The sequence below is a fragment of the Caloramator sp. CAR-1 genome, from assembly GCF_030546345.1.
GTDB lineage: Bacteria > Bacillota > Clostridia > Clostridiales > Caloramatoraceae > Caloramator > Caloramator australicus.
On record NZ_JAUONW010000040.1, the window covers coordinates 1 to 57,671 of the forward strand.

Below are 57,671 nucleotides of genomic sequence, written 5' to 3' on the forward strand. Positions count from 1 at the left end.
GCTTAATATCCCAAAACCGGACTATAACCTTAATGTTGGCTCAGGAAACCATGGGGAGCAGACGGGGAATATGCTAATAAAAATAGAAGAAGTAATTTTAAAAGAAAAACCTGACGCTGTATTGGTTTATGGGGACACAAATTCAACTTTGGCAGGTGCCCTTGCGGCAAGTAAGCTTCTTATCCCTGTTATTCACGTTGAAGCAGGATTAAGAAGCTTTAACAAGGCAATGCCAGAGGAGCAAAATAGGGTTTTAACAGATCACATTTCAGATTTATTGTTTTGCCCAACGGAAACAGCAGTTAAGAATTTAAAAAGGGAAGGAATTGAAAAGGGAGTTTACAACGTTGGGGATGTAATGTTCGACAGCATCCTTTATAACATTGAAATTGCAAAGAAAAAATCTAACATTCTAGAAAGATTAGGGCTTAAGGAAAAGAAATATCTCCTTGTTACAATCCACAGGGCAGAATATACAAACTACAAGGAAAAGATGGTTAATATATTCAATGCCCTAAAGGATTCAAATGAAAAGATAGTTCTTCCCCTTCACCCGAGGACAAGGAAGTTTATTAAGGACTATGAAATAAAAGTTGGAGAAAATATAGAAATTATAGACCCTGTTGGGTATCTTGATATGATAATGCTTGAGATGGCAGCTAAAAAGATCGTAACCGACAGCGGTGGAGTTCAAAAGGAGAGCTACTTTTTGGATGTCCCCTGCATTACAATGAGGGATGAGACTGAATGGGTGGAAACAGTAGAAGACGGATGGAATGTATTAGTTGGAAGCGATTATGAGGCTATTTTAAATGCCATAAGGTTCTTTATGTCAAAGGGTGAAAAGCACGATTATTTTGGAGATGGGAATTCAAGTGAAAGGATTGTAAAAATCATTGGATATAATTGCTTTTATACAAGCAATGAGATAAAAAATTAATGAAAAATACATATAACAAAAAACTAAATAAGGAGTGTTTTTATGACCAAAAGTAGTATACTAAAAGGTTCTGTTTTTATTATACTTTTCACAATCCTCAGCAAATTCCTAGGGTTTCTTCGTGAAACCCTTCTGGCTTATAAATTCGGTGCATCGTATGATACGGATATATACACCTTTGCAATAGGGCTTGTTATGTTAATTTTTAATAGCATAGGAAGTGGGATAGGAACAACCTTTATTCCTATCCTTACGGAGTTTATTGAAAGGAAAAGCAAAGAGGATAGGATTAGGTTTGTTAATAATGTGATTAATATTGTTGGAATACTTGTTATTGGATTTATCTTATTTGGAATTATTTTTTCAAAGTATATCGTTATGGTATTTGCACCTGGGTTTAAAGGCGAATTAGTTGTTTTCAATAAAGCCATTGTTGTATCAAAGCTTATGTTTATTTCGATGATTTTTATTGCAATGCAAAGTATTTTTACAGGAATTTTGCAGTCTCATAAGGAGTTTACAGCACCTGCATTTGTTGGAGTTTTAATGAATGTTGTTATTATTTCGTATTTGGCTCTTTTTGCGGGAAAGTTTGGGGTATATGGTTTAACTATAGCGACTATTGTGGCTTATTTTGTCCAGTTTGCTTTTTTAATTCCAAAGTTTAAAAAATTGGGATATTATTATGAATTTTATTTGAACATTAAGGACGAGAACATAATAAGAATGGTTAAGCTTATGGCCCCAGTTATAATAGGTGTTTCTGTTTCTCAGGTGAATTTTTTAGTTGACAGAATGCTTGCAACAACTGTTGGGGAAGGTTCAATTGCTGTTTTGAATTTTGCGAATAAGCTAAATATGTTTGTTTATGGCATTTTTGCCGTTGCAATAACGACGGTTATATATCCTACCCTTTCTACATATTCTGCCCAAGAAAATTTAAAAGCCTATAAAAATGCGTTGATAAAGGGGATAAATGTTATTTTACTAATTATGCTTCCTGCAACAATAGGGATGATGATTTTAAGGCAGCCAATTGTTGACATAGTCTTTAAAAGGGGAGCTTTTGATAGCGGTGCTGCATATTTGACTTCCATTGCACTTTTGTGTTATTCGCCAGGGATGATTTTTATAGGAGTCAGGGATGTAGTAGGAAGAGCCTTTTATTCAATTAAAGATACTAAGACACCTATGATAAATAGCGTTGTAGGGGTTATTTTGAATATAATACTTAATATTATTTTAGTTAAATTTATTGGGGTTGCTGGACTTGCCCTTGCAACATCTATTTCTGTTACAGTTGTCACATTGCTTTTGATAAGAAGTTTAAATAGGAAAATAGAGGATATAGGGATGAAAAAGCTTATAAGTTCCTTTAATAAGATGCTTTTATCCTCTCTTGTTATGGGGGCAGTTGTGTTTGTTTTAAATAAATTTTTGCAGCTTAAGTTTGGGACAGGCTTTAAGGGGGATGTGATCTCGGTATTTGGCTGTGCCTTTGTTGGAGCTTTAGTTTACTTTGGTATGGTCCATGCATTAAAATTGGAAGAGTTTGTTTATGTGTTAGACATGATAAAAAGAAAAATTAAAAAAGCTGCATAAGGGGAAAATCCCCTTAAATTTTTTGAAAAAATAACTTTCACAATGCGGAATGTCATTTTTCCGTTATGAAATGTTATTTTTCCGCACAAAAATGTAACTTTTCTGCATTGAAATGTTATTTTTCCGTTTTTAACAAAAAATTTTTTCTCTTGTATCATCCTCTTAAGGAGGGGATGATATGAGGGATTTGGTTTTACTTGCGAGAAAGGATGATGATAAAAAGGTTTTGATTCTTAAAAGGTTTGAGCCCCTTTTAAAGAGGGCGTGCAGTTTGTATATAAAGAATAAATCCTATTTTGAGGATGCAATGCAGGAGGGGAGGATTGTAATATTAAAGTGCATAGAAAATTACGACTTAAGTTCCAAATGCCCCTTTGAGGCCTATGTAAAAAGGGCGGTTGTAAATAAAATGAGGGAATTTTCAGTAAAGGCTAATTTAGAATATGTAAGTTTAGATCAAGAAATAACTGAGGATGGGGAAAATATGTATGAGATAATTCCAAGTGATTTTGACCTTGAAGGGGAAAGGATAAAGGAGGAAAATATAAAAAGGCTTTACGATGCCCTTTATAAGCTGACGAAAAAGCAAAGGGAAGTTATAATAGACTTTTATTTTAAAAACAAGAGCATGGTTGAAATAGCACAAAATAAAAGATGCCACTACATGGCAATTGCAAGGCTTAAAGAAAGAGCCCTTAAAAGGTTAAAGGATGAGATGGAATAGTTGGGATTTTTTAGTTGTAAAAATAAAGGACATCTATTAAAATATTAAATAAATTGTTTCAGGAGGTGTTTTTTGTGGAATACATGGAAATGTATAAAAGATGGCTGCAGTTTGATGAAGATACAAAAAATGAGCTTTTAGGGCTTGATGAAAAGGAGATAATGGAAAGATTTTATAAAGAACTGGAGTTTGGAACAGGTGGATTAAGGGGAATAATTGGTGCAGGAACAAACAGGATGAATGTGTATACGGTAAGAAAGGCAACCCAGGGACTTGCAAATTATATATTAAAGCAGAAAGTAAAGGACCCTTCAGTTGCAATTGCCTACGATTCAAGATTATACAGCGATATATTTGCAACGGAGGCTGCCCTTGTATTAAATGCAAATGGGATAAAAACATTTATATATAAGGAGCTAAGGCCAACGCCAATGCTTTCCTTTGCTGTAAGATACTTAAAAACTACAGCAGGAATAGTTATAACTGCATCCCACAATCCAAAGGAGTATAATGGATATAAGGTTTATTGGTCCGACGGAGGACAGATTACGGAAGCCCATGCAGAAGGAATATTAAACGAGATAAAAAACGTCGACTATTCAGAAATTAAAACAGTGGATTTAGAAAGGGCAAAGGAATCAGGACTTTTCAAGCTTATAGACGATGAGGTTGAAACGGCTTATATAAACCTTGTTAAGGGACTTACTGTAAATAAGGATGTTGTTAATAATGTAAAGGACAGTCTAAAGGTTATATATACTCCCCTTCATGGAACAGGAAACAAGCCTGTAAGAAGGGTTTTAGCTGAGCTTGGATACAAAAATGTCTATGTTGTAAAGGAGCAGGAAAATCCAGATCCAAACTTTTCAACGGTAAAATATCCAAATCCTGAGGAACATGAAGTCTTTACAAGGGCAATTGAAATGGCAAAGGAGATGGAGGCAGATTTAATAATAGGGACGGACCCAGATTGTGATAGAGTTGGTGTCGTTGTTAAGAATAAGGAAGGAGAATACATCGTTTTAACAGGAAATCAAACGGGTGCCCTTCTAACCCATTATATATTAGAAAACCTAAAGGCAACAGGAAAGATGCCTGAAAATGGTGTGGTTATAAAAACAATTGTTACAACTGAAATGGCAAGAAGGATTGCAGAGGATTATAATGTTGAGATAATGGACGTTTTAACAGGGTTTAAATACATAGGAGAAAGGATAAAGGAGTTTGAGGAAAAGAAGGATAAGACATTTGTTTTTGGATTTGAGGAGAGCTATGGTTATCTTGCAGGGGATTTTGTAAGGGATAAGGATGCGGTTATAGCATCAATGCTAATATGTGAGATGGCAGGGTTTTATAAATTAAAGGGAATGAGTCTTTATGAGGGGCTTTTGAGCCTTTACGAAAGGTATGGATATTTTAAAGAGGACTTAAAATCAGTAACATTAGAGGGCATTGAAGGAAGTCAAAGGATAAAGGAAATCATGGATATGTTAAGAAACAATCCACCTAAGGAAATCGCTGGGGTTAAGGCTGTTGTAGTTAAGGATTATAAAGAAAGTGTAGAAAGGGATTTAAGGGACGGAAAGGAGGAAAAAATAAATCTTCCAAAGTCCAATGTAATACAAGTCATTTTAGAGGATGAGAGCATAATAACAGCAAGACCTTCAGGGACAGAGCCTAAGATCAAGTTTTATTTTGCAGTTAGGGGAGAAAATCTAAAGGATTCTGAGAAAAAATTAAACAAGGTAAAAGAAGAATTTTTAGGAATGTTCAGTATATAAAAAATTTAATTACAAAATTTGTCTAAATATATCGAAGATATTTGAAACTAATTCAAAAATTTGGTAAAATAGCTATGAATAATTTATGGGAAGGGGGCTATACATGAAAAGAGCTCAAAAATTTTTAAGCATTACCTTAGCGTTTTTGTTTGTATTTGTTGTTATTGGATTTAACACCTTTGCTGCATCAAAGGTAGTTAAACCAAAGGTTGTTGTGTCTATTCAGCCAAAGACACAATACTTTGAAGGCGAAAGAATTAGCCTCTCAGTTAAAGCACCAAATTATAAGGGCAAGGTTCAATACAGGATACATATTAGAAATTCAAAAGGACAAATCGTAAAAGAATTATTTGCAAAATACCCAGGAAAATATTACAACAAGCAAATTTCAGCACAAGGAAACTTTAATGTAGGGTTTTCAATTACAGAATCAGGAACGTATTATGTAGTTGTGTATGTAAAAAGAGTAGGTGCAAAGGTTTATTATGATTCATACGCTGTAACAAGAAAGTTTGTAGTAAAAGCTAAGGTATCAGTAGAAGAGCCAAAAGAAGAACCTAAGGAAGAACCCAAAGATATAATTCTTGACAAGGAAGGCCAAACTTATGGTGCTGAATTTGTATTAATTGAAAAGGATGTATATTTAAATGCAAACAATACAAAGCTTTATAACGCTAAGGTAAAGGGAACGGTTTATGTTAACCCAGGTGAAAATGGCAATGCAACACTTGAAAATGTTGAAGCTGAGAAGATAGTTGTATTGTCAGGAGGAAAGGACAGTATCCATTTAAAATCAGTAAAGGCAAAGAATTTAGAAGTTAAGTCTCAAAAGAGTGTTAGAGTAGTATCAGAAGGATTAACAGCAATTGATGTAACTAAGGTATTATCAGGAGCAATAGTTGAAGTAACTAGCGGTTCCTTTGGTAAGGTTGTTGTAGAAAAGGATGCCGCAGGGAAGACAGTAGAGCTTAGAGGTAACTTTGGAACTGTTGAAGTATTGGGTGAAGTAAAAGTAGTTGTTACATCAGGCAAGGTAGAAAAGATCGATGTAAAGGCTAAGGTAGAAGTTGTTGTAAATAAGGAAGCTGTTGTTGTAGATGTTGTAAAGAACAACAATGAAGTAAAGGTATCAGGTGAAGGAAAGGTTGAAAAGATCGACGGAAAACCACAAGAGCAAACCGGTGTAACGATTGGTGGAGGAGTAGTTCCTCCAAGTCCAACAAACGGAGTATTAAATCTTGGAATTAATACAACAATAGATGCACTTTGGGCTTATGAATATGTATCAGATAGATATGAAAAACCAACTTTAAACAACTTAGGATATTCAAACGGGGCATACAATTACGCAATAGATTTAAAAATTAAGAAAGAAGATATAAAGACATATACTGTTGCTCAGTCTTACGACATATTTAGAAATAAATTCTTAAGCTTTGGCAAATTAGATGAGCAAAATCAAAGTGACGCTAAAACATCAAAGGTTATAAGCACAGCAAATACATTAAAGACAGTTTTAGGAAATATTGAAGTTAAGGTAGGAGCAAACGACAGCTTCAAGAATTACAATCAATATTTAATTGAAATTCTACAAAATAAGGGTATGATTAATGCAAAGGCCTTCTTAGAAAGTCCAAATGCAGCAACATACAATGCACTGTATTATAAGATTGCTTCTGACTCAAAATTCGAAAATCTACCTGCCCTAATTCCATATGTATACTTGTTAACTAATGGAGATGTAACCTACGAAGCTATTAAGGTTTATGGAATAAATGTTGAATCTATATCAGTTAACAATAAAGTAGTATATGGATTAGGAAATGATAAGACTATAGCAAAGAGTGAAATTACGATGGCTTTAGGAATATCTGTTATTCAAACTGCAAAGATAGGTGATTTTGTTAATAAGCCAGTAAAGATAGTATTAAATGACGGTAACTATAAATATGTTTATACTGTGACATTAAAATAAGAGTCATCCTTTTGGATGGCTCTTTTTTAGAAAGGGGAAAAATATGAAAAAAATTATAAATTTACTTTTATTTGTAATTATTTTTGTTTTTTTCTGTTTAAGTTCGATAGATGCTAAGACAGTCAAAAAGGCTGTAGTAGTTTTACTTCAAAGGCCAATGGCAGAATACAAACTTGATGAAAGGGCAATAATCAAGATAAATGCCAAAAATTATAATGGGAATGTGCAGTATAGGGTAATAGTTAAAGATTTAGATTTTAAGAAAAGCTATGACCTTTATAAAATCAAGGACAGAAATTATACAGGTATTATGAATTCAAGTAAAGTATTTTCAATATCATATAGATTTCCAAGCCCAGGTAGATATCAATTTTTAATATATGTAAAAAGGGTTGGAGTAAAAACTAATGATAGTTATATAACAACAGGGGTTATTAGGGTTTTTGAAAAAGAAAAAATAGAGGATAGTAAGCAGGGCGTAGAAAATAGTTCTAACAGTTTAAATGGAGAAAGCCCTTCATCGAATAATAATAGCAGTGAAAATAACAGTGGAAACAGCAGTGAAACTAATTCTAATGATTCATCAAGGGATACAACTAATAATCAAGAAAACAGCACAGGCCAGGTCAATTCTAATGAAGGGACAACAGGCACCAATAACCCTTCAACTGAAATAGGTTCTACGCAGCCAAATCCTAATCCGACTAACACAACTAATCCAAATGGCGTAATAAAAAGTCTGAATGTAACGCTTGGAAATGGAAGCATATTAGAAGGTAATGTTAGCGGAAACAACTATACTTTTGATTTAACGAGATTATCTAACGATGATACAGTAGTCAAGATCAATTTTGTTTTAAATAAGGATGGAGTTATTGAAATAGCTGGGAAAAAATTTAATGCAAAGGCTAATCAAGTTTTGTCAATTAATGTCCCAAGTGATTTAGGACTTCCTGATAATCCTCCGCCGGGAATACAACTTGGCAACGTAAGGCAATATGATTCAACTTTTAGTTTGACCTTTACAGTAACAGAAGGAAGCAATAAATATAGCATAGGAGTCAGTCTAAAAGTCAAGTAGTCCCCTAAGGGGGATATTTTTTTATTCCTTTTTGTGGTATAATAAAGAAAATATTAAGATTGAGGTGAAGCAATGAGGATTTTAAAAAAAATAGGAGTAATTTCTTTAGGAATTATATTCTTATTTATTGGAATTTCTTATGTGCTAGCAATTTCAAAATATGAAATGCCAAAGTATGAGCCTTCTTCAAAATTAGCAGATCAAATAATTGATGCGCAGGGTGTAGGAGGGAGTGTTGAAGCTGATGAAGAGAATATAAATGCACTTGTTTCATACTTTTTACAACGCCCTGTAGAAAAGAAGGGTGTTAAAATAAAAAATGCATATGTCAATTTAATCGAAGATAGGATTAGAACATTTGTTTTAGTGAATTATAAAGATAAAGATTTGTATTTTAATTTTGATTTTAAAATTAACGACGAGGGCAATGCTTTAGTGATTTCTCCAATTAAATTTCGAATTGGGAAGATGCCGTTGCCTTTAAATTTGGTAATTAATAGGTTTAAAGACCTTGAATATTTTAAAAATGGGAACATTGTAATAGATAAAAATACCCTCCCAATAAATATAGAAAATTTAACTTATAAAGATAGAAAGGTAGAAATTAAATTAGGCAAAATTAATCTTTTAGAACCTTTAAAAAAGCAAGAAAATTTAGTAAAAAATCCTGAGTCGGTTGAAAAAAATGAGCAGGAAAGTTCTAAAAAAGAGTCGTCAAAAAGTAGCACGAAAATTAAAGAAGGCACATCTAAAAAGCTTCCTGATGATGTGGTGAATTCTTTAAAGAAAATAAGCAGCGGGCTTAATAAAGTATATCCAAATCTAAAGACACAAGAAGAAAGGGCAATAATTTCAACGATACAATCGACGTTAAATAAAGTAGCTAAGGATCCAGATTACCCTTATAAAAAATATGCTGATTCAGTTAAGGCTAAGTATAAAAAACTTCCTGAGGAGTCAAAGCAGAGGATAAAGTCGGCACTTTTTTCTAATTTGGATTTAGGGGATGTTATGAAATTAGTTTCTTTATTTGGGATGTAATATAAAGCTAAAAATGAGGAGAGTTCTTCATTTTTAGCTTTTTTTGTTGTCGAAATGGATTGAAGTAATGGGGCATATGGTATATAATGGCTTTAAAGGGGGGATGAAGGGGATGAAAAGATTTTTATCCATATTTTTAGCTATTATATTGATGATATCCCCTTTACAAGTTTTTGCAAAATACCAACAGGATTATTTTAAGGATGTCTCAATAGGTCTTGAGAGTATGATGGCGGCAAGTATAACAGTTACATTAAATGGAGATTATGTGGTAGACGGCATCATGTATCCATCAGGCTCAAGTTTTGTGTTGTCCATTTCTAATGGGGCTATTCTTTTTAATAATGCTTCATATCAGCAGCTGCAGTTTATTCCAGTAAAGGCAGATAATACATTATCTTTAAAAAGCCGAACTAAGACGTTTAAATATTTAGGGAAAATGACATTTGTGATGAAAAATAATCTAATTTTACCTATAAACACATTAAACCTTGAGGATTATTTAAAGGGTGTTGTTCCAAGGGAGATGAGCGATTCATTCCCTTTAGAGGCATTAAAGGCCCAGGCGGTTGCTGCAAGGTGTTATGCCCTTTCTAACATTGGGAAACATAGAATAGATGGGTATGATCTTTGTGATACTGTTCATTGTCAGGTTTATGGAGGATATGATGAAACAAAGGTAAACTCCATAAGGGCAGTTGAAGAGACAAGGGGAATCATTATGACCTATGGGGGAAGAATTATTTCTGCCTACTTTTCAGCAAGCAACGGAGGGTGGACTGAGGCATCGGGGAATGTTTGGACAAGTCAGTTGCCGTATTTAATAGCAAAGGAAGATACCTTTGATACCTACACTTGGCCGGAAAACCCTGTTGTTTTAACTGTTATCGATATCGATTCAAGGTTAAAGGCAAAGAATATATTAGGCCCAAATGACAGATTTTTAAGAATAGATTTAAACTCGATTGTGAGGAACAATAGCGGAAGAATCGCAAGGATGGATGTTGTTTATTTAGACCAAAATGGATTAGAGGTCATAAAAACCTTAACAAAGGAGCAGCCAAGGATAGCATTTAGCTTTAGAAGTGCCCTTTATGATGTTACTTATGATGCAGCAACTGATACTTATACATTTATAGGAAAGGGTTTTGGTCACGGCGTTGGAATGAGCCAAATCGGGGCAAAAAATAGGGCCCTTGCAGGGCAAAGGTTTGATGAAATTTTAAAGTTCTATTATGATGGCGCTCAGATTGAGTCTTTAAATTCTAAGCTTATTTTACTTAATACAAATAAAGATAAATTTTTAATTGGGGAAGAAATAACGGCAAATCCTATTATTGAAAGTTCAAGCATTGACAATTTACTATTTAAGTTTGAGCTCTATAAGGGTGATAACCTTTTAATAGGGGGAGAATATTCTAAGGGTATCGATTTTAAATATCAGCTTCAAGAAGAAGGGCAATACACATTAAAGGCGTATATTAGAAATGTTTACTCATCTAAGGATTTTGACGATTACAGGGAAGTTAAGTTTAATGCTTACAGTCCCATTAGCGGAGTAAACGTTATTTTAGATAAGAATACCGTTTATGAGAAAAAGCCTGTTAATATAAGCGTATTGACGGAGGGTGGAAGCGATAGGATAGCTTATAAGATAGAGGTTTATAAGGATGAGAACCTGGTTTATGGGCAGGATTTTAATTATGTAAATAGTATTGCCTTTGTTCCTCAGGAGATAGGGGAGTATGTTGTTAAGGCAGAGGTAAAGGATGAGCTGCAGCCTGAAAATGTGTTAAGTTATGAGTTGAAGTTTAATGTAATTAAGGAGCCTGTATCAAGGGGAAGCTCCTTTCAATTAAAAAAGGGAATGAAGGATATAAGGATTAAAACCTTGCAAGGGGCATTGAATACACTTTTATATAATATAGGAACCCCGACGGGATATTTTGGGGATAAGACATACAATGCAGTTGTAGACTACCAAAAGAAAAAGGGACTAAAAGCGACGGGTGTTGTGGATGAGAATTTATATAATCTGATTATTAAAGATGCTAAAACCTATGAAGGTCTTAAGTTAACCTATAAGAGGGTATTGAGGTTAAATGTAAAGGGTGATGATGTAAAAAGGCTACAAAATGCGTTAAACAGGCTTGGATATAGACTTTCAGCAAATGGTGTTTTTGATGCTAAGACGGCAGATGCAGTTAGAAAGCTACAGAAGGATAATAGGATGGTTGCTGATGGGGTTGTAGGAAAGGCTGTGGTTAATAGGATCAATATCCTTCTGGTAGAAAATATAAAGAGGACGGGCAAGTAGGTTCTACTTGCCTTTTTGTGTAAATATATGTAAATTGCTATTAAAGCTGCTTTGTGGTAAAATTTTAGTGGAGGTGCAGATGGTGGAGGAAAAGATTTTAAAGCTTCTTGAGAATCTAACAGAAGGTGTCAATGGTTTAAGGGAGGATTTAAGGGAGACTAATAGAAAGTTAGACAGACTTGAAGAAAGAATGGATAAATTATAATCTAGAATGGATAAATTAGAATCAAGAATGGATAAGTTAGAATCAAGAATGGATAAGTTAGAGAGTGAAGTTGGACTTATTAAAGAACGGGTAAAGGAAAACACAGAGATTTTAAGGGCTCTTGAACATGCAATTGAAGTTCACAAGGCTGAGATAGATAAGCTTACATATGATGTTGCTGAAATGGCAGCTGATGTAAAGGCAATAAGAAAGGATTTTAGTTTAGTTGAGGAGATTACTGCAAAGAATTGGTATGAAATTATACAGATAAAGAAGAATATAAAAATGTAACGCCGCCTAAGTTTAGGGCGGTTTTTTTAAAATCTTAAATCTTAAGTGCCTGGCACCTAAATTTAATAAAAAATTTAAAATTTAAGAAGGGTAAGAGGGGTAAAAACATTTTACTATTATTTGCAAATGGAGTATAATTATAAATGATTGTGTTAAAATTTTTCTAAAGATTGGGGAATATGATATGAAACGCAGGATAAAGGTGGCACTTTTAGTTTTAAGCGACATAATTTTCATAAACGCTGCGATATTTTTAGGATACTTTTTTAGATTTTCCTGGAGGATACCTCCGGCATATCTTGAAAGATACAAAGAATCCTTTATTCCAATTTCAATAATAATGGTTATATCCTTTTACATATTTAAGCTGTATACAAGCATATGGAGATATGCAAGTATAGAGGAGCTCTTGTCGGTTATCGTTGCGGTATCGGTAGGAAGTGCTGTTTCTTTTATATATGGTGTTGTGATGAGAAATAGGCTTCCCCTTAGCGTTTATTTTGTCATGTGGGCCTTTACGATAATGGCAAGTGGAGGAGTTAGATTCCTGAGAAGGGTTATAATGCACTTTGAGGGGATGCAGGCCCTTTCAGGCAAAAAAGGAAAGAGGATCTTAATATTTGGTGCTGGGGATGCAGGGGCTATTGTAGCAAAGGAGATGAAAAAGCATTCGGAGCTTGGATACATTCCTGTTGCCTTTGTGGATGATGATGAGTCTAAAAAGGGAAAATACATCCAAGGAATTCCTATAGTTGGAGGCAGGAAGGACCTTGAGGATATAGTAGAGGAGATGGCGATAGATGAGATTTTAATTGCCATTCCTTCAGCCGATAAGGAGGAGAGGGCAGAGATTATAAGGCTATGCAGCCAGACGGGATGCAAGCTAAAGACTTTGCCGGGGATATATGAGCTAATCGGCGGTAAGGTTACCATAAGCCAGATAAGAGACGTTGAGATAGAGGATCTTTTAGGAAGGGAGCCGGTAGAGCTCAATATCGACGAGATTGCCGACTATTTAAAGGATAAAGTTGTTTTGGTAACCGGCGGAGGAGGCTCAATTGGGTCAGAGCTATGTAGGCAGATTGCAAGATTTAATCCTAAGAAGCTTCTTATATTGGATATTTATGAAAACGGAGCCTACAACCTTTCGATGGAATTAAAATCCCAATACAAGGACCTTGATCAGGAGGTTATAATAGCTTCAATAAGGGAGAGGGAAAGATTAAGGGAGATATTTAAAAAATACAGGCCTAACGTTGTTTTCCATGCAGCAGCCCATAAGCACGTTCCTTTAATGGAGGCAAATCCCAAGGAGGCTATAAAAAACAATATATTAGGAACACTAAATGTAGTAAAGTGTGCTGATGAATTTGGTGTTGAAAAGTTTGTTTTAATCTCAACGGATAAGGCAGTTAACCCTACCAATATAATGGGAGCAACCAAAAGATTTGCTGAGATGATAATACAAGCCTATGATAAGGTAAGTAAAACCGAATACGTTGCTGTAAGATTTGGAAATGTGTTAGGCAGCAGCGGAAGTGTAATCCCTCTTTTTAAGGAGCAGATTAAAAAGGGAGGTCCGGTTACGGTAACTCATCCTGATATAAATAGATACTTTATGACCATCCCTGAGGCAGCACAGCTTGTAATTCAAGCAGGTGCAATGGCAGAGGGTGGAGAGATCTTTGTCCTTGATATGGGAAAACCTGTTAAAATTGTTGATCTTGCAAGGCAGCTTATAAGGCTTTCGGGATTTGCGCCTGATAAGGATATAAAGATAGTATTTACTGGGTTAAGGCCAGGGGAGAAGCTTTATGAGGAACTTTTGATGAGTGAAGAAGGGCTAAAAAAGACAAAACATAAAAAGATTTTCATAGGCAAGCCTGGGGAATATGATATTAAAGACATTTTAACGATGGTTGAAAGGTTAAACAATGCTTTAAATGAAGATGATAAAGTTATATTTGACCTTATGCATGAATTTGTGCCGACGTATAAAAGTCAAGAAAATTAAAGGCTATTAGATTTAATGGGAGGGTTATACATGAAAATTCAGCTTTTGGATCTTTTGGCGCAGTTTGAGACGATTAAAGATGAGATTAAAGATGCGGTTATTTCGACAATAGAGTCTGGGCATTATATTTTAGGGCCGCAGGTTAAAAAGCTTGAAGAGGATATAGCTAGTTACTGTGGTGTAAAACATGGAATTGGTGTTGCCAATGGAACGGATGCACTTTTATTAGCGCTAAAGGCCTTTGGAATTGGAGAAGGAGATGAGGTTATAACTTCACCTTTTACCTTCTTTGCATCAGCAGAGACGATATCCCAGGCAGGGGCAAAACCAGTGTTTGTTGATATAGACCCTGATACATATTGTATTGATGTTGATAAGATTGAGAAAAAAATCACTGAAAGGACAAAGGCCATAATCCCTGTCCACATCTTTGGGCAGATGGTGGATATGGATAGGATAATGGAGATTGCTAAAAAGTATAATCTTATAGTTATAGAGGATGCTTGTCAGGCAATTGGTGCTGAGTATAAGGGGAAAAAGGCGGGTTCAATAGGCCATGCAGCTTGTTTTTCCTTCTTCCCAACTAAAAATTTAGGCGGATACGGCGATGGGGGAATGGTTGTTACAAATGATGATGCTGTTGCTGAAAGGATTAGAATGCTAAGGTTCCACGGAAGCAAGGTAAAATACTATCATGAGATCTTAGGATATAACAGCAGACTCGATGAGCTTCAGGCGGCCATTTTAAATGTTAAGTTTAAGTATTTAGATGAATGGAACAGAAAAAGGGCAGAAAAGGCAGAAATTTATAACGACCTTTTAAAGGACACAAGCTGTAAACTACCAGTTGTAAGGGATTATAATAAACATATATATCATTTATATATAATTCAACATGAAAAGAGGGATGAGCTAATAAAATACCTTAAGGACAATGGGGTAGCAACAGGAATATACTACCCGGTTCCACTGCATCTACAAAACGTATACAAGGACCTTGGATACAAGGAAGGGGACCTTCCAAATGCAGAATATGCAAGCAAAAGGACCTTTGCAATTCCACTATATCCAGAACTTACATTACAGCAGCAAAAGTATGTTGCAGAAAAAATTAAGGAGTTTGAAAACTTAAAATAAGGTGCCAGGCACCAAAAGTTAAGTTGTAAGGCGGATAATTTTAAGATAAAATTTAATTGTTAATATTTTAACTATAAAAACGATACTTCAATGGCACTATATGGAAATGTCAAAATGTCAAAAAGTCAAGTGCCAGGCACTTAAGAAAAAGGAGGAAAATGTATGTCAACTAAAGAAATGCTCTTAGAAAAGATACAAAATAAAACAGCGGTAATTGGTGTTGTGGGGCTTGGTTATGTAGGTCTTCCCCTTGCAGTTGAAAAGGCAAAGGCGGGCTACAAGGTAATAGGCTTTGACATTCAGCAAAAAAGATGCGACATGGTAAACGAAGGACACAACTACATAGGGGACGTTGTTGATGAGGAGCTTGCTGAACTTGTTAAAAGGGGAATGATCTATGCAACTACAGATTATTCAAGAATTGCAGAGGTTGACTGCGTTGCAATATGCGTTCCAACACCGCTTGATAAGTATAAGCAGCCGGATATAACATATGTTGTTAATTCAACAGAGAGCATAGCAAATTATCTTCATAAGGGAATGCTTGTAGTTTTAGAGTCAACAACATATCCAGGAACAACAGAGGAAGTTGTAAAGCCAATACTTGAAAAGACAGGATTAAAGTGTGGAGAGGATTTTTATCTTGCCTTCTCACCAGAGAGGGTTGACCCAGGTAACAAGTTCTTCAAGACAAAGAATACACCAAAGGTAGTAGGTGGGGTTACTAAGGACTGTACAGAGATTGCAGCAACTTTATATAGAAACGTTCTAGAAGGAGAAATATTTACAGTATCATCACCAGCGGTTGCAGAGATGGAAAAGATACTTGAAAATACGTTTAGAAATATAAACGTAGCCCTTGTAAACGAAATGGCAATCCTTTGCGAAAGAATGGGAATAGACGTATGGGAAGTTATAGAAGCAGCAAAGACAAAGCCATACGGATTTATGGCATTCTATCCAGGGCCAGGTCTTGGTGGTCACTGCATTCCAATAGACCCATTCTATTTAACATGGAAGGCAAGGGAATATGATTATCATACAAGACTAATTGAAATAGCAGGGGAAATAAACGACTACATGCCAGAGTTTGTTGTGGAAAAGGCATCACACATATTAAACGACTTTAAAAAGCCGCTAAACGGTTCAAAGGTTTTACTTTTAGGTGCAGCGTATAAGAAGGATATAGATGATTTAAGAGAATCACCAACTTTAAAGGTAATTGAACATCTTGAAAAGAGAAATGCTAAAGTTTCATACAACGATCCATATATACCAGAGTTTACACACAACGGAAAGCATTATGTGTCAGTTGAACTTACAGAAGAAACATTAAAGGATGCGGATATAGTAATAATAACAACAGACCATTCAAAGTATGATTATGATTTTATAGTAAAAAATGCAAAAGTTGTATTTGATACAAGAAATGCAACTAAAGAAGTTTTAGAAAACAGAGATAAGATAATTAAGCTTTAATCCCTTAGGCACTTTTGCTTTTGCAAAAGTGCCTTTGTAAAAGGGACGGTTCATTACTTTTATAAACTTTAGGGGAAATAAAAGTATGGACTTAAAAATTCGAGACGATAATCGGGTTTAAATAAAAAATAAGTCCCAATAATAGAAAAAAGGGATAATGAGATTATTGGTTTTAAAAGCAAGTTACATTAAAATAGTGTAAAATAATTTTGCTAAGATGGCTAAAAATTCTATATGGAAAAATTTGAAAAAGTCAAAAAGTCAAAAAGTCAAGAGGCAGGCACTCAAGGAGGTAATTTTATGAAGTTAAAGTTTGCGATAATTGGATGTGGAAGAATTTCATATAAGCATGTTGAGGCGATTGTAAATAATCATGAGGAGGCAGAGCTTGTTGCAACTTGTGATGTTGATATAGAAAAGGCAAGAGAAAAGGCCAATGAATATATCAATAAAATAGAAGGTGCAAAGGTAAATGTTTACGCTGACTATAAAGAGATGCTTGAAAAGGAAGATATAGATGTTGTAACTATTGCAACAGAAAGCGGATATCACCCAGAAATTGCAATTTACTGTATGGAAAAGGGAAAGCACGTTATAGTTGAAAAACCAATGGCCCTTTCAACAAAGGATGCCGATAAGATGATTGAAATTGCAAAGGGAAAAGGCGTTAAACTCTGCGTATGCCACCAAAACAGATTCAATAAGCCAATTCAAATGCTAAGAAGGGCCCTTGAGGAAGGAAGATTTGGAAAGCTAATCAACGGAATGGCAAGCATTAGATGGAACAGAAATATGAACTATTATAAGCAGGCACCATGGAGGGGAACTTGGGAGCTCGATGGTGGAACATTGATGAATCAGTGCATACATGATATTGACCTTCTTCAATGGATGATGGGGGGAGAGATCGATTCCGTTTATGCCCAAACAGGGAACTTTATAAGGGATATAGAAGCTGAAGATTTTGGCGCTATTATAATCAGATTCAAAAACGGTGCAATTGGAATTGTAGAAGGAAGCGCTTGTGTATATCCAAAGAATTTAGAAGAGACATTAAGTATATTTGGTGAAAATGGCTCAGTTGTTATTGGAGGTCTTGCAGTAAATAGAATTGAAACTTGGAGATTTGCTGATGGAAAGGATTCAGAGGAAGAAATACTTAAGATGCAGGAAGGCGATCCTGATACAGTTTACGGATACGGCCACACACCTTTATTTAAGGACATGATAGATGCTATAAAGAATAATAGGGAACCACTTGTTAACGGTGAAGAAGGCAAAAAGGGAATGGAAATAATACTTGCAGCGTATAAGTCACAAAAAACAGGAATGCCTGTTAAATTCCCAATTGGAGAATTTTCAACCCTTGATATGAAGGACGCGGATATTAAAATTAAATAAAAATCTATACGAAATTGATACTATAAAATAAGGTTAATTTATGTAAAACATATATGCATTTTATTAGTAGGGCATAAGGTAACGAAGGTGGGATGGATGAAGCGATTTTTTGAAAGAATATATGCAGATTTTTTAAAAGAACCTAGATTTAAGGAATATGAGGATATAATTAGATTAGCTATTGAAAAGGGATACATCGTAACTTCTGTTATAGATTATTATAGAAATTATATGAATAAAGATGAAAAGGTATTAATTTTAAGACATGATATCGATGTTGACAAAAAAGGTGCAAGGATTTTCTTTGAAATAGAAAAAAGGTATAATGTTAAAGCATCATATTATTTTAGATTAAGCACTATTGATTATTCTTTAATGGACGACATAGTTAAATATAGCAGCGAAGTTGGATATCACTACGAAGAGCTTGCAACATATTGTAAAAGGAATAAAATAAAAAGTAAACTTAGCATAATTGAAAAGGATTTGGAAAATATTTATGACGAATTTGTAAGTAACTTGAATACGTATTTTAAAGGCTATGACATAAAGTCCATAGCAAGTCATGGAGATTTTTATAATAGGCATATAGGAGTTCCAAATCATTATTTGTTTGAAAAATATAGCTATGAAGACTTAGGAATAACAGTGGAAACATATAAAAAAGAGCTATTAGAAAGTTTGGATGCCTATGTTTCAGATGCAAGGTTAAAGCCCTTTTGGAGGGATGGATATTCAGTGGTTGATGCTATCAAAGAAAATAAGAAAAAGATACTGTTTTTAAGTCATCCTGCTAATTGGAATGGATTTACATTTGAAAATTTTAAAGAAAATATTAAAAGATTGTATGAAAGTTTTTATATGATTTAGCATTAGTAATGCTCAATTATTACTAAGGAGGATTTGTATGAATTATATTTCGGAGAGCGCAAAGCTTGGGGATAATGTATCCGTTGGTAAGTTTACTGTAATTGAAGATGACGTCGTTATAGGAAACAATTGTATAATTGGCAACAACGTTGTTATTCATAAAGGGACTGTTATTGGGGATAATGTAAGGATCGATGATAATACTGTTATAGGCAAAAAGCCAATGAGGGCGGTAAACAGCATATTTAAAGATGAAAGGGAGCTTCCCCCTGCAAAGATAGGAAGTGGATGCCTTGTAGGCGCAGGAGTTATAATCTACTGCGGCTGTGAAATAGGAGAAAACACATTGGTTGCAGACCTTGCAACGATCAGGGAAAATGTAACAATTGGCAGCAAAACGATTATAGGACGCGGCGTTGCAGTTGAAAATTTCTGTAAGGTTGGCTCTAACTGTAAACTTGAGACAAACGCCTATATTACAGCATATTCAGAGCTTGAGGACTACGTATTTGTTGCACCAGGCGTTGTAACCTCTAACGATAATTTTGCAGCAAGGTCAAAGGAAAGATTTAAACATTTTAAGGGAGTTACGATAAAAAAAGGTGGAAGAGTCGGTGCACAGGCAACTATATTGCCCGGGAAAACTATTTATGAGGATGGATTTGTAGCAGCAGGTTCAGTTGTTACTAAGGATGTGGAATCTGGAAAGATCGTTGCAGGAAATCCAGCAAAATACTTCAAGGATGTTCCGGAGGATCAGCTTTTAAAGAATCAGTTTTAACCTTTTGCTTAAGAGGAGTTGCAGTAATGAAGGTATTAATTATTTCACACCTATATCCAAACGAAGCAAACAGGATTTCAGGGCTTTTTGTTCATTATCAGGTTAAGAAGGAGCTTGTTAAACAAGGAGTTGAAGTAAGGGTTATATCACCTGTTCCTTATGCTCCTTTTATCCTTTCTTTTTTTAATAACAAATGGAAGGAATACAGCAAAATTCCAAGGTATTGTGAATTAGACGGTGTAAAGGTATATCATCCAAGATATATTGTATTTCCAAGGCTTTTATTTTATAAATATTATGGTTACAATATGCTGCTATCGATAAATTTCCTTATTAATAGGCTCTATAAAAACTTTAAATTTGATATTATCCATAGCCATGTTGCTTTTCCAGAAGGATTTTGAGGTAGTATACTAAAAAGAAAGTATAAAGTTCCTCATATAGTTACAATACACGGACAAGACCTCCAATGTACGGTAAAAAGAGGAAGGGATTTTGAAAAAATAATTTATGATGTTTTAAAGGATGCAGATAGCGTAATTACTGTTTCTAATAAGTTAAAAAATCTTATTAACGATGAATTTTAAAGAATAAGGTTAGAATTATATCAAATGGTGTTAATATAGATGATATCGAAAATGCAAAGGAATTTGAGCATAAAAGGATTGATATTTTAAGTGTTTCAAATCTATATAAAACTAAGGGAATAGATTTAAACATTCTTGCTGTTAAAAAGCTTATTGAAGAAGGCTATGATGTTTATTATTATGTTATAGGAGATGGGCCTGAACGAGAAAGGCTTCAGAGGATGGCTATTGATAACGATCTTGAAAGGAACATAATATTTCTTGGCAGGCTAGGAAACAAAGAAGTTTTAAAATACATGAAAACGGCTAAAATATTTTGCCTTCCAAGTTATGAAGAGGGATTTGGAATTGCATATATTGAAGCTATGGCGTCAGGAAAACCTGCTATTGCAATAAAGGGGCAGGGAATCGAAGACGTAATTAAAGATGGCTATAATGGATTATTAGTTAATCCTGATGTTGATGAAATATATGCTGCTTTAAAAAAACTTATTGATGATGAAAGTTTAAGGACAAATTTAGGACAAAATGCAAAAAATACAGTATATAAAGGATTTACATGGCAAAGTTCTGTCAGAAAGTTAATAGAAATTTATGAAAGTATGCTAATTACAGAGTAATAATTTTTAATTAGGAGGAGCCTATGAAGATACTTACAGTTATTGGAGCAAGGCCCCAGTTTATAAAGGCTGCTCCAGTGTCAAGGGAGATTAGAAAACATTTTAAGGAAATAATAGTCCATACAGGACAACATTATGATGAAAATATGTCGAATATATTTTTTGAAGAGCTTAATATCCCAAAACCGGACTATAACCTTAATGTTGGATCGGGAAAACATGGAGAGCAGACGGGGAATATGCTAATAAAAATAGAAGAAGTAATTTTAAAAGAAAAACCTGATGCTGTATTGGTTTATGGGGACACAAATTCAACTTTGGCAGGTGCCCTTGCAGCGAGTAAGCTTCTTATCCCTGTTATTCACGTTGAAGCAGGATTAAGGAGTTTTAACAAGGCAATGCCAGAGGAGCAAAACAGGGTTTTAACAGACCACATTTCGGATTTATTATTTTGCCCAACGGAAACAGCAGTTAAGAATTTAAAAAGGGAAGGAATTGAAAAGGGAGTTTACAACGTTGGGGATGTAATGTTCGACAGCATCCTTTATAACATTGAAATTGCAAAGAAAAAATCTAACATTTTAGAAAGATTGGGCCTTAAAGAAAAGGAATACATCCTTGTTACAATCCACAGGGCAGAGAATACAAATTACAAGGATAAGCTTACAAATATTTTTAATGCCCTAAAGGATTGCGGGGAAAAAATAGTTCTTCCCCTTCACCCAAGAACAAGAAAATTTATAAATGATTATGGCATAGAAGTTGGACAAAATATAGAGATTATCGATCCCGTTGGTTACCTTGACATGATTATGCTTGAATTGTCTGCTAAAAAGATATTAACCGATAGCGGCGGAGTCCAAAAGGAAAGCTATTTCTTAGACGTTCCATGTATTACCATGAGGGAGGAGACCGAGTGGATTGAAACGGTTGAAGATGGATGGAATGTCCTTGTTGGAAGCGATTATGAGGCCATTTTAAATGCTATTAGATTCTTTATGCCAAAGGGTGAAAAACACGATTATTTTGGTAATGGGCATTCAAGCGAAAGAATTGTGGAAATCATAAACAGGACATTGCAAAAATAAATGCTGGACTGAGGTGTTGGTTTAATGAAAAGAATCTGGATAATGAACCATTACGCTGTTCCACCAACAATTGGCGGCGGGACAAGGCACTTTGATTTTGCAGAGGAACTTGTAAAAAGGGGATATGACGTTACAGTTATCGCCTCCAGCTTTGATTTAAAAACAAGAACTGAAAGATTAAGTGAAGGGGAAAAATATAGAATAGAAAATATAAATGGAGTTAAATTCCTTTGGGTTAGGACTTTTCCATATAAAACAAACGATTATAAAAGATTTATCAATATGATTTCCTTTGCTATAAATTCATGTAAACTTTTGAAAAAATTTGAAAGGCCGGATGTAATCATAGCGTCATCCGTTCATCCATTTACATGTATTGCAGGATACTACCTTGCAAGAAAATTTAATGCAAGGTATATAGCAGAGATTAGGGACCTTTGGCCGGAAACTTTAATCGACATGGGGGCTATGAAAAAAGACAGCCTTCCTGCAAAGGTATTTTATGCAATTGAAAAGTTTATTTATGATAGAGCAGAAAAGATAATAGTCCTTTTACCCGGCGCAGGGGATTATATAAAATCTGTTGGAAACTATGAAGATAAGATAGTTTATATTCCAAATGGAGTATTAGTAAAAAGGTTTGATGATGTGTTAAAAAAGGAAATGAGTCAGGATGTTAAGGATATTTTAAAGGAGCATGAGGGTAAAATAAAGGCGGTTTACCTTGGAGCTATGGGACCTGCAAACGCCCTACATGTAATAATTGAGGCTGCAAAGATAATCAAAGATAAGGGGATAAACAATATAGATATCCTGCTAATTGGGGATGGTCCTGAGAAGGAAAGGTTAATTAAGCTTAAAGAAGATATGCAGCTTGATAATGTTTATATATACGATCCAATCAAAAAGGTTGATGTTCCGCATCTTCTTAAAAATATAGATATATGCTTATTTAACCTTAAAGACCTTGATGTTTTTAAATATGGAATTAGCCCTAACAAGATGTTCGATTATCTTTGCAGTGGAAATCCTATTTTATTCTCCTGCAGGGCAACAAACGATTTAGTTAAAGAATCCGGTGCAGGAATTTCAATAAACCCTGAATCGCCGGTTGAATTTGCAAATGCACTTGCTTCCCTTTCAAGGATGACAGAAGATGAGAGAAATGCCCTTGGTGAAAAGGGAAGAAGATACGTTGAGGAAAACCACGATATATCAAAGCTTGTTGATAGACTTGAAAGTTTGTTTTAAGGATGTGAGAGGATGAAGAAGTTACAGCTTTTTATAAAAAGGCTATTTGACTTTCTTTTAAGTCTAATCCTTCTTATTGTTTTATCCCCTCTGTTTTTAATAATTGCAATTCTCATTAAACTTGATTCAGAGGGAGAGGTATTTTTTAGGCAGGAAAGAGCAGGACTTAATGGAAAGCCATTTATGATATATAAATTTAGAACAATGGTTAAAAACGCTGAAAAGATTGGTGATGGCTATTATACGGGTGAAAATGACCCGAGAATTACAAAGATAGGGAGATTTTTAAGAAAAACAAGCCTTGATGAGCTGCCACAGCTTATAAACATTTTAAAGGGCGAGATGAGCATAATAGGTCCAAGGCCAACTCTTATGTATCAAGTTGAAAAATACGACGATTTCCAAAGAAAAAGGCTTTTAATGAAGCCTGGGGTTACAGGCCTTGCTCAGGTTAACGGAAGAAACTCCCTATCCTGGCCTGAAAGGATAAAGTATGATGTTTATTATGTGGAAAACTGGAACCTTTGGATGGATATAAATATTTTCTTTAAAACCTTTTTAGTTGTTTTAAAGGGTGAAGGTGTTTACGCTGAAAAGGAAAAGTTTATAATAAAAGATAAGGATGAACTGTAGGTGATGGTATGATAGATGTTATAATAGTAGGTGCAGGAGGCCATGCAAGGGTTATCCTTGATATTCTCCTTGCGATGAAAAATATTGAAAATATAAACATATTAGGCTTTATTGATGATAACAAAGAGGGAGAAATATTGGGCTATAAAATTTTAGGAAAGATGGATGACATTAAAGGCCTTAAGGAGATTTATCCCAATTTAAAGGCTGTTCCTGCAATTGGCGATAATAAAATTAGAAAAAATATAGTTCAAAAACTCGATTTTTTTGGAGTAGAGCTTTTTACTGCAGTTCATCCAAGCGTTATTATAGGAGGAAATGTGGAGATAGGGGAAGGAACTGTTGTAATGCCTATGGCGGTTATAAACAACAGTGCCAAAATCGGAAGGGCTGCCATTATAAATTCATCGGCAGTTATTGAGCACGATAACGTAATAGGGGACTTTGCCCATATATCCCCCGGAGCTCACCTTGCTGGGACTGTAAAGGTGGGGGATCTTACCCATGTAGGAACTGGCGCTAATGTGATTCCTGGAGTAAAGATCGGAAAAAACGTTACTATTGGAGCTGGGGCGACGGTTATTAGGGACATAGATGATAATGCCGTTGCTGTTGGCGTGCCAGCTAAAGTTATAAAGTTTAAGGAGGATTTAGAATGAAAGTTCCATTGGCAAAACCGGATATCACCCAAAAGGAAGTAGATGCCGTTGTGGAGGTTATGAAATCCGGCATTTTAAGTATAGGACCTAAAATAGAGGAATTTGAAAAAAAAGTTGCTGAATATGTCGGCGTAAAATATGCAGTTGCAGTAAATAGCGGAACCAGTGCCCTTAACCTTATCGTGAAGGCATTGGGAATAGGTAAGGATGATGAGGTTATAACAACTCCTTTTAGCTTTGTGGCTTCTGTAAACTGCTTTTTAATGGAGGGGGCAAAGCCTGTATTTGTTGACATAGACCCTAAAACATTAAACATGAACATAGATGAAGTTGAAAAGCATATTACTCCAAAAACGAAGGCGATACTTGCAGTTGACGTTTTTGGTCAGCCTATTAATATGAAAAGATTAAGGGAAATTGCAGATAAACATAATCTTCATCTTATCGAAGATAGCTGCGAAGCATTAGGTTCTGTTTATGATGGGGTAAAAGCTGGAAAGCTTGCCGATGCTGCTGCCTTTGCCTTTTACCCAAATAAGCAGATAACAACAGGAGAAGGTGGAGTAATCGTTACTAATAATAAGGGAATTGCAGAACTTGCCCAAAGTCTTAGAAGTCAAGGCAGGGCTATTACAGGTTTTTGGCTGCACCATGAAAGATTAGGTTACAATTATAGAATGAGTGAGCTTAATGCCGCTTTAGGCTCCATTCAAATGGATAGGCTTGATGAGATAATCCAAAAGAGGTTAAAGGTTGCAAATAGATACAATGAAATTTTAAGCAGAATTGAAGGTGTTGAAGTCCCATATATCGATCCTAAGGTTGACGTTATGAGCTATTTTGTTTATGTTGTTAAATTAGCAAGGGATGTAGACAGAGATAAGGTTATGGCATACCTTAAGGAGAACGGAGTAGGTTGTAGACCTTACTTTACTCCAATTCACGTTCAGCCTTATATGGTTGAAATGTTTGGATACGAGGAAGAGGACTTCCCAGTTACTGCTGATGCAGGAAGAAGATGCGTTGCCCTTCCATTCTACAACGATCTATCAGATGAAGAGGCAAATTATGTAGCAGAGAAGTTAAAAGAAGCAGTTAAACTATTCAAAAGATAATGGAGGTTGTGATGGGAAGAGTTAATCTTGCAAAGGCTGCAGGGGTGGTAATTTTTATTACCATCCTTAGTAAGGTTTTTGGCTTTTTTAGGACTATACTTATAGCAAGTAGCTTTGGAACTACTATGCAAAGCGATGCATATGTAGTATCCTTAACTATTCCTCTTATTATTTATTCCGTAATAGGAGCTGCTGTTAACACTACCTTTATTCCCCTTTTGAGTAGGAACTTAACTCAAAGGGGAAAGGATGAGATGATAAAGCTTGCAAATAATGTTATGAACATATTATTTTTATTTTCAGTTGCCTTTTTTCTTTTAGCCTTCCTTTTGTCTCCACAGATAGTGAGGATAATAGCCCACGGATTTGAGGGGGAAAAGTATGCTTTAACAGTTAAGCTTACAAGAATAAGCATGTTCAACATATTGGCCCTTTCCATGACGGCGGCCTTTATGTCCATTTTACAGACATTAAACGAGTTTAAAGCTCCTGCTATGGTTGGAATTGCCCTTGACCTTCCCATTATAATCTACTTAATTTTAGGGGCAAAGTTTGGAATAGTAGGGCTTTCTATTGCAACCCTTTTAGGTTATACCCTGCAGTTTTTAATTCAAATTCCTTATCTTATAAAACACGGATACAAGTATAGCTTTAACATAGATTTTAAAGACCCGCAGGTTAAGGAAATGCTGTATCTTATTATGCCTATACTTATTGGAACAACTGTCAATCAAATAAATTCTATCATTGATAAAACAATGGCATCAAGCCTTCCTACAGGCAATATTTCCGCCTACAACTTTGCAATAAACGTAAACAGCATGCTGTATGGGGTATTTGTTGCATCAATTGTTATGGTAATATATCCTGCAATTTCAAGGGAAGGTGCAAAGAGAGCCTATGATAATATGAAGGTTTTCATCCAAAAGGGAATTGTAAGCATTCTCATTATAATGGTTCCTGCGGCTGTAGGATTGTTTGTCTTAAAGGTTGATATTTTGACCATATTTTTCAAAAGGGGTATGTTTAACGACAATTCCTTAAAACTTACTGCCTATGCCCTTTCATTTTTGCTTATAGGACTTCCCTTTTATGGAGTTAGGGATGTGTTTAACAGAGCCTTTTATGGAATCAACGATACAAAAACTCCAATGCTTAACGGGATAGTTGGAGTGCTTTTAAATATAACTTTAAATTTAATTTTAGTTAGATTTCTCGGTATAGGTGGACTTGCCTTTGCAACATCCATCTCTGCTATAACAACGAGTATACTTCTCGGCATGGCTTTAAGTAAAAGAATTGGTGGAGTTGGAGGAAAGAGGATTTTTAAATCCTTTTCTAAAATAACTCTAGCAGCCATTATAATGGGCTTTTGTGTTTTTGCTTTAGATTCCTTTTTAAAGCTTTATCTTAAAGGATTTGTTGGAATGGCTATAAATCTAGTGTTATCTGTAATAACAGGCATTTTAGTTTATTTTATTTCCCTTAAAGTATTAAAATTAGAAGAGCTTGATGATGCTTTAAAATTGGTTTTAAGAAAAAAATAATTTGGTGGTGCAGTATGAGGATTTGCATGTTAACATCCAGCCATAATGTGTTTGATAATAGGATTTATTATAAGGAGATTTTGTCCCTTAAAAAGGTTTACGATGAAATATATTTAGTTGCCCCTGGTGCCCCTGGGGATAAGGATTTTGTCACTGAGGATGGAATTATTGTAAGGTGTTTTAGAAAAAGAAGGGCTTGGTATGACAGAATAAGGCCTATGAGGGATATGTATAAAATAGCTGCAGAGATTAATGCCGATGTCTACCACGCCCATGAGCCGGATTCCTTTCAGGTAGCGGTAAAACTTAGAAGGAATTTAGGTAAAAAAATAATATACGACTCCCATGAATACTATCCAGAGGCCTTTGCTGAACATTTTAAGGGACTTTATAGTGCGGCAAAAAAATTAATTTATATATATGAGAAAAACCTTGCTAAAAAGGCAGATTATATCGTAACTGTTAACGACATTTTAGTTGATAAGTTTAAAAAATGGAATAAAAACGTTGAGCTTATTACAAACTATCCTGTTTTAGAGGGGGAACCTAAAAAGACTTTTAGCGAAAAGCCTATATTCGTCTATGCTGGAGGGCTCTCTGAGGATAGGGGTATTTTAAAGACTTTGGAGGCAATAAAAATAATAAGGGGCGATGCAAAATTTATTTTTATTGGAAATTTTAGAGACAAAGAAACTGAAGATAAGATAATGAGTTTTGCAAAGGAAAATTTAAAGGATAAAGATATAGAGTGGACTGGAAGAATAGGCCATAAGGATGTTTTGGAATATTTAAATAGGGCCTTTGCTGGTTTTGTACTTCTGCAGCCTAAGAATTGGAGATATGTAAATTCTGAGCCTATTAAGCTATTTGAATACATGATGTCTAAGACGGCGGTTATCGCAAGCGACTTTCCTATGATGAGAAATATAGTGGAGGGGGAAAACTGCGGCCTTTTGGTGGATCCTACTGATCCTGAAAAGATTGCAGAGGCTATAGATTACCTCATTGAAAACAAGGAATTAGCTTATAAAATGGGTGAGAATGGATTTAGGGCAGTTTTTGAAAGGTATAATTGGGATGTTAATGAGAAAAAGCTTTTAAATGTCTACAAAAAGTTAGAAGGTGATAAAATTGTTTAAGGAAAAGATAGATAATCTTTTTAAAAGTAGAATATTTAATGCCTTGTTAATAATTTATGCCTTTATTTTTATTATTAATGCTTCGATCACTATCATGTATCCAGAAAGGTTCCGTGCAAAGGCAAATTATGAAAATAAGATAGCAAAAAATAATGTTGCTGCTGATGACGGGTTAAACCCCATTATTTTTAAGGACAAAAATCTCGAAAGGACGATAAGATCCTACATCGGTAAAGGCGAAGGAGAAGTTTATGTAAAGGATGTTGCTGGGATTACGGAGCTGGATTTGAGGTTTCAGGGTGTGGAAACTATAGAAGATTTAAGGTTTTTTAAAAGCTTAAAGAAACTAAATATTTCTAATAATAACCTTAGAAATCTTAATGGGTTGGAAAATTTAAAAGGATTAGAGAAGATTATTGCTTACGAAAATAATATAGAGGATGTATCTGCCCTTGCTAATGTTAAATCATTAAAGTATTTGGATCTTGCCAACAATCAGATAAAAGATGCAAAGCCTTTAACTAATCTTTTAAATCTAGAGGTTTTAAATCTATCTGCAAACAGGATAGAAAAAATAGATGGTTTTGAAAATCTTAAAAATTTAAAGGAGCTTGATTTATCCCAAAACAGGATAAAGGATTTTACTCCTATAAGGGGGCTTAATATTAAACTCTTGTTTGACTGGGGGAACAAATGATGTTTGAAAGATTGATGGAAAGGAAAAGATTTATAATAAGCCTTGGAATATACTTTGTCCTTTTATGCTACAGCTATTATTTTTACTTTTATATTTTTCAGGATTATACATACCAAGTAGGTTATGCACTTAATCTTAATTTTATTAAACTTTTAGAAGCTATAATTTTTACCATCTTACTTGGTATTATATATTTTTATTATGATATAAATAAAAGTATCTATCTAACCTACAGCTTTATTTTATACATTTTATTATTCCTTCCATTATCGGTTTTTTATTGGATGTCCAATAATGAAAGGCCTTATTTTTACATGGTCGTTGTTTCATTTTTAATTCTTCAGGGAATATTCTTATTTTACAAGGGATTTACAAGAAGGGAAAGAAGATACCGCTCTAATGGGCTTTATGTTTATCTTTTGGCCTTAACTTTATTATTATTTTTCGCGATAAATATTTACGCCTATGTTAAGTATGGGCATTCCATATATTATCTTTTCAATTTGGAAAAGGTTTATGATATTAGATTTAAGGCAAGAGCTGCCATACCAACTTATTTAAAATATATTCTTCAATGGTCAGCACTTGTAGTTATTCCTGCAAGTATTGCATATTTTGCAAAGATAAGAAGGTATTATCTAATTTTTATTCCCCTTATAATCCAGGCTTTGATTTTTACTATAAATGGATCTAAGTTTTATCTTTTTTCCCTCATTATAAACCTATTTGTATTTTTAATTTACTCAGAAAAACTAATGTATTACATGCTTCCTGCCCTTAATCTTTTTATAACGGCAGTTTTGCTTTTAAAGAATAATTTTATAATGTCGGTCGGTATTAGACGAGCCTTTTTTGTTCCGCAATCCTTAAGTTTTGTTTATTATGACTTTTTTACAAAGCATCCAAAGCTTTATTTATCGAGCAGCATTTTAAAAAGATTTATTAAAAATATATACAAATTAGACAGTCCCTTTATTATTGGAAGGTATGTTTACCATGAACCGCAAATGTCTGCAAATGTAAACTATATTGCAAATGCCTATTCCCACATAGGATTTGTTGGGATAATAATATTTACTCTACTACTTGGACTTGTTCTTTTAGGGTTTGAGTATTTCAGTGAAAACAACAGAAACAGAAAATATATAGTTTTGATTTCCTTTAGCTCCTTTTTAGCTCTTGTTAATTCATCCCTTTTGACTACTTTAAAAACCCATGGGCTATTGATCGCACTTTTTATGAGCATTCTATTTTTGAAAAGCTTTAGGGAATAGAAGGTGTTAAGTATGTTTAAGCGGCTTTTTAATATATCTATATATGTATTTGTTCTTTTAGTTCCAATTTTACCTTTAAAAATAAAATTAGGATTTTTGCCCCTTTCTGCGGATTTTATAATATCATCTATTTTGATTTTCTTTGGTCTTTGCTATCTTTTATTTGAAGGTGGATTAAAGGAACTTTATAATTTAAAGGACAAGGGGCTTAGAAAATTAAACTTATTTATTGGTTTATTTGTTTTTTTAAATATAATTTCCTTTTTTATAGCTCCAAATAAAGGTGCTGCAATCAGTGAAAGTTTAAGATTTTTTGAGTATGTTTTCCTGTTTTATTTTATAGTTCTTTTAGCCGATAAAAGGACTATAAAAAGGGCATTCATGCTGTTTTTTGCCTCGATGGTTGTAGCAGCCCTTTATGGGGTTATCCAGTTCATATTTGGATTATCACCTTATACGGTAAACAGGAATATTAGGCTAAATTCTACCTTTGTAAATCCAAACTATTGGGGAGCGGCAGTAAATATTGTTATATTTTACCCGATAGTTGATATGATAAAGGAAAGGAAAATAAAGATTTATAATGTTTTATTCTTGGCTTTATTTTTATTTAACCTTCTGTTTAGCTTAAATAGAAGTTCTTGGCTTGCATTTTTATTAGGTTTATTTGTAATACTTTTGATTGAAAACAAAAAATTTATAGCAATATTGCCTGCATTTATACTTCCGTTAATTGCCCACCCCTTTACAAGAAAAAGGTTTATAACCCTTTTATCTATAGAAAAAATTACAAAGGATGCAAGGTTTAAACTATGGAAGACGGCCTATTTAATGTTTAAGGATCACTTTGTTTTAGGCGTTGGCCATGGGAATTATAGGTATTTTTACGATGATTATATAAAAAGGTTTCCCGAGCTCTTTGTAAGGAAGGACCTTTGGAGTCCCCACAATTCTTTTTTAAAGATGTTTGCTGAGATGGGTATTTTTGGTGGACTTAATTTTATTTTCATATATATAATGCTTTTTTATTTGGTTATTGTGGTTTATAATAAAACAAGGGATTATAAGGTTATTGCCCTTAATCTTATAGGCTTTTGGGTATCGTATCTTTTCCAAAACAATTTTAACAATCTAATGTTTATACCACAGTTAAATGTTTTTGCATGGCTTTTAACGGCTCTTTTATATAAGGCCTATGTTTTAGAAGCTGAGGAGGAATTTTAATGGATAATATAAAGGAAAGCTTAAGAAATGTTGTAGTTTTTGGACAAGGGTTTGTGGGACTTCCCCTTTCATTAAGTTTTGCAATGAGGGGATGCAATGTTTATGGAGTTGATGTTGTAGAAAACCTTGTTAAGGATATAAATAAAGGAATTACTTATCATAAGGAGGCCTTTGAGGGAAGGACTATTCAGGAGATTTTAAAGGAGCAGCTACAAGAAGGAAGATACAGGGCAACAACTGATGGGGTTTTAGCTTTAAAGGAGTGCAATAACATAGTTGTTACCGTTGGGATACCGATAATAAATGGACAGCACGATTTAACCGACCTTGTGGAATGCGTAAGGCTTATAGGTAAAAATATAAAAAGGGAAGATTTAGTGGTTATACGAAGCACTGTAATTCCTGGGACGACAGAGGAGATTTTACTTCCTATCCTTGAAGAAGAATCAGGAATGAAGGCAGGTGTAGACTTTTATCTTGCTTATTCATCGGAAAGGATTGCGGAGGGTAAAGCCTTTGAAGAATTTGCATATATGCCAACGGTTGTTGCAGGTGTTAATGAAGAAAGTGCCAAAAGGGCAAAGGAGCTTTTAGAGATAGTTTGCAAGACGGATGTAATAATCGCCAGCTCTATTAAAGTTGTTGAAACTGCAAAGGTTTTTGAAAATGTTCAAAGGGATGTAAACATTGCCATGGTGCAGGAGTTTGCAAGATTTACAGAGGCCCTTGGAATCAATATATTTGAGGTTATAAAGGTTGCCAACACCCACAAAAGGGTAAATCTTTTAGTTCCAGGCCCAGGTGTTGGGGGATATTGCATTCCTAATGCATATCATTATTTAGAACCGAAGGCTAAGGAGCTTGGAGTTAACTTAGATATTTTAAAACTTTCAAGGGAGAAGAATGCAAAGCTTCCTGAGATAATGGTAAATATCATGGAAAAGCTTTTAAGGGGTGCTGGAAAGACAATAGAGGGGGCAAAAATAGGAGTTTTAGGTATTGCTATGAAGGATTATTCTAACGATGATAGAATAAGCCCTCCAATTGAGATAATTAAAATATTAAGAAAAAAGGGAGCGAAGGTCCTAGCCTATGACCCTGCTGTTGTTACAGAATATCCCTTTAAGGTAAATAGCCTTGAGGAAGCTATAAAGGATGCAGACGGTATAATGGTCCTTGCAAAGCAGAAGGAGTTTGAGGATATAAAGATTGACGATATCATAGGAAGCCTTCAAAGGGGAGCAGTAATTTTTGATACAAAGAATTTGTTTGAGGGCTTTAAAGATGTATTAATAGATGCGGGGATTGTATATAAAACTATTTAAGGACGGCTTGAGCCGTCCTTAAAATTTATTTGCTTAGTTGTTTTATATATGGTATAAATAATTTGTAGAATACTCATCTGATGAGGAGAGGTTTTATGAAGGTTTTACATATTATAAGCGGTGGTGAAGTTGGGGGTTCTAAACGGCATCTTTTAAGCCTTGCCGCAAATGCTAAATCCTTTAAAAACATAATAATCTGTCTTATGGATGGTGTCCTCTATAGGGAAGGACTAGAAATGGGTCTTGACATTCGCCTTATTGAACAAAGGGGAAGGTTTGACCTTAGCATTCTGGATGAGATTAAAAAGGTTGCAGTAAAGGAAGATGTTGATATAATAAATTGCCACGGCGGAAGGGCAAACTTTTTAGGGATGTTTCTAAAAAAACTTATAAATAAGCCCTTTGTTACTACTATTCATAGCGACTACCTTAGAGATTACGAGGGAAATCCCTTTAAAACCCTTATCTTTTCTAGGATAAATGCCTACGCATTAAAGAACTTTGACTACTACATTGCCGTTTCAAAGGATTTTAAGAACATGCTAATAGATAGGGGATATAACGAAGAAAAAATATTCGTTGTTTACAACGGAATCGACTTTGACGAGGTTTATAGTTTCGACCGCGATGAGATAATAGAAAAATACAGCCTTCCAAGGAATAAAAAGTTTGTAACTATGGTTGCAAGGCTTCATCCAATTAAGGGACATCAATTTTTCTTCCAAGCTGCAAAAAATGTTTTAAAGGAATGTCCCGATGTGATTTTTTTAATCGTAGGAGATGGACCAATAAGAAGTCAGCTTGAGGAGTATGTAAAAGAGATTGATATAGATGATAGTGTGGTATTTTTAGGCTTCCAAAGGCCTGACGAGTTTATATATTTATCTAATTTTACCTCCCTTACATCAAGGAGCGAAAGCTTCCCCTTAAGCATATTAGAGTCGGCAAAATATAAAAGAACGGTTGTATCTACTATGGTAGGAGGAGTTTCTGACCTTATCGAGGATGGAAAGAACGGCTATTTAGTTGAGTATGGGGATGTAGAAGATTTAACCGAAAAAATGTTAAATCTTTTGCAGGACGATTTAAAATGCATAGAATTTGGAATTAAACTCCATGATAAGGCAAGGGCACTGTATTCAATTGAAAGATTTGTTGAAGGATACGAAAAAATATACGAGAAGATAATGGAGGAGTAATATGGAAAAGGAAAGGTATCTTGGGGTTGATGTTTGTCCACTTAACATGGGACAAGTTCTTGCGGAAGTGGATAGAATAATAATGGAGAGAAAACCATCATTTATTGTTGCCATAAATCCTGAGAAAATAATGAAGGCCCAGGGGGATGAAAATTTAAAAAAACTATTAAACAGTGCAGCAATCCAGATTGCTGATGGTATTGGCGTTGTTATTGCTTCAATTTTAAACGGAGGAAGGATAAGGTCGAGGGTTACAGGAATTGACCTTATGATAAACATATGTAAAAGGGCAGCTGAAAAAGGATATAGGGTTTACATATTAGGGGCAAAGCCTGGTGTTGCTGATGAGGCTGTTAGGGTTTTAAAGGAAAGATTTAAAGGGCTTAATATAGTTGGAGTTAGAGATGGATATTTTAACGACGAAGAGGAAGTGATTAATGATATTAATGACAAGGTTCCTGATATTTTATTTGTTGCAATGGGAAGTCCAAAGCAGGAGTATTGGATAACTAAGAATATGGAGAGGCTACAAGTCCCCCTTCTTATGGGGATTGGAGGCAGCCTTGATGTTATTTCAGGAAATATTAAAAGAGCACCAAAGATAATGAGAAGGCTAGGGCTTGAGTGGCTTTTTAGACTCATAAAGGAGCCCTGGAGGTATAAAAGGATGTCGGTTCTTCCAGTGTTCTTGTGTAGAGTTTTAAGGGAGAGGTTTAAAAGATGAAAAGGTTATGGCTTTTAGTTTTATTTTTTTTCCTCTTTAACTTTAGAGTTGATGCAAAGTTTGAGAAGAAAATTTACTACAAGGATAAAATCGCTGTTTTAACCTACCATAATGTAAGCCCTACACCTTTGACTAACCTTACCATAACTCCTAAAAGGTTTGAGGATGATTTATTGACTTTAAAAAGGATGGGATTTAATTTCGTATCTTTAAAGGATACGATTGACTGCCTTGAAGGAAGAAAAAGGCCGCCTGTAAATGCCGTATTGATTACCTTTGACGATGGGCTTAAGGGTTTTTATAGATATGCCTTCCCTATTTTAAGAAAATATAATATTCCATCTGTAAATTTTATCGTAACCTCAAGGATAAATACGAAAGGACAGAAGGATAGTTTTTCAATGAATGAGGAGGAAGTAAAGGATGCATATTCAAGCGGCTTTATTGAAATAGAATCCCATACCCATGAGAGCCACGATTATATTTATGTAAATGAATCCCTAAAGCAGGGCGGAAAGCTTGCCCACAGAGGATATGACCCTATCTCTAAAAGGCTTGAAAGGGAAGGGGATTATGAGAAAAGGATATATGAGGATCTTGTAAAGTCGAGGGAGGTTATTAAAAACCTTTTAGGGAGGGATTCTAAGGTTTTATGTTTTCCATTTGGACAGTATAACGAAAAGGTTTTAGAAATTGCAAAAGGAGCAGGCTTTGAATACTTCGTTACCACCGAAAGGGGACTTAACAAATTCAACTCAAAGAGCAAAAAAATATACCGCTATCCAGCGGGATACGTGAATATAAAGATAGAGGATGTTATTAAAGAAATAATTGAAAAGAAAAAATAATATAGACTAAATGTTGAGAATGAGGTGTTAAAGTGAAGAGAGTTAAATTTGCAAAAAGGATTTTTATTTTATTATTATCTGTATTTATTTTTCTTCCTAATATGGCCTTTGCTTCCAATGAAAGGGGAATTATTAAAGTTAAGGATGAGTGGGACTTTTATCGAAAGATGTATTACTCATTGGAAAAGGGAGAAAATGCTTTGATAGTTTATTTTGATGATGGTGCAGATGATATTCTTGAGAATAGTTTAGACTTAACCCAATATTTTATGGATATATCTGGATATGGATTATTAGGTCCATATTCAATAAGTATTAATTTACAGAGTCGCTATATATTATTCGACTTCTCTATGGATTATTTTGAAACTAAAGAACAAAGGGAATTTGTTGATAAAGAAATAGATAAGATATTAACTCAAATAATTTTGCCTAGTATGAATGTGCGTGAAAAGGTTAAGGCTATTCATGACTGGATAGTAAGTAATGTTAGTTATGATACAACATTATCAAGGCATACATCTTATGAAGCATTAACAGGATCTAAGACTGCTGTCTGTCAGGGATATGCAATGTTAACATATAAGATGTTAAATAAGGCAGGTATTCCTTGTTTAATGATATCGAGTAGTGAAATGGATCATGCTTGGAATGTTGTTAATATAGATGGACAGTGGTATCATTTGGACACTACTTTTGATGATCCAATAGGTGGTAGAGGAATTGATTATTATTTTTTTCTTTTAACAAATGAAAAAATGAAGGAAACACATATATTTAACGAAAAGAGCTTAGAGGATGCTATTAGACTATTTGAAAGTAAAGGAAAGAACCTAACAGAAAAAATATTTTTTGCAAAGGAATTTGAGGTCAATAAACAAAATATTAAGTTAGAAAAAGGAAAGATTGAAAGTATAAAACTTATTAATGTTATGCCAAAGGATGCAGACATATCAAACATAATATGGGAGTCAATGAACCCGTATATTGCAACTGTAGATAATAATGGACTAATTAAAGCACAAAATTCGGGTGAAACGTATGTAAAAGTATATAATAAATATAATCCTAATTACTATAAAATTATTAAGGTTAATGTTGTAGCAGCCGATATATATACAAAGCCATCTATAGCAGATTTAAAGACGGTAAAAACTACTGTTAATGTGAACAAAACATCAGTTACATTGTCAAAAGGGAAATCAACATATGTAAAAGTAACTACAAAACCAACAAATGTTTCAATAAAGGATTTGGTGTGGGAATCAGCAAATAAAAAAATAGCTATTGTTGATAAAAGCGGGAAAGTTACTGGGATAGGTAAAGGAAAAACTACTATTAAAGTGAGCTTAAGGCAAAATCCTAAAATATATAAAATAATAAATGTAGTTGTAAATTAGTTTTTTAGAAATAAAGATGGGTAAAAATAAGCACCCTGTAAGATTCCGATAAATTTATTTGGCATCTTATGGGGTGAATTTTTAAAAAAACTATTGCATAAATATAAAAATAATTGTATAATTATTAAAAAACAAAGAGGAGGAGTTTACATGGGAAGATAATACTTGCTTATTCAGGAGGGCTCGACACTTCGATAATTATTCCTTGGCTAAAGGAGAACTACGATACAGAGATCGTAGCTGTGTGTATCGACGTAGGACAGGGAGATGACATGGAAAAGATCAAGGAAAAGGCATTAAAATCCGGAGCATCAAAGGTTTATATTGAAGATGTTAAGGAGGAATTCGCAAAGGAGTATCTTTTTAAAGCTATTAAAGCAAGAGCTCTTTATGAGGGAAAATACCTTCTTGGAACAGCCTTTGCAAGACCTTTAATGGCAAAAAAGCTTGTTGAAATTGCCCATAAGGAAGGAGCAGAGTATATCTGCCACGGCTGCACAGGAAAGGGCAACGATCAGGTAAGATTTGAGCTTGGCATTGCTGCCCTTGATCCAACTATAAAAATAATAGCCCCATGGAGAATTTGGGATATCAAATCAAGGGAGGATGCTATAGACTATGCTAATTTAAAGGGAATAGAAGTTCCTGTTACTAAGGAAAAGATTTATTCTGTTGATAAAAATTTATGGCATGTAAGTCACGAAGGTGGGGATTTAGAGGACCCTAAGAATGAACATAAAATTGAAATGTATGATATCGTAACTCCACCTGAGAAGGCAAAGGATGAAGCAAGTTACGTTGATATTGAATTTGAAAAGGGCGTTCCTAAAAAGGTTAATGGGGAAGAATTAAACCCTGTTGAATTAATTGAGGTTTTAAATAAAATAGGCGGAGAAAATGGAATTGGAGTTATAGATATCATTGAAAATAGATTGGTGGGTATGAAATCGAGGGGAGTTTATGAAACTCCTGCAGGAAGTATACTTTACGAGGCCCACAGATATCTTGAATATTTAACATTAGATAAGGAGACCCTTCATTTCAAAGAAATAATTTCGCATAAATATACAGAAATTGTCTATAATGGTTTATGGTTTACAACTTTAAGGGAGGCTATCGATGAGTTTATTGAAAAAACTCAGGAAAATGTAACTGGAAAAGTAAAACTTAAACTTTATAAGGGCAACATTATTCTTGCTGGGGTGGAGAGTAAATTTGCCCTTTACGATAAGGATATTTCATCCTTTGGATATAGTGAAGTTTATAGTCATAAGGATGCAGAAGGCTTTATTAATTTGTATGGGCTTCCAATAAAGATTAAGGCAATGATGAAGATGGGGATGATAAAATGAAAAAGTTATGGGGAGGACGATTTGAAAAGGAGGAAAATCCCTTAATGAAAAAGTTTAATTCCTCATTTGAGATCGATAAAAGATTGATCTTCGATGATATAGAAGGAAGCATAGCCCATGCAAAGATGCTGACAAAGGTAGGAATATTAAGGGAAGAAGAAGGAAGTAAGATAATAAATGGCCTTGAAGAGATTTTAGAGGATATTAAATCAGGAAAGCTTGAACTTATAGGTGATTTTGAGGATGTCCACAGTTTTGTGGAGTTTCACTTAATCCAAAGGATAGGGATTTTAGGTAAAAAGCTTCACACGGCAAGGTCAAGAAACGATCAGGTTGTTACCGATTTAAAATTATTTTTAAAAAGGGAATGCAGCATTATAATAGAAAAAATAAAGTTTCTTCAACAAACTATTAAGAAAAAGGCTGATGAAAATCCATATATTATGGCAGGCTTTACCCATCTTCAGCCTGCCCAAGCTATAACTTTCAAGCACTATCTAATGGCTTACTTTAACATGCTTGAAAGGGACAAAAGAAGAATCCAAAATGCAATAGATATTATGGATGAATGCCCGCTAGGCTCCTGTGCCCTTGCTGGAACAACCTATGATATAGATAGGGAATTTACAGCTAAAGTTTTAGGGTTTAAAAAACCAGTCGAAAACTTTTTAGATGGGGTTTCGGACAGGGATTTTGTCCTTGAAATTTTGTCGGATCTTTCCATTATAATGATGCATCTTAGCAGAATTTCTGAGGATTTTATAATATACTCTTCATGCCAGTTTAAATTTATAACTTTAGATGATGAATTTTCAACGGGAAGCAGCATAATGCCCCAAAAGAAAAATGCTGATTCTTTAGAGCTTATAAGGGGAAAAACAGGAAGGGTCTATGGCAACTTGATGGCTTTATTAACTATTTTAAAGGGGCTTCCGCTTGCCTATAATAAGGATATGCAGGAGGATAAGGAAGCTATATTTGATTCTTTAGACACGGTTAAAAATTGCCTAGATGTTTTAGAGGGAGTTATTAGAACCTTGAAGGTAAATGAAGAGAAAATTTTAAAGGCAATAGAGGATGGCTACTTAAATGCCACAGAGGTAGCGGATTATCTTGTAAATAAAGGTGTCCCCTTTAGAGATGCCCATAGGATCGTTGGAAAAATAGTTCTGTTTTGTGAGGAAAAAGGAAAAAACATAAATGAGCTTAGTTTAGAAGAATTTAAAGGCTTTTCAAGTTTGTTTGAAGAAGATATTTATGATTTTATTGATTATTACAAAATCTTAAATAGGGGAATAAAGAAAATAATGCTCTAGATATAAAGTAAAAATATTTTAATAATTCTAAATATTGAAAATGTTTTGAATAAATTATATACTTAAATTGGACAAATTGCACAAAGGAGGATGTCAAATGAAAAAAATTTTATCCCTACTTATAGTTTTTGTTTTAGTCATTTCCTTATTTAGCGGCTGTGCTAAAAAGGAGGCAGGGGACGTTATTAAGGTAGGTTGGATTGGACCTTTAAGTGGTGACCAGGCAGTATGGGGACAGTGTGAATCAAATGCAGTAAAGATGTTTTTCGAGGAGTTAAACAACAATGGAGGCTTATTAGGAAAGAAAGTTGAAGTTGTGGCTTATGATACAAGAGGTGATGGAACGGAGGCAGTTAACGCTGTAAGAAGATTGACATCCCAAGACAAGGTTATTGCAATAATAGGACCTAATTCAAGTGGACAGGCAATACCAATTTCTTCTATCTTAGAAGAAATGAAGGTTCCTGATATTGCAACAGTTGCAACAAATCCAAAGGTTACTGTTGTGGATGGAAAGGTAAAGCCATTTAATTTTAGAATTTGCTTTATAGACCCATATCAAGGTGCTGTTGCAGCAGGTTATGCGATAGATGTTTTAGGATTTAAAAAGGCAGCTATTCTTTATGATATTGGCGATGATTATTCCCAAGGGTTAACTCAATACTTCGAAGAAACATTTACTAAAAAGGGTGGACAAATTGTTGCAAAGGAAGGATTTAAAACTGGGGATGTTGATTTTAGACCTCAGCTTACAAAGATAAAGGCAGCAAATCCAGATGTTATATTTATGTCGTATTATTATAAGGAAGTTGCCCTTTCAGCAAAGCAGGCAAGGGAACTTGGAATCACTGCGACTTTGATGGGTGGAGATGGTTGGCCATCAGAACAGCTAATGACAATGGCCGGTGATGCTGTTGAAGGCTCATATATTATCAATCATTTGGATTTTGACGATCCTGAGGTTCAACCATTTAGAAATAAATATAAAGAAAAGTTTGGCAAGGATTCAGAAATAAACGGCTATCTTGCAACCGATGCCTGCACGCTTTTAGTTGAAGCAATAAAGAAGGCAAATAGCTTCGAAGGGGAAAAGATCAAAGAAGCTCTAGAAGGTATTGAAATTAAAGGAATAACAGGAAATATCAAAATAGGCAAGGATACCCATAATCCTGAAAACAAAGAAGCTGCAATAATTAAAATAGAAAATGGAAAATATAAGTTTGTTGAAAAATATGCAGTTAAATAAGGTGGGATTTTCCCACCTTAATTGAATGTAAAGGGGGAAAAAAGATGTCGGGATTTATTCAGCAGATTATAAATGGCCTTTCGATTGGAAGCGTTTATGCTCTAATGGCGGTGGGATATTCGCTGGTTTATAGTATAATGAATTTTTCTAACTTTGCCCATGGTGGAATTATAATGTTTGGCGCTTATTTTGGATTTTTCTTTATGACCCTTTATAAATTTCCATTTTCCGTCGCCTTTATTGCTTCAGGAATATGTGCTGCCCTAATGGCGATACTGGTTGAAAGGGTTGCATATAAACCCCTTAGGGATAGAAGGGCTCCATTTTTATATTTTATAATTTCTGCGATGGGAGTTTCGATTTTCCTTGAAAATATAATAATTGCAACTATAGGGCCAACCTTTAGAACCTATCCTGAGGTTTTCTCAGCTCAGCCTATTAAAATTGGGAATTTGGCTATCGGAAGAATAGATTTGACGATGTTTATAATTTCAGCTGTTTTCTTAGTTTTATTGATCTACTTGATTGACCATACAAAAATAGGAAAGGCTATTCAGGCCACATCCTTTAACATGAAGGCTAGTGCCTTAATGGGGATAAATACGGATTTTATAATCCTTCTTGTTTTTGGGCTTGGAGGTTTTTTAGCAGGACTTGCAGGTGTTTTATTTGGAATGAAATATACAGTATATCCTCAGATTGGGAATATCACTTTAAAATCCTTTATTGCTGCTGTATTTGGAGGGCTTGGAAGTTTACAGGGGGCAGTAATAGGGTCTGTCCTTTTAGGAATAATTGAAACAATAACGTCGGGTTATATATCCTCACAATATAGGGATTTAATAGCCTTTGTGCTCCTTATTTTTATATTAGTTGTAAGACCCATGGGACTTATGGGCAAAGTTACAGAAGACAAGGCGTAAGGAGGGCTTTATATGCTTAGTTGGTATTATTTAAAGGGCATTATAATGCTTGCAGGAATTTATCTTCTGCCTGTATTAGGGCTATCCCTTTTAACAGGATTTACTGGACTTTTTTCCTTTGGACATGCAGGGTTTATGGCAATCGGTGGATATACAACTGCCTTTATGATGATAAAGCTTGAAGTTCCCTTTATTCCTGCCATTTTAATGGGAGGACTATTTGCTGCATTTTTTAGTTTTATCATAGGAAAGCTTACATTAAAGTTAAAGGGAGATTATTTCTGTATTGCAACTTTAGGTTTTGGAGAGGCAATAAGGCTTCTATTAGATAACATTCAATATTTTGGAGGAGCAAGGGGATGGCCTGGACTTCCACTTAAAACAACTTTGATAACTGTAATTATAATAGATATTATAGCAGTCATTCTTCTTAGAAATATTATAAGGTCAAGGCATGGAAGAAACATGATTGCGGTAAGGGAGGAGGAACTCGCATCCAGTATTATTGGAATTGATACCTTTAAATATAAGATGATTTCTCTTGTTATAAGTGCCTTCTACGCAGGAGTAGGCGGAGGACTTTTAGGAACTTATCTTGGATTTTTACAGCCTAAGATTTTCAGCCTCACAAGATCAACGGAACTTACGATTATAGTTATATTTGGTGGACTTGGAAGTTTAACCGGAAGTGTAGTTGGAACTATTCTTTTAATTGCCCTTCCTGAAATTTTAAGAAGTTTTGCAAATTGGAGATTGGTGGTTTACGGAGTTATAGTTGTATTTATTATGATTGCAAGGCCAGAAGGACTTATGGGGGGCAAGGAACTTAGTTTTGAGGTTTTAAGGAATTTGTTTAGAAAAAGAGTTAAAGAAGCTAAGGTAGAGGGGGCAAGTAAATGAATATATTGGAGGTTAATGGATTAACTAAGCAATTTGGGGGACTTACTGCAGTTAATGATGTTACCTTTGATGTTGAAAGGGGAAGTATTACTGGACTTATAGGGCCTAACGGAGCAGGAAAGACAACTATATTTAATTTGGTTACTGGGGTTTATAAGGTGACGGGAGGAAAAATAGTTTTTGATGGGAAAGAAATTCAAAATGAAGAAGCCTTTAAAATAGCCAATATGGGTATTACAAGGACATTCCAGAATATAAGGCTCTTTAAAAGGCTAACGGTATATGAAAATGTCCTTACTGCTTGTCAGTATAATGCCAATTATAGCCTATTTGAAGCGATGGTTTTTGGTTTAGTTCCTGAAAAGATTAAAAGGAATTCAAGGTTTTATAGGGAGGAAAAGCTTCTAAAGGAACAGGCAGAGGAGCTCATGGAGATTTTAGGGCTTCAGGATAGAAGAAATTTTATTGCCAACAATTTACCGTATGGTCTTCAAAGAAGACTTGAGATTGCAAGGGCCCTTGCCCTAAGACCAAAGCTTCTACTACTTGACGAGCCTGCTGCGGGGATGAATCCTGAGGAGACGGAAAAGCTAACGGAACTTATAGCATTTATAAGGGATAAATTTGATCTTAGCGTTCTTTTGATTGAGCATCATATGGATCTTGTTATGGAGATATGCGATAAAATTGTGGTTTTAAACTTTGGATGCAAGCTTGCCGAGGGAACCCCTAAAGAAATTCAACAAAATCCAGAGGTTCAAAAGGCTTACCTAGGGGGTGGTAATAATGCTTAAGGTGAAAAATTTGCATGTATATTATGGAGGTATACATGCCCTTAAGGGAATCAATGTTGAGGTGAATCAAGGGGAGATAGTAACCATAATCGGTTCAAATGGTGCTGGAAAGTCAACGCTTTTAAATACTATAACCGGTATTGTAAAACCAAAGGAGGGAGAGATTTTTTATAAGGGTGAAAAATTATCCTTTAGTCCTCATAAGATTGTAGCTAAAGGAATTTGTCAGGTTCCTGAAGGAAGGCTTGTGTTTGCAAATCTAACTGTAAAGGATAATCTGCTTTTGGGGGCTTATCTTCGAAGGGATAAGGCGGAGATAAATAAGGATCTTCAAAATGTTTATGAGATTTTTCCAAGGCTCAAGGAAAGGGAAAAGCAGATGGCAGGAACGTTATCAGGAGGAGAGCAGCAGATGCTGGCAATAGGAAGGGCCCTTATGGGAAGGCCTGAAATTATGCTTCTTGATGAGCCTTCATTAGGTCTTGCACCGCTGCTTGTGGATACAATTTTCAAGATAATTTTGGATATAAAGAAGATGGGAAAAACAATTCTTCTTGTTGAACAAAACGCCTTCAAGGCCCTTGAAATTGCCGACAGAGCCTATGTCCTTGAACAGGGGAGAATAACCCTTGAGGGGGGTGCAAAGGATATTGCATCAGATCCAAAAGTTCAGGAGGCTTACCTTGGAAAGAGAGTGGCAGGATAACTAATAGTTATATGCTATTTTTAAGGTATTGTGATATAATATTAATATAAGCATATGGTTGGAAGGTGATGTTAATGAATACAGCTAAAAAACTTCTATTTGATTTAATTAAAGATATACCTGATGATGATGTTATGGAAATTATAGATTTTATAACTTTTTTAAAGATGAAGCATGATAAAAAGATATTCAATGACCTTATAAAATCAAGCGAATCAAGTATAGATTTTTGGGATAACGACATTGATGATGAGGTGTGGAATAATGTAAGAGAATCCCCGAGGTAGGGATTCTCTTTAATTATCTGCTTAAAAATGCGATGAAATCATTAAGATCGTTTATCGTTTCAAAACTTCCCTGAGAAAATTTTGGGCTTCCACCGCCTCGACCATTAAACTTTGGAAGTTCTTCTTTGAATATTTTGCCGCAGTTTATGTCGAGGCTACCGTTGTGTGCAAGGACAACCTTTTTATCCTTTAAAGATGCAAGGACAACTAAGTCATCCCTTAGAGATGTTATTTTGCTTGCAATTGTTTGAACCTCTTCAAAGGATTTATCTTCAAATATTTTTACTATTTTATTTTTCTTAGATTCATTTAAAAGCTCCTTTGCTATGAATTCTGCGTTTAATTCTTTTAAGGAATTTAGCTGCCTTGTAAGGTTTTTTATTTCGCTTTGTAGGGAGTCAAATTTTAATAAAATCTCTGATTGAGGGACAGAAAGGTTCTTAATAAGGCTATTTATAATAATATTCTTTTCTTGAAAATCCTTTAATAGCCTTTTTCCACATTTAAAATATATCCTTGTCATGTTTTTGTATTTTTCTGTTTTAAGTATTTTTAGCATTCCTATTTCCCCAAGGCTTTTTACGTGGGTGCCACAGCAGGGGGAATAATCAATTCCTTCTATTTCTACTATTCTTATATCAACGTTTGTTGGTGGTAGTTTTCTTAATGGGAGTTTTCTTGCTTCATCTAGATTAACTATGTAGGATTTTACGAGAATATTTTTAAATATAAGCTCATTAACCCTGTTTTCAACATTTAAAACTATTTTATCATTTATGTTTTCTAGTCCTATGTCGATGGTCAAATAGTCATCACCAAGGTGAAAGCTGTTAGTTGGAGCATTACACATTTCTAGAAAGACTGCCGACAAAAGGTGCTGCCCAGTGTGGTTCTGCATGTGGTCAAATCTTCTTTCAAAATCTATTCTGCAAGTTACGGTTTCTTTATTTATTTTTTCTTTTACTACATGATATATTTTTTCATCCTCTTCTACTAAATCTACAACTTCAATGCCATCAATCCAGCCAAAATCTCTTGGCTGTCCTCCGCCCTCAGGATAAAAGGCGGTTTCGGAAAGCTCAATTAAATAAAGGCCGCCCTTTTCTATTTGATTTATTATTTTTGCCTCCCATTCGGACATGTAGGGATTTTGGTAATAGAGCCTCATATGAACATCTCCTTTATATTATTATAGAATTATTACTAATAATTATTATAATATAATATAATGGAATTTTTATTTTAAGTCTAATATAATTTCATAATAGAAAGTTATTGTCAATAATGTTTGCTAAGGAGGCATGCTAATGTTTGATTTAGATACTTGTGTATGCTTTTCAACTAATAAGGTTGCTAAAAAGCTAGCTGATACCTTCAATGAAAGATTATTACCTTTTGGAGTTACACGAGTTCAATGGACTGCTATGTATTTTTTATTAAGGGATGGTAGGATGAGTCAAAAAGAATTATCAGACAAAATGAATATTAAGGAGTCTACAACAGTTCGGCTTGTAGATAGAATGGAGAAAGATGGATTTATAGTGAGATTTAAAGATAGCAATGATAGAAGGATTACTTATATTGAACTTACTGAAAAAGGGAAAAAAAGGATAGAAGAACTTTTACCTGAAGGTGAAAAAATGAGCCAATTAGCTTCAAGGGGAATTAGCGATGAAGAGATAGAAATATTCAAAAAGGTTTTAGATAAATTTATGGAAAATTTAGAGAATGTATGAATATGTAATATGTTTGTCAAAAAATAATCAAATTTTTTATTGATTTTTTGCATAATACTTGCTATACTAATAATTAGAATAGCAAGTAATTAGGAGGGGTAACAATGGGAAAAAATCCAAGGGAAATGTTAAATGAGTTTATGGGTGGACTTCAAGTTGTTTCAAAGTCTAATGGAGAGCAAGTAGGAGCTTTTATGAATCTTCTTGGTGCAGCATATAAACCAAATGCTGTTGATGTTAAGACAAAGGAATTAATTAGTGTTGGTATTGCTGCATACAATAGATGTGAATACTGTATTGTGTTCCATGTTTATAAAGCTCTTGAAGCTGGAGCTACTCCTGAAGAAATTATGGAAGCTGCAATGGTTGCCGTAGCATTTGGTGGAGGACCTTCAATGGCTTATACAGTAACGCTTGTTAAGGATTCAATTGAAGAGTTTAGGAAGGATTTTAATAAGTAATTTAAAAGGCAGCATTGCTGCCTTTTTGTATGGGGGAATTTATATGAAGGTAACACTTGAAAGGTATTTAGGACATGAAAATGAGGCACAGGTTGTTAAAATTTATAAAAAAGTTGGGGATAGTATTGAAACAGGAGATGTTTTAATAGAAGTTGAAGGAAATAAAGCAGCTATTCCCATAATACCAGGAGTAAAAGGTATTATAGAATCGATTTATGTAAATGAAGGCGATATAATTACTAAGAATTCAGTTATTGCAATTATTAAAGAAGATTATTCTAATAAAGACACAAAAGAAATAAAGACTAAATCGGAAGAAAATTTTGCTTTTGATTATTTTGCAACTATACTAAAACCAAAAGAGGAAGAATTAAAATGCGATATAGCAATAATCGGAGGAGGACCAGGTGGTTATGTTGCTGCAATTTATGCAGCACAAAATGGTAAGAATGTAGTCTTAATTGAAAAGGATAAACTTGGAGGAACTTGTTTAAACAGAGGGTGTATTCCAACTAAAGCTTTGGTTCGTTCAGCTGAAGTGTATAAAATTATAAAAAATGCAGATAAATTTGGTTGTTTACTACAAAATCCAAGTGTTGATATTAAAAAGGTTATAGAACGAAAAAATAAAGTTGTAAATGAACTTAATTCTGGGATTAAATATTTAATGAAGAAGAATAATGTAACGGTTTTAGAGGGTTTAGGAAGCTTTGCCGATAAAGAAACTATTCATGTAAAAGGGAATTCCAGAGAATACATAGTAAAAGCACAAAATATAATAATAGCTACGGGTTCAAAACCATATATTCCACAAATAGAAGGTATTAATGAAATTAACAATAACAACATAATTACTAGTGATGAAGCTTTAGAGATAAAAGACCTTCCTAAAAAAATGATAATAATCGGTGGCGGAGTTATAGGAATGGAGTTCGCATTTATATTTGCAAATTTTGGTGTTGATGTTTCTATAATTGAATATTTTGATAATTGTCTTGCAAATCTTGATGATGATGTTATTGCAGAAATTAGTAGAAATGCTATTGAAAAAGGTATAAAAATTTATACTGGATCGAAGGTGGAAGAGGTATTTAAAACTGAAGATGATGAATTAATAGTAGGCTTTCTACAGAAGGGTGAAAGAAAATATCTAAGGGGAGATAAGATACTTTTAGCTGTCGGAAGAAAACCTTATATGGATGAACTAGGAATTGAAAAATTAGGTATTGAATTGAATGATAACAAAAGGGGAATAAAGGTAAATTCAAAAATGCAAACTAACATATCTAATATATATGCTATAGGTGATGTGACTGATAGAATCTTACTGGCTCATGTCGCTTCTCATCAAGGGATTGTTGCGGTTGATAATATACTTGGCAAAGAAAAAGAAATGGATTATGCAAATGTTCCATCAGCAATATTCACAGAGCCGGAAATTGCAACAGTTGGGATAAATGAGAGGGAAGCTATAAGTAAGGGCATTGAAATAAAAGTTTCTAAAATTCCTTTTGCTTCAAATGGCAAAGCGTTAACCTATGGAGATAACAGAGGTTTTATAAAGCTTATAGAGGATATACATAATAAGAAAATTATAGGAGCTACTATAATAGGAATACATGCTACAGATCTTATTGCAAACATAACATTGGCGATAAAAAAGAATCTCTGTCCAGAAGACATTATTGAAACTATATATGCACACCCTACAACTTCTGAAATAATACATGAGGCTGCATTAGGACTTGAGAAGGGAGCAATTCACTTTGCATAGAAATATTAAACCTAAAATCGTATTTTCAAAAATACATGATCCATGGTTCAACTTAGCTCTTGAAGAAGCTATTTTGAACTCAATAAATAAAGGAGAAATTTTTTTATATATATGGCAAAATGACAAAACCGTTATTATTGGGAAAAATCAAAATCCATGGAAAGAGTGCAATATTACTACACTAAAAAGGAATGGTGGGAAAATTGCAAGACGTATTACTGGAGGAGGAGCGGTCTATCATGATCTTGGAAATGTAAATTTTTCTTTTTTAGTCGATAAAGAGCAATATGATCAAACTAAACAATTTAATCTAATATTAAATGCAATAAAAAAGCTAGGTATTAACGCAGAACTTTCAGGAAGAAATGACATTATTGCAAATGGAAGGAAATTTTCAGGTAACGCATTTTATGTCGATGAGCATGTAGGACTTCACCATGGAACAATTTTAGTTAATACTGATATATCAAGAATGATAAGATATCTAAATGTATCAAAAGAAAAAATCATTTCAAAGGGAATAGATTCAGTAAAAGCTAGGGTCGTTAATTTGAAAGATATTAAACCTGAAATAACTGTAGAAGCGATAATAAATAGGCTGATAGAAGAATTTAAAAATGTTTATGGTAATAATATTGAAATTGTAGATCCTATTGCATTTAATATAGAAAAATTTTATGAAAAACATTCATCTTGGGAATGGATTTATGGAGAAACACCGGATTTTAATATAAGTTTTTCAAAAAGGTTTATATGGGGCGAGATAGAATTTAATTTGCAACTTGAAAAGGGTAAAATTGTGAAGTCATACGTTTATTCTGATGCTATAGAGACTCAAGTTATTGAAAAAATTAATTTAGCCATTAAAGATTTAGATTTTAATTTTGATACTATTAATGAAAGTTTAAGAAATATTGATATCGACGCAGATGGGAAAGAACTTATTAATAATATTATTGATTGGCTCAGCAACATAAATATTTAAGTGGCAGAGAATTATTCTCTGCTTTTTTGTTTTTATTTTATTCCTAACTTAATTCTATCCCTTGATAGATAACAATCTCAAGTGGTAAAATAACTGAGGGGCTTAATTTACATGAAAAAAGAAACTTAAATCTTAAGTGCCAGGCACTTTAGAAAGGAGTAGAAGAATGTCGAAGAAGAATATAGGCAGGGCAACGGCTATAGTTATGCTCATGCTTTTTTTAAGCAGAATATTAGGGTTTGTAAGGGAAATGATTGTTGCAAAGGTTTATGGAAGAAGTTATGTCACTGATGCGTTTTTTGCAGCCTTTACAATTCCTGATGTTATGTTTTACCTTTTGGTAGGTGGGGCATTAAGTTCAGGATTTATGCCAGTTTTTACTCAATATATTGCCAAGGAAGATGATGATAACGCCTGGAGGGCAGCAAACACGTTTATTACTGTTGCAATTATTTTTATTATAATATTCAATATTTTAGGAATTACATTTGCCAAGTTTCTTGTGCCTTTAGTTGCTGTTGGAAGTTTAAATAGCAAGGAAATGTTCGAATTAACAGTTAAGCTTACAAGGATAATGTTTACGGCTGTAACCTTTACGGTTCTTGCTGGTCTTACGAGGGGGATTTTAAACTCCTATAACATATTTACATCACCATCTGTAGGCCCGGTTTTATATAATGTTGGGATGATCCTTGGTGCAGCTTTATTAGGAAATAGATTTGGAATTTTTGGTCTTGCAGCAGGAGTTATTTTTGGTGCTCTTTTAAACTTTTTAGTTCAGGTTCCTGACTTTTTAAAAGTTGGGAAAAGGTTTAGATTCCAGCTCGATTTAAAACATGAGGGATACAAAAGGATGCTTCAGCTTATGGGACCTGCAATCATTGGTCTTTCAATATCTCAGCTTAACCTTGTGGTAAATCAAAATATCGCTTCAGTTTTAGGAGAGGGAAGTATAACTGCCTTAAGATACGCAAATAGGCTTATGCTTTTGCCTCTTGGAATTTTCGCTATGGGGATTGCAACAACAATATTTCCAAGCTTAAATATGCATATTGCAAGGGGAGAATATGATAAATTTAAAGAAACCTTTTCCCTCGGAATGAGGATGGTAATGTTTATAACTATCCCTTCTGCAATTGGTATGATCGCTTTAAATGTTCCTATAATAAGGCTTTTATTTAAGACGGGAAAATTTGGCGAGCAGGACGTTTTAGTTACTGCCTATGCCCTTGCCTTTTACAGTTTTGCTGTAGTCGGACAATCGGCAGTTCAGATATCGACAAGAGGGTTTTATTCTCTTCAGGATACAAAAACACCTGTTAAGGTAGGGGCCTTAACGGTTTTAGTTAATATACTTTTGAACTTAATGTTTGTTATGTTCTTTAAACAGCTTGCAATAGGTGGAATTGCTCTTTCTTATTCTATATCAAGTATATTAAATATGATTCTGCTTCAAAGGGGACTTTCTAAAAAGCTAAATGGATTAAAGGAAAAGGAAATAATAATATCCACCGTAAAATCAATTGGAGCATCGATAGTTATGGGAATTGCCGCCCTTGTAACATATAAATTTCTTGAATATAATTTTGGAATAGAATCGAAACTTATGCAGCTTATAGGAGTTGGCGGTGCTGTTTTCATTGGCATAGTTGTTTATGCTTTAGTTGCAGTTATATTAAAGATGGATGAGGTAAAGTTTATGCTTAAGATGGTTAAAAAATAACAATTAAGGCATTGGGGGTTTAAACTCCGATGCCTTTTTCTTTGGTATTAAAAATTAAAATAGGGTTAATATAATAATAGACAAAATTGTAAAATATGTGGCATTAAAGAAGAAATAATCATAGTAGTTTGACAAAATTTTATAAGGAGGGATAATATGTCAGAAAAGAAGGGGCTTTCACACGGAGCCTATGGTGGAGTAAGTGGAGATGAATATATTCCTTTTATTCCTGCAAGTGAGGCTATGCCTGAGGCCACAATAGTTTCTATTTTACTTGGCGTTTTGTTTGCGATAGTTTTTGGAGCTGCAAATACATATCTTGGGCTTAAGGTTGGTATGACTATTGCAGCTGGTATTCCTGCAGCGATTTTAGGAACTGGGCTTTTAAGGGGAATTTTTAGAAGAAATAATATCCTTGAAGCTAATATGGTCCAGGGGATTGCTGCAATGGGAGAGTCGATTGCAGGTGGAGTAATATTTACATTACCTGCGATAATAATCTGGGGATTTGAGCTAAAGCTTTCAACTATTGTTTTCGTTACATTGCTTGGAGGTCTTGTTGGTATATTATTTGTAGTTCCATTAAGAAGATACCTATTAGTTGAAGAACACGGGAAATTAATCTATCCTGAATCGATGGCTGCTGCTGAAGTTTTGGTTACAGGAAGTCAAGGAGGAGCAGGTTTTAGAACTGTCATGACAGGATTATTTGGTGGAGGAATTTATAAGCTCCTTTCAGGAGGCTTTAGATTTTGGCTTGAGGAACCGGAATGGACTATAAGACCCCTTCAGGGAACTATATTTGGTGTTGATGCCATGGCATCCCTTGTTGGAGTTGGATATATCGTCGGTATGGAGGCGGCCCTTTATATGTTTGCTGGGGCCATTGTTGCATGGCTTGGATTAATACCTCTTATAAAATATATAGGTGCAGGGCTTACAACACCTCTTTTCCCTGCAACAGTTCCTATTTCAGAAATGAATGCTTGGCAGATTTGGAGTAAATATATAAGATACATCGGTGCTGGTGCCGTTGCAGCAGGGGGATTTATAAGCCTTGGAAGATCTCTACCAACTATTATAAACTCCTTCAGATCAGCGATATCAGGAATAGGTGCAAAGGGTGCAGCACAAAAAAGAACTGAAATGGATGTTCCTATGACCTATGTTATAATTGGAGCCTTCTTGGTATTTTTCCTTGCATGGTTTATTCCAGTTGTAAAAACTGGACCAATAGGGGCACTTCTTGCTGTATTTTTCTCCTTTTTCTTTGCAGTAGTTTCAGCAAGGATAGTTGGTCTTGTAGGTGCATCCAATAATCCTGTCTCCGGTATGACAATTGCAACTTTGCTATTTATAACATCCGTTCTAAGATTTACTGGATATACAGGGGATGCAGGAATGATAACAGCCCTTGTTGCTGGTGCTATCGTTTGTGTTGCAATTGCAGTAGCTGGCGGTGCAGCACAGAGCTTAAAGACAACCTTTATCATAGGTGGAACTCCAAAGTATGTTGAGATAGGTATGTATATAGGTCTTGCTATTGCATCGGTTTTTGTTGGAATGGTTGTTCTTATGCTCAACAGAATTTATGGCATAGGTTCAGAACAAATAGCAGCACCCCAGGCGACATTAATGTCGATGGTTGTTAAGGGAGTTATGACAGGACAGCTTCCTTGGGCTCTTGTAATAGTAGGTGCAGTGTTTGGAGTTATGACTGCCCTAATGGGCATTCCGATACTTCCAGTTGCCCTTGGGCTATATCTTCCAATACATCTAAGCGCAGGAATATTAGTTGGAGGGCTCATAAGGCTATTTGTTGAAAATAGATTTAAGGATAACGAGAAAGTTCAAAAGGAACAGATAGAAAAGGGAGTTTTACTCGCATCTGGTCTTGTTGCTGGTGATGCACTGATGGGAATTTTAGTGGCAGCCTTTGCAGGACTTGGCATAGATATAGCCTTTGGAGGAAGGATTGCTCCACTCATCACAGGAAGTCCATGGACTGCAGCAATTGTTCTTTTGATTTTCTCCTTCTGGGTATATAGTTTTTCTACAAAAAGAGAAGGTTAAAAATTTCTTTTAAATATTGTGATAGTAAGTTATAATTAAAGGAGAAGCTTTTGCTTCTCCTTTAATTTACTGGGCAGGTGATTTTATGGCAAAGCAAAAGAAGGATGATAATTTTTTACTTTATATCCCAAGGAAAAAACATCTTACATTTGAAAAAAGGGATGGGAAAATTTATTTAATATTTTACCATAACAAGCCCATCGAAAAATTTTTAAGATGGCTTGTTAAAAAGCCTGCGGTAAGCGATATTGAGCTTGATGGATTAGGTTCAAGGGTATGGGAGCTTATCGATGGGGAAAATACTGTTTATGACATAGGGCAAAAGCTTTTAGAGGAATTTGGAAAAGAGGCTGAACCAGTTTATGAAAGGCTTATTATGTATTTAAGATATTTAAACAGACGTGGCTGGATTGCCTTTGAAAGAGGAAAACAAGAATAAGGGGGAATCAATATGGATCTTAATTTAAAAATTGAAGGCATGAGGGATGAGATTATAAGGTCAACACAAGAAATTTTAAAGATTAAAAGCGTTGAGGATACTCCAAAGGAAGGAATGCCCTTTGGTGAAGGTGTTGCAAAATCCTTAGAGTATGCTTTGAATTTATCTAAGGAGCTTGGATTTAAAGCTGTTAATATGGATGGATATGTTGGATATGCTGAATATGGCGAAGGAGAAGATTACATAGCAGTATTAGGACATTTAGATGTTGTTCCAGAAGGAGATGGATGGCAGTATCCACCTTACGGTGCAGAAATACACGATGGGAAAATATATGCAAGGGGTGCCCTTGATGATAAGGGACCAATGATTGCTGCTTTATATGGATTAAAAGCTATTAAGGATTTAAATTTACCCCTTTCAAAGAGGATAAGAATAATATTTGGAACTAATGAAGAAACAGGTTCTAATGATATCCCATATTATTTAAAATCAGAAAAGCCTCCAGTTGCTGGTTTTACACCAGATGCTGAATTCCCATTAATACATGCTGAAAAGGGATTAACTGTGTTTAATATAGTAAAGGAACTTGAGAAAAAGGGAAATGGTGATATAAGGATAGAATACATAAAGGGCGGACAAAGAGCTAATATGGTGCCGGATTACTGCGAAGCAGGAATTGCTGCAAAGGATAAAGGAGCGATAATGGAAAAGGCTGAAGATTTTGTAAGAAGAACCGGATTTGAAGTTAAAGTTGAAGAAAAGGAAGATAAACTAATAGTTAAGGTCTTTGGAGTTTCAGCCCATGGAAGCGTTCCAGAACATGGTAAGAATGCTATAATGATAATGTTTGCCTTCCTTGGAGAGATTAATCTCCCCAATAGCGATATAAAGGATTTTATAGACTTTATGAATAAATATGTTGGATTTGAAACGAAGGGTGAATCTTTTGGATGCTACTTAAAGGATGAAACAGGGGAACTTTCTTTTAACGTTGGAGTTATTGACATGAAGGAAGATAAAATTACTATGGCCCTTAACTTAAGATACCCCTGCACATATAAGCTTGAGGATATGATGAATCCATTTAACAAAAGAATTGAAGGAACAGGGATTAAGGTAGAAAATCTTGCTCATCAGGAACCCCTTTATTTTGCAAAGGATCATGAGTTAGTTCAAAAGCTTATGAAGGTTTATAGGGAATTTGTTAATGATGATAGCGAGCCTTTGGCAATAGGTGGAGGAACCTATGCAAAGGAAATGCCAAACACACTTGCCTTTGGACCACTTTTCCCAGGAAAGCCAGACGTAATCCATCAAGCAAATGAATATATCGAAATAGAGGACCTTATAACAATTACAAAGATTTATGCAAAGGCAATGTATGAATTAGCAAGATAAGCAGGGTTATTCCCTGCTTATCTTGCTAATTCTCTTAAATTTTGGGAGGGGTAAACATGTTTATATTTGATGCACATTCCGATATTTTAGTGGATATAACCGTAAAAAGGCAAAATGGCGAAAGGGATGTTTTTAGAAAATATCATTATGAAAAACTAAAAAGGGGTGGGATAGGCGGCTTAATTGCTGTTATTTGGATAGATAAAATGAATATGGATCCATTAGATAGGATGAATGAAATTATTAATGAAGGTTTAAAGGAATTGAAGGATATTAAAGATATTGCAGGGATTGTTCTAAAGTATGAAGATTTCGAAAGGATAAGACAGGAAGGCAAGATGCAGATTGTCTTAGGATGTGAGGGCCTTTCAGGAATAAAGGGTGATATTCATTATTTAGATCTTTTGTATGAAATAGGAATAAGACATGCAAGTTTAACATGGAATGAGGAAAATGAATTGGGAACAGGGGTTAAGGGAGATCCAAAAAGAGGCCTAACAAGGCTTGGGCAAATTGCCGTCAAAAGACTTGAAGAACTTGGGATTTTAATCGATGTTTCCCATGCTAATGAAAAAACATTTTGGGATATATGCGAAATTACAACAGGGCCAATAATAGCATCCCATTCAAATGCTTATTCTCTTTGCCCTCATCCAAGAAATTTAAAGGATGATCAGATAAAGGTTATTGCAGAAAAAGGGGGAGTCATTGGTATTAATGCATGGCCGGATTTTATAGATGAATTTAATGCGACGATTGAAGGTTTTATTGAGCATATAGACTATATGGTTGAAAAGGCAGGAATAGACCATGTTGCTCTTGGATTTGATTTTTGCGACTTTCTAAGTTTTGATGCTACATCAAGTTTTTCTGAAGAAAATAAAGCAACTAAAGGGCTTGAAGATGCGTCAAAATCCAAAGATGTGATTGATTTGCTTATTAAAAGAGGTTACAAATATGAGGATATTGAGAAAATAGCGTATAAAAATATTGAAAAGGTTTTTAAATTGAGCATCTCATAATGAGGTGCTTTTTTTATTCATAAAATGACAAATAGAATATAAAAAATTATAAAAAATTAAAAATTTTTTTGAATGTAAAGAAGGAATTTTTAGAATTATGTAGAATTTATATATTTGTGCGACAAAATATAACAAATTTCTAAAGGAGGGGGAACCATGACAGAAAACAAAGGGCTTTCTGCAGGAGCTTATGGCGGAGTTTCAGGTGATGATTATGTTCCATATGTTCCTGTAAGCAAGGCTATGCCAGAAATGACAGTTCTTTCAATCTTTATTGGTATTATTTTTGCAATCGTATTTGGTGCAGCAAATACTTACCTTGGACTTAAGGTCGGTATGACAATCGCTGCAGGTATTCCGGGTGCTATTTTGGCTACTGGAATACTTAAGGGTATTTTAAGAAGAAACAATATCCTTGAAGCTAATATGATTCAAGCGATGGCTTCAATGGGAGAATCCTTAGCAGGTGGTCTTATATTTATAATTCCTGCGGTTATAATTTTTGGTGATAAGCTAACCATTGGAACAATTACTGTTGTTGCAATTTTAGGTAGCCTTTTGGGTATTTTATTCGTTGTTCCTTTAAGAAGATATTTAATAGTTGAGGAACATGGAAAACTTGTTTATCCAGAAGGTATGGCAGCTGCTGAGGTTTTAGTTTCTTCAAGCGCTGGTGGTTCAGGATTTAAGACTATGATGACAGGTGTTGCAGGCGGTGGAATATTCAAATTCTTATCAGAAGGGTTACTTCTTTGGAAGTATGAACCTGAATGGACTATAAAGCCTCTACAAGGAACAATATTTGGTGCTGACGTTACAGCAGCTTTAATTGGTGTTGGTTATATAGTTGGCATTGAAATCGGTATGTATATGTTTGCCGGAGCACTTGTTGCTTGGCTTGGGCTTATTCCTCTTATTAAGTATATTGGAGCAGGGCTTACAGAACCTCTATTCCCATCAGCAGCTCTAATTAAAGACATGGATGCTTGGGCTATATGGAGTAAATATATAAGATACGTTGGTGCTGGTGCGGTTATTGCAGGTGGATTTATAAGCATTGCCAAAGCTATGCCAACGATAGCAAGATCCTTTAAGTCAGCTATGTCAGGTATTGGTGCAAAGGCAAGCCAAAAGAGAACAGATGTTGACGTTCCTATGACTTATGTTATTGCAGGTGCAATATTTGTATTTATCATGGCTTGGTTATTCCCAATGACTAATGTTCCAGTTGCTGGTGCAATATTTGTAATTATATTTGCCTTCTTCTTCTCAGTTGTATCAGCAAGATTAGTTGGTATGATAGGAACTTCAAATAATCCAATATCAGGTATGACAATTTCATCACTTTTATTTATAACAGGTATATTAAAGCTTACTGGACATGCTGATAATAAGGCAATGGTTGCTGCTATTATTGCAGGCGGTATTGTTTGTGTTGCTATTGCAATAGCTGGAGGAACAGCGCAAAGCTTAAAGACAACATTTATAATAGGTGGAACTCCAAAGAATCTTGAAATTGGTATGTTCCTTGCATCTGCAGCATCTGCAGCTGCTATAGGTTATG

Annotated in this window: 52 protein-coding genes (1 of these 52 running past the window's edge); 51 read left to right on the top strand and 1 reads right to left on the bottom strand. The window is 34.6% G+C overall.

Translation table 11 applies throughout. The features are described 5' to 3' along the window. From wecB (Q3V94_RS10815) to Q3V94_RS11015, 41 genes are all read left to right on the top strand, one after another. Positions 1-940 (top strand): non-hydrolyzing UDP-N-acetylglucosamine 2-epimerase (gene wecB / locus Q3V94_RS10815; protein ID WP_303527618.1); only part of this gene is annotated, 940 nt, incomplete at its 5' end. Positions 941-982: 42 nt separating this feature from the next. Then, complete coding sequence (gene murJ, locus Q3V94_RS10820) at positions 983-2,542, top strand: murein biosynthesis integral membrane protein MurJ (protein ID WP_303527620.1); 1,560 nt, start codon at positions 983-985, stop codon at positions 2,540-2,542. 178 nt (positions 2,543-2,720) lie between these two features. Then, positions 2,721-3,266 (top strand): sigma-70 family RNA polymerase sigma factor, encoded by a 546-nt coding sequence (locus tag Q3V94_RS10825; protein WP_303527623.1) that lies wholly within the window; start codon positions 2,721-2,723, stop codon positions 3,264-3,266. Between the two features lie 83 nt (positions 3,267-3,349). Next, positions 3,350-5,047, top strand: coding sequence for a phospho-sugar mutase (locus tag Q3V94_RS10830; RefSeq protein ID WP_303527851.1), 1,698 nt, complete (start codon positions 3,350-3,352; stop codon positions 5,045-5,047). Between the two features lie 103 nt (positions 5,048-5,150). Continuing rightward, positions 5,151-7,022 carry a hypothetical protein gene (locus Q3V94_RS10835; RefSeq protein ID WP_303527626.1) on the top strand — a complete coding sequence of 624 codons (1,872 nt, stop codon included), beginning with the start codon at positions 5,151-5,153 and terminating at the stop codon, positions 7,020-7,022. A gap of 43 nt (positions 7,023-7,065) precedes the next feature. After that, positions 7,066-8,103, top strand: a complete 1,038-nt coding sequence (locus Q3V94_RS10840; protein ID WP_303527629.1) for a hypothetical protein — start codon at positions 7,066-7,068, stop codon at positions 8,101-8,103. A 72-nt stretch (positions 8,104-8,175) separates the two neighbouring features. Next, a complete protein-coding gene (locus Q3V94_RS10845; protein ID WP_303527632.1) occupies positions 8,176-9,144 on the top strand; it encodes a hypothetical protein in 969 nt (322 codons plus the stop codon). Between the two features lie 112 nt (positions 9,145-9,256). Continuing rightward, entirely contained in the window at positions 9,257-11,461 is a 2,205-nt protein-coding gene (locus tag Q3V94_RS10850; RefSeq protein ID WP_303527634.1) for a SpoIID/LytB domain-containing protein, read from the top strand. 82 nt (positions 11,462-11,543) lie between these two features. After that, a complete protein-coding gene (locus tag Q3V94_RS10855; protein ID WP_303527637.1) occupies positions 11,544-11,666 on the top strand; it encodes a hypothetical protein in 123 nt (40 codons plus the stop codon). 6 nt (positions 11,667-11,672) lie between these two features. Then, positions 11,673-11,957, top strand: a complete 285-nt coding sequence (locus Q3V94_RS10860) for a hypothetical protein (RefSeq protein ID WP_303527639.1) — start codon at positions 11,673-11,675, stop codon at positions 11,955-11,957. Positions 11,958-12,141: 184 nt separating this feature from the next. After that, positions 12,142-13,971: a nucleoside-diphosphate sugar epimerase/dehydratase gene (locus tag Q3V94_RS10865; RefSeq protein WP_303527641.1), complete on the top strand. Its 1,830-nt coding sequence runs from the start codon at positions 12,142-12,144 to the stop codon at positions 13,969-13,971. A 30-nt stretch (positions 13,972-14,001) separates the two neighbouring features. Continuing rightward, on the top strand, positions 14,002-15,108 hold the full coding sequence (locus Q3V94_RS10870) for a DegT/DnrJ/EryC1/StrS aminotransferase family protein (protein ID WP_303527643.1): 1,107 nt from the start codon (positions 14,002-14,004) through the stop codon (positions 15,106-15,108). A gap of 162 nt (positions 15,109-15,270) precedes the next feature. Further along, positions 15,271-16,587 (top strand): nucleotide sugar dehydrogenase, encoded by a 1,317-nt coding sequence (locus Q3V94_RS10875; RefSeq protein ID WP_303527646.1) that lies wholly within the window; start codon positions 15,271-15,273, stop codon positions 16,585-16,587. A 300-nt stretch (positions 16,588-16,887) separates the two neighbouring features. Then, a complete protein-coding gene (locus tag Q3V94_RS10880; RefSeq protein ID WP_303527649.1) occupies positions 16,888-17,988 on the top strand; it encodes a Gfo/Idh/MocA family protein in 1,101 nt (366 codons plus the stop codon). Positions 17,989-18,084: 96 nt separating this feature from the next. After that, positions 18,085-18,858, top strand: coding sequence for a hypothetical protein (locus Q3V94_RS10885; protein WP_303527652.1), 774 nt, complete (start codon positions 18,085-18,087; stop codon positions 18,856-18,858). A gap of 37 nt (positions 18,859-18,895) precedes the next feature. After that, the gene (locus tag Q3V94_RS10890; protein WP_303527655.1) at positions 18,896-19,639 is read left to right on the top strand and encodes an acyltransferase; all 744 of its coding nucleotides are present in this window, start codon (positions 18,896-18,898) and stop codon (positions 19,637-19,639) included. Positions 19,640-19,665: 26 nt separating this feature from the next. After that, entirely contained in the window at positions 19,666-20,043 is a 378-nt protein-coding gene (locus Q3V94_RS10895; protein ID WP_303527658.1) for a hypothetical protein, read from the top strand. A 218-nt stretch (positions 20,044-20,261) separates the two neighbouring features. Continuing rightward, entirely contained in the window at positions 20,262-20,846 is a 585-nt protein-coding gene (locus Q3V94_RS10900; RefSeq protein WP_368506517.1) for a glycosyltransferase family 4 protein, read from the top strand. Positions 20,847-20,869: 23 nt separating this feature from the next. After that, positions 20,870-21,934 (top strand): non-hydrolyzing UDP-N-acetylglucosamine 2-epimerase, encoded by a 1,065-nt coding sequence (wecB, locus tag Q3V94_RS10905; RefSeq protein WP_303527661.1) that lies wholly within the window; start codon positions 20,870-20,872, stop codon positions 21,932-21,934. A gap of 24 nt (positions 21,935-21,958) precedes the next feature. Further along, a complete protein-coding gene (locus Q3V94_RS10910) occupies positions 21,959-23,185 on the top strand; it encodes a glycosyltransferase family 4 protein (RefSeq protein ID WP_303527664.1) in 1,227 nt (408 codons plus the stop codon). A gap of 12 nt (positions 23,186-23,197) precedes the next feature. Further along, positions 23,198-23,818 carry a sugar transferase gene (locus Q3V94_RS10915; protein WP_303527666.1) on the top strand — a complete coding sequence of 207 codons (621 nt, stop codon included), beginning with the start codon at positions 23,198-23,200 and terminating at the stop codon, positions 23,816-23,818. An 8-nt stretch (positions 23,819-23,826) separates the two neighbouring features. Next, positions 23,827-24,477: an acetyltransferase gene (locus Q3V94_RS10920; RefSeq protein ID WP_303527669.1), complete on the top strand. Its 651-nt coding sequence runs from the start codon at positions 23,827-23,829 to the stop codon at positions 24,475-24,477. Beyond that, the gene (locus Q3V94_RS10925; protein WP_303527671.1) at positions 24,474-25,592 is read left to right on the top strand and encodes a DegT/DnrJ/EryC1/StrS aminotransferase family protein; all 1,119 of its coding nucleotides are present in this window, start codon (positions 24,474-24,476) and stop codon (positions 25,590-25,592) included. The genes Q3V94_RS10920 and Q3V94_RS10925 overlap by 4 nt, the downstream gene beginning before the upstream one ends. Before the next feature lie 11 nt (positions 25,593-25,603). After that, positions 25,604-27,139 carry a murein biosynthesis integral membrane protein MurJ gene (gene murJ, locus Q3V94_RS10930; RefSeq protein ID WP_303527673.1) on the top strand — a complete coding sequence of 512 codons (1,536 nt, stop codon included), beginning with the start codon at positions 25,604-25,606 and terminating at the stop codon, positions 27,137-27,139. Between the two features lie 14 nt (positions 27,140-27,153). Then, positions 27,154-28,278, top strand: a complete 1,125-nt coding sequence (locus tag Q3V94_RS10935; RefSeq protein ID WP_303527675.1) for a glycosyltransferase family 4 protein — start codon at positions 27,154-27,156, stop codon at positions 28,276-28,278. Further along, positions 28,271-28,975 carry a leucine-rich repeat domain-containing protein gene (locus Q3V94_RS10940; RefSeq protein WP_303527678.1) on the top strand — a complete coding sequence of 235 codons (705 nt, stop codon included), beginning with the start codon at positions 28,271-28,273 and terminating at the stop codon, positions 28,973-28,975. The genes Q3V94_RS10935 and Q3V94_RS10940 overlap by 8 nt, the downstream gene beginning before the upstream one ends. After that, a complete protein-coding gene (locus Q3V94_RS10945; RefSeq protein WP_303527679.1) occupies positions 28,972-30,249 on the top strand; it encodes a hypothetical protein in 1,278 nt (425 codons plus the stop codon). The genes Q3V94_RS10940 and Q3V94_RS10945 overlap by 4 nt, the downstream gene beginning before the upstream one ends. Before the next feature lie 12 nt (positions 30,250-30,261). Further along, the gene (locus Q3V94_RS10950; protein WP_303527680.1) at positions 30,262-31,473 is read left to right on the top strand and encodes an O-antigen ligase; all 1,212 of its coding nucleotides are present in this window, start codon (positions 30,262-30,264) and stop codon (positions 31,471-31,473) included. Beyond that, positions 31,473-32,798 (top strand): nucleotide sugar dehydrogenase, encoded by a 1,326-nt coding sequence (locus Q3V94_RS10955; protein ID WP_303527681.1) that lies wholly within the window; start codon positions 31,473-31,475, stop codon positions 32,796-32,798. Before Q3V94_RS10950 ends, Q3V94_RS10955 begins: the two co-directional genes overlap by 1 nt. A gap of 95 nt (positions 32,799-32,893) precedes the next feature. Next, positions 32,894-33,997 carry a glycosyltransferase family 4 protein gene (locus Q3V94_RS10960; RefSeq protein WP_303527683.1) on the top strand — a complete coding sequence of 368 codons (1,104 nt, stop codon included), beginning with the start codon at positions 32,894-32,896 and terminating at the stop codon, positions 33,995-33,997. Between the two features lies 1 nt (position 33,998). Then, on the top strand, positions 33,999-34,721 hold the full coding sequence (locus tag Q3V94_RS10965; RefSeq protein ID WP_303527685.1) for a WecB/TagA/CpsF family glycosyltransferase: 723 nt from the start codon (positions 33,999-34,001) through the stop codon (positions 34,719-34,721). Continuing rightward, positions 34,718-35,569, top strand: coding sequence for a polysaccharide deacetylase family protein (locus Q3V94_RS10970; RefSeq protein ID WP_303527687.1), 852 nt, complete (start codon positions 34,718-34,720; stop codon positions 35,567-35,569). Before Q3V94_RS10965 ends, Q3V94_RS10970 begins: the two co-directional genes overlap by 4 nt. 32 nt (positions 35,570-35,601) lie before the next feature. After that, positions 35,602-36,969 carry an Ig-like domain-containing protein gene (locus tag Q3V94_RS10975; RefSeq protein WP_303527689.1) on the top strand — a complete coding sequence of 456 codons (1,368 nt, stop codon included), beginning with the start codon at positions 35,602-35,604 and terminating at the stop codon, positions 36,967-36,969. A 158-nt stretch (positions 36,970-37,127) separates the two neighbouring features. Continuing rightward, on the top strand, positions 37,128-38,321 hold the full coding sequence (locus tag Q3V94_RS10980) for an argininosuccinate synthase (protein WP_303527856.1): 1,194 nt from the start codon (positions 37,128-37,130) through the stop codon (positions 38,319-38,321). Continuing rightward, on the top strand, positions 38,318-39,637 hold the full coding sequence (gene argH, locus Q3V94_RS10985) for an argininosuccinate lyase (protein WP_274765854.1): 1,320 nt from the start codon (positions 38,318-38,320) through the stop codon (positions 39,635-39,637). The genes Q3V94_RS10980 and argH overlap by 4 nt, the downstream gene beginning before the upstream one ends. Before the next feature lie 97 nt (positions 39,638-39,734). Then, positions 39,735-40,883 (top strand): ABC transporter substrate-binding protein, encoded by a 1,149-nt coding sequence (locus Q3V94_RS10990; RefSeq protein WP_303527691.1) that lies wholly within the window; start codon positions 39,735-39,737, stop codon positions 40,881-40,883. Positions 40,884-40,927: 44 nt separating this feature from the next. Further along, a complete protein-coding gene (locus Q3V94_RS10995; protein ID WP_008909522.1) occupies positions 40,928-41,806 on the top strand; it encodes a branched-chain amino acid ABC transporter permease in 879 nt (292 codons plus the stop codon). Between the two features lie 12 nt (positions 41,807-41,818). Further along, positions 41,819-42,706, top strand: coding sequence for a branched-chain amino acid ABC transporter permease (locus Q3V94_RS11000; RefSeq protein WP_303527693.1), 888 nt, complete (start codon positions 41,819-41,821; stop codon positions 42,704-42,706). Beyond that, positions 42,703-43,500, top strand: a complete 798-nt coding sequence (locus tag Q3V94_RS11005; RefSeq protein ID WP_303527696.1) for an ABC transporter ATP-binding protein — start codon at positions 42,703-42,705, stop codon at positions 43,498-43,500. The genes Q3V94_RS11000 and Q3V94_RS11005 overlap by 4 nt, the downstream gene beginning before the upstream one ends. After that, complete coding sequence (locus tag Q3V94_RS11010; RefSeq protein ID WP_303527698.1) at positions 43,493-44,206, top strand: ABC transporter ATP-binding protein; 714 nt, start codon at positions 43,493-43,495, stop codon at positions 44,204-44,206. Before Q3V94_RS11005 ends, Q3V94_RS11010 begins: the two co-directional genes overlap by 8 nt. 74 nt (positions 44,207-44,280) lie before the next feature. After that, entirely contained in the window at positions 44,281-44,493 is a 213-nt protein-coding gene (locus Q3V94_RS11015; RefSeq protein WP_303527700.1) for a DUF2281 domain-containing protein, read from the top strand. Positions 44,494-44,506: 13 nt separating this feature from the next. Here Q3V94_RS11015 and Q3V94_RS11020 read toward each other — a convergent pair whose 3' ends face one another. Further along, entirely contained in the window at positions 44,507-45,634 is a 1,128-nt protein-coding gene (locus Q3V94_RS11020; protein WP_303527703.1) for a DHHA1 domain-containing protein, read from the bottom strand. Between the two features lie 166 nt (positions 45,635-45,800). Between Q3V94_RS11020 and Q3V94_RS11025 the strand changes: the two genes are divergently transcribed. The 10 genes from Q3V94_RS11025 to Q3V94_RS11070 all read left to right on the top strand — a co-directional run. Further along, positions 45,801-46,229: a MarR family winged helix-turn-helix transcriptional regulator gene (locus Q3V94_RS11025; RefSeq protein ID WP_303527705.1), complete on the top strand. Its 429-nt coding sequence runs from the start codon at positions 45,801-45,803 to the stop codon at positions 46,227-46,229. 104 nt (positions 46,230-46,333) lie between these two features. Continuing rightward, positions 46,334-46,690 carry a carboxymuconolactone decarboxylase family protein gene (locus Q3V94_RS11030; RefSeq protein ID WP_008909510.1) on the top strand — a complete coding sequence of 119 codons (357 nt, stop codon included), beginning with the start codon at positions 46,334-46,336 and terminating at the stop codon, positions 46,688-46,690. 43 nt (positions 46,691-46,733) lie between these two features. Continuing rightward, on the top strand, positions 46,734-48,464 hold the full coding sequence (lpdA, locus tag Q3V94_RS11035; protein ID WP_303527709.1) for a dihydrolipoyl dehydrogenase: 1,731 nt from the start codon (positions 46,734-46,736) through the stop codon (positions 48,462-48,464). Beyond that, a complete protein-coding gene (locus tag Q3V94_RS11040) occupies positions 48,457-49,449 on the top strand; it encodes a lipoate--protein ligase (protein ID WP_303527711.1) in 993 nt (330 codons plus the stop codon). The genes lpdA and Q3V94_RS11040 overlap by 8 nt, the downstream gene beginning before the upstream one ends. Before the next feature lie 166 nt (positions 49,450-49,615). After that, the gene (gene murJ, locus Q3V94_RS11045; protein WP_303527714.1) at positions 49,616-51,172 is read left to right on the top strand and encodes a murein biosynthesis integral membrane protein MurJ; all 1,557 of its coding nucleotides are present in this window, start codon (positions 49,616-49,618) and stop codon (positions 51,170-51,172) included. Between the two features lie 156 nt (positions 51,173-51,328). Further along, positions 51,329-53,245, top strand: coding sequence for an OPT family oligopeptide transporter (locus tag Q3V94_RS11050; RefSeq protein WP_303527718.1), 1,917 nt, complete (start codon positions 51,329-51,331; stop codon positions 53,243-53,245). Between the two features lie 85 nt (positions 53,246-53,330). Then, positions 53,331-53,684, top strand: a complete 354-nt coding sequence (locus tag Q3V94_RS11055; protein ID WP_008909505.1) for a PqqD family protein — start codon at positions 53,331-53,333, stop codon at positions 53,682-53,684. Positions 53,685-53,696: 12 nt separating this feature from the next. Next, entirely contained in the window at positions 53,697-55,085 is a 1,389-nt protein-coding gene (gene pepV, locus Q3V94_RS11060) for a dipeptidase PepV (RefSeq protein WP_303527722.1), read from the top strand. Between the two features lie 56 nt (positions 55,086-55,141). Further along, on the top strand, positions 55,142-56,107 hold the full coding sequence (locus Q3V94_RS11065; protein WP_303527724.1) for a dipeptidase: 966 nt from the start codon (positions 55,142-55,144) through the stop codon (positions 56,105-56,107). Positions 56,108-56,263: 156 nt separating this feature from the next. Beyond that, positions 56,264-57,671: the 5' portion of an OPT family oligopeptide transporter gene (locus tag Q3V94_RS11070; RefSeq protein ID WP_303527727.1), read on the top strand. It continues 503 nt past the right edge of the window; the window shows 1,408 of its 1,911 coding nt (coding positions 1-1,408); its start codon is at positions 56,264-56,266; the stop codon falls past the right edge of the window.

Coding starts and splice junctions, on each gene's coding strand:
- Q3V94_RS10830 (WP_303527851.1), top strand. CDS start 3,350: ATGGAAATGTATAAAAGATGGCTGCAGTTTGATGAAGATACAAAAAAT.
- Q3V94_RS10880 (WP_303527649.1), top strand. CDS start 16,888: ATGAAGTTAAAGTTTGCGATAATTGGATGTGGAAGAATTTCATATAAG.
- Q3V94_RS11005 (WP_303527696.1), top strand. CDS start 42,703: ATGAATATATTGGAGGTTAATGGATTAACTAAGCAATTTGGGGGACTT.
- Q3V94_RS11015 (WP_303527700.1), top strand. CDS start 44,281: ATGAATACAGCTAAAAAACTTCTATTTGATTTAATTAAAGATATACCT.
- Q3V94_RS10950 (WP_303527680.1), top strand. CDS start 30,262: ATGTTTAAGCGGCTTTTTAATATATCTATATATGTATTTGTTCTTTTA.
- wecB (WP_303527661.1), top strand. CDS start 20,870: ATGAAGATACTTACAGTTATTGGAGCAAGGCCCCAGTTTATAAAGGCT.
- Q3V94_RS10920 (WP_303527669.1), top strand. CDS start 23,827: ATGATAGATGTTATAATAGTAGGTGCAGGAGGCCATGCAAGGGTTATC.
- Q3V94_RS10990 (WP_303527691.1), top strand. CDS start 39,735: ATGAAAAAAATTTTATCCCTACTTATAGTTTTTGTTTTAGTCATTTCC.
- Q3V94_RS10845 (WP_303527632.1), top strand. CDS start 8,176: ATGAGGATTTTAAAAAAAATAGGAGTAATTTCTTTAGGAATTATATTC.
- Q3V94_RS11050 (WP_303527718.1), top strand. CDS start 51,329: ATGTCAGAAAAGAAGGGGCTTTCACACGGAGCCTATGGTGGAGTAAGT.
- Q3V94_RS10965 (WP_303527685.1), top strand. CDS start 33,999: ATGGAAAAGGAAAGGTATCTTGGGGTTGATGTTTGTCCACTTAACATG.
- Q3V94_RS10910 (WP_303527664.1), top strand. CDS start 21,959: ATGAAAAGAATCTGGATAATGAACCATTACGCTGTTCCACCAACAATT.
- Q3V94_RS10825 (WP_303527623.1), top strand. CDS start 2,721: ATGAGGGATTTGGTTTTACTTGCGAGAAAGGATGATGATAAAAAGGTT.
- Q3V94_RS10890 (WP_303527655.1), top strand. CDS start 18,896: ATGAATTATATTTCGGAGAGCGCAAAGCTTGGGGATAATGTATCCGTT.
- Q3V94_RS10840 (WP_303527629.1), top strand. CDS start 7,066: ATGAAAAAAATTATAAATTTACTTTTATTTGTAATTATTTTTGTTTTT.
- Q3V94_RS10865 (WP_303527641.1), top strand. CDS start 12,142: ATGAAACGCAGGATAAAGGTGGCACTTTTAGTTTTAAGCGACATAATT.
- Q3V94_RS11055 (WP_008909505.1), top strand. CDS start 53,331: ATGGCAAAGCAAAAGAAGGATGATAATTTTTTACTTTATATCCCAAGG.
- Q3V94_RS10835 (WP_303527626.1), top strand. CDS start 5,151: ATGAAAAGAGCTCAAAAATTTTTAAGCATTACCTTAGCGTTTTTGTTT.
- Q3V94_RS10850 (WP_303527634.1), top strand. CDS start 9,257: ATGAAAAGATTTTTATCCATATTTTTAGCTATTATATTGATGATATCC.
- Q3V94_RS11030 (WP_008909510.1), top strand. CDS start 46,334: ATGGGAAAAAATCCAAGGGAAATGTTAAATGAGTTTATGGGTGGACTT.
- murJ (WP_303527620.1), top strand. CDS start 983: ATGACCAAAAGTAGTATACTAAAAGGTTCTGTTTTTATTATACTTTTC.
- Q3V94_RS10945 (WP_303527679.1), top strand. CDS start 28,972: ATGATGTTTGAAAGATTGATGGAAAGGAAAAGATTTATAATAAGCCTT.
- murJ (WP_303527673.1), top strand. CDS start 25,604: ATGGGAAGAGTTAATCTTGCAAAGGCTGCAGGGGTGGTAATTTTTATT.
- argH (WP_274765854.1), top strand. CDS start 38,318: ATGAAAAAGTTATGGGGAGGACGATTTGAAAAGGAGGAAAATCCCTTA.
- Q3V94_RS11025 (WP_303527705.1), top strand. CDS start 45,801: ATGTTTGATTTAGATACTTGTGTATGCTTTTCAACTAATAAGGTTGCT.
- Q3V94_RS10970 (WP_303527687.1), top strand. CDS start 34,718: ATGAAAAGGTTATGGCTTTTAGTTTTATTTTTTTTCCTCTTTAACTTT.
- Q3V94_RS10995 (WP_008909522.1), top strand. CDS start 40,928: ATGTCGGGATTTATTCAGCAGATTATAAATGGCCTTTCGATTGGAAGC.
- Q3V94_RS10885 (WP_303527652.1), top strand. CDS start 18,085: ATGAAGCGATTTTTTGAAAGAATATATGCAGATTTTTTAAAAGAACCT.
- pepV (WP_303527722.1), top strand. CDS start 53,697: ATGGATCTTAATTTAAAAATTGAAGGCATGAGGGATGAGATTATAAGG.
- lpdA (WP_303527709.1), top strand. CDS start 46,734: ATGAAGGTAACACTTGAAAGGTATTTAGGACATGAAAATGAGGCACAG.
- Q3V94_RS10935 (WP_303527675.1), top strand. CDS start 27,154: ATGAGGATTTGCATGTTAACATCCAGCCATAATGTGTTTGATAATAGG.
- murJ (WP_303527714.1), top strand. CDS start 49,616: ATGTCGAAGAAGAATATAGGCAGGGCAACGGCTATAGTTATGCTCATG.
- Q3V94_RS10860 (WP_303527639.1), top strand. CDS start 11,673: ATGGATAAATTAGAATCAAGAATGGATAAGTTAGAATCAAGAATGGAT.
- Q3V94_RS10915 (WP_303527666.1), top strand. CDS start 23,198: ATGAAGAAGTTACAGCTTTTTATAAAAAGGCTATTTGACTTTCTTTTA.
- Q3V94_RS11020 (WP_303527703.1), bottom strand. CDS start 45,634: ATGTCCGAATGGGAGGCAAAAATAATAAATCAAATAGAAAAGGGCGGC.
- Q3V94_RS10870 (WP_303527643.1), top strand. CDS start 14,002: ATGAAAATTCAGCTTTTGGATCTTTTGGCGCAGTTTGAGACGATTAAA.
- Q3V94_RS10875 (WP_303527646.1), top strand. CDS start 15,271: ATGTCAACTAAAGAAATGCTCTTAGAAAAGATACAAAATAAAACAGCG.
- Q3V94_RS10960 (WP_303527683.1), top strand. CDS start 32,894: ATGAAGGTTTTACATATTATAAGCGGTGGTGAAGTTGGGGGTTCTAAA.
- Q3V94_RS11065 (WP_303527724.1), top strand. CDS start 55,142: ATGTTTATATTTGATGCACATTCCGATATTTTAGTGGATATAACCGTA.
- Q3V94_RS10955 (WP_303527681.1), top strand. CDS start 31,473: ATGGATAATATAAAGGAAAGCTTAAGAAATGTTGTAGTTTTTGGACAA.
- Q3V94_RS11000 (WP_303527693.1), top strand. CDS start 41,819: ATGCTTAGTTGGTATTATTTAAAGGGCATTATAATGCTTGCAGGAATT.
- Q3V94_RS10925 (WP_303527671.1), top strand. CDS start 24,474: ATGAAAGTTCCATTGGCAAAACCGGATATCACCCAAAAGGAAGTAGAT.
- Q3V94_RS11010 (WP_303527698.1), top strand. CDS start 43,493: ATGCTTAAGGTGAAAAATTTGCATGTATATTATGGAGGTATACATGCC.
- Q3V94_RS10895 (WP_303527658.1), top strand. CDS start 19,666: ATGAAGGTATTAATTATTTCACACCTATATCCAAACGAAGCAAACAGG.